The organism is Marinifilum sp. D714 (assembly GCF_030851345.1).
Classification (GTDB): Bacteria; Bacteroidota; Bacteroidia; order Bacteroidales; family Marinifilaceae; genus Marinifilum.
On the sequence record NZ_JALPNU010000030.1, the window covers coordinates 1 to 41,518 of the forward strand.

General features: G+C 36.2%; 34 protein-coding genes and 1 tRNA gene. 8 read left to right on the forward strand and 27 right to left on the reverse strand.

All coding sequences use genetic code 11. The features are described 5' to 3' along the window. Positions 1-1,088: 1,088 nt before the first annotated feature. Together M0051_RS17675 and M0051_RS17680 are read right to left on the reverse strand one after the other, a co-directional pair. Entirely contained in the window at positions 1,089-1,427 is a 339-nt protein-coding gene (locus M0051_RS17675; RefSeq protein ID WP_306742877.1) for a hypothetical protein, read from the reverse strand. 223 nt (positions 1,428-1,650) lie between these two features. Then, positions 1,651-2,016, reverse strand: coding sequence for a helix-turn-helix domain-containing protein (locus M0051_RS17680; RefSeq protein WP_306742878.1), 366 nt, complete (start codon positions 2,014-2,016; stop codon positions 1,651-1,653). Positions 2,017-2,192: 176 nt separating this feature from the next. Between M0051_RS17680 and M0051_RS17685 the strand changes: the two genes are divergently transcribed. The 3 genes from M0051_RS17685 (at position 2,193) to M0051_RS17695 (ending at position 4,824) form a co-directional block, all read left to right on the forward strand. After that, positions 2,193-2,756, forward strand: a complete 564-nt coding sequence (locus tag M0051_RS17685) for a (2Fe-2S)-binding protein (protein WP_306742879.1) — start codon at positions 2,193-2,195, stop codon at positions 2,754-2,756. A gap of 176 nt (positions 2,757-2,932) precedes the next feature. Further along, positions 2,933-4,123, forward strand: a complete 1,191-nt coding sequence (locus tag M0051_RS17690; protein WP_306742880.1) for a winged helix-turn-helix domain-containing protein — start codon at positions 2,933-2,935, stop codon at positions 4,121-4,123. A gap of 92 nt (positions 4,124-4,215) precedes the next feature. Beyond that, positions 4,216-4,824, forward strand: coding sequence for a phosphoadenosine phosphosulfate reductase family protein (locus M0051_RS17695; protein WP_306742881.1), 609 nt, complete (start codon positions 4,216-4,218; stop codon positions 4,822-4,824). Between the two features lie 349 nt (positions 4,825-5,173). Here the strand turns inward: M0051_RS17695 and M0051_RS17700 are convergent, their stop codons facing one another. Continuing rightward, on the reverse strand, positions 5,174-6,397 hold the full coding sequence (locus M0051_RS17700; RefSeq protein ID WP_306742882.1) for a hypothetical protein: 1,224 nt from the start codon (positions 6,395-6,397) through the stop codon (positions 5,174-5,176). Positions 6,398-6,659: 262 nt separating this feature from the next. On the opposite strand from M0051_RS17700, the gene M0051_RS17705 reads away from it, so the two are divergent. After that, entirely contained in the window at positions 6,660-7,604 is a 945-nt protein-coding gene (locus tag M0051_RS17705; protein WP_306742883.1) for an NAD(P)-dependent oxidoreductase, read from the forward strand. A gap of 66 nt (positions 7,605-7,670) precedes the next feature. Here M0051_RS17705 and M0051_RS17710 read toward each other — a convergent pair whose 3' ends face one another. Continuing rightward, positions 7,671-8,366, reverse strand: a complete 696-nt coding sequence (locus tag M0051_RS17710; RefSeq protein WP_306742884.1) for a hypothetical protein — start codon at positions 8,364-8,366, stop codon at positions 7,671-7,673. 352 nt (positions 8,367-8,718) lie between these two features. Here M0051_RS17710 and M0051_RS17715 point away from each other — a divergent pair, with 352 nt between their 5' ends. Further along, positions 8,719-9,150, forward strand: coding sequence for a hypothetical protein (locus tag M0051_RS17715; protein WP_306742885.1), 432 nt, complete (start codon positions 8,719-8,721; stop codon positions 9,148-9,150). A 45-nt stretch (positions 9,151-9,195) separates the two neighbouring features. On the opposite strand, the gene M0051_RS17720 is transcribed toward M0051_RS17715, so the two are convergent. The 6 genes from M0051_RS17720 to M0051_RS17745 form a co-directional block, all read right to left on the reverse strand. Then, on the reverse strand, positions 9,196-9,420 hold the full coding sequence (locus M0051_RS17720; RefSeq protein WP_306742886.1) for a TM2 domain-containing protein: 225 nt from the start codon (positions 9,418-9,420) through the stop codon (positions 9,196-9,198). Positions 9,421-9,548: 128 nt separating this feature from the next. Further along, a complete protein-coding gene (queA, locus tag M0051_RS17725; protein ID WP_306742887.1) occupies positions 9,549-10,598 on the reverse strand; it encodes a tRNA preQ1(34) S-adenosylmethionine ribosyltransferase-isomerase QueA in 1,050 nt (349 codons plus the stop codon). 83 nt (positions 10,599-10,681) lie between these two features. Then, on the reverse strand, positions 10,682-11,386 hold the full coding sequence (gene truB / locus M0051_RS17730; RefSeq protein WP_306742888.1) for a tRNA pseudouridine(55) synthase TruB: 705 nt from the start codon (positions 11,384-11,386) through the stop codon (positions 10,682-10,684). A gap of 25 nt (positions 11,387-11,411) precedes the next feature. After that, complete coding sequence (locus M0051_RS17735; protein WP_306742889.1) at positions 11,412-12,200, reverse strand: undecaprenyl-diphosphate phosphatase; 789 nt, start codon at positions 12,198-12,200, stop codon at positions 11,412-11,414. A 55-nt stretch (positions 12,201-12,255) separates the two neighbouring features. Continuing rightward, positions 12,256-12,501, reverse strand: coding sequence for a DUF3098 domain-containing protein (locus tag M0051_RS17740; RefSeq protein WP_306742890.1), 246 nt, complete (start codon positions 12,499-12,501; stop codon positions 12,256-12,258). 101 nt (positions 12,502-12,602) lie between these two features. Then, a complete protein-coding gene (locus M0051_RS17745; RefSeq protein ID WP_306742891.1) occupies positions 12,603-13,475 on the reverse strand; it encodes an ABC transporter permease in 873 nt (290 codons plus the stop codon). Between the two features lie 190 nt (positions 13,476-13,665). Here M0051_RS17745 and M0051_RS17750 point away from each other — a divergent pair, with 190 nt between their 5' ends. Further along, the gene (locus M0051_RS17750) at positions 13,666-15,138 is read left to right on the forward strand and encodes a lipopolysaccharide biosynthesis protein (protein ID WP_306742892.1); all 1,473 of its coding nucleotides are present in this window, start codon (positions 13,666-13,668) and stop codon (positions 15,136-15,138) included. On the opposite strand, the gene M0051_RS17755 is transcribed toward M0051_RS17750, so the two are convergent. The 14 genes from M0051_RS17755 to M0051_RS17820 all read right to left on the reverse strand — a co-directional run bounded on the left by M0051_RS17755 (position 15,135) and on the right by M0051_RS17820 (position 35,954). Further along, the gene (locus tag M0051_RS17755; protein ID WP_306742893.1) at positions 15,135-16,016 is read right to left on the reverse strand and encodes a lysophospholipid acyltransferase family protein; all 882 of its coding nucleotides are present in this window, start codon (positions 16,014-16,016) and stop codon (positions 15,135-15,137) included. The genes M0051_RS17750 and M0051_RS17755 overlap by 4 nt on opposite strands. Before the next feature lie 78 nt (positions 16,017-16,094). Then, entirely contained in the window at positions 16,095-16,484 is a 390-nt protein-coding gene (locus M0051_RS17760) for an adenylyltransferase/cytidyltransferase family protein (RefSeq protein ID WP_268191305.1), read from the reverse strand. 36 nt (positions 16,485-16,520) lie between these two features. Next, a complete protein-coding gene (locus M0051_RS17765) occupies positions 16,521-17,750 on the reverse strand; it encodes a CDP-glycerol glycerophosphotransferase family protein (RefSeq protein WP_306742894.1) in 1,230 nt (409 codons plus the stop codon). Further along, positions 17,751-18,935 (reverse strand): CDP-glycerol glycerophosphotransferase family protein, encoded by a 1,185-nt coding sequence (locus M0051_RS17770; protein WP_306742895.1) that lies wholly within the window; start codon positions 18,933-18,935, stop codon positions 17,751-17,753. It lies immediately after the preceding gene. 34 nt (positions 18,936-18,969) lie between these two features. Then, a complete protein-coding gene (locus tag M0051_RS17775) occupies positions 18,970-21,579 on the reverse strand; it encodes a YfhO family protein (protein WP_306742896.1) in 2,610 nt (869 codons plus the stop codon). A 154-nt stretch (positions 21,580-21,733) separates the two neighbouring features. Further along, positions 21,734-22,966 (reverse strand): carcinine hydrolase/isopenicillin-N N-acyltransferase family protein, encoded by a 1,233-nt coding sequence (locus tag M0051_RS17780; RefSeq protein ID WP_306742897.1) that lies wholly within the window; start codon positions 22,964-22,966, stop codon positions 21,734-21,736. A gap of 51 nt (positions 22,967-23,017) precedes the next feature. Next, a complete protein-coding gene (locus tag M0051_RS17785) occupies positions 23,018-23,818 on the reverse strand; it encodes a carbon-nitrogen hydrolase family protein (RefSeq protein ID WP_306742898.1) in 801 nt (266 codons plus the stop codon). A 281-nt stretch (positions 23,819-24,099) separates the two neighbouring features. Further along, the gene (locus M0051_RS17790) at positions 24,100-25,653 is read right to left on the reverse strand and encodes a glycine--tRNA ligase (RefSeq protein ID WP_110362616.1); all 1,554 of its coding nucleotides are present in this window, start codon (positions 25,651-25,653) and stop codon (positions 24,100-24,102) included. 164 nt (positions 25,654-25,817) lie between these two features. Continuing rightward, the gene (locus M0051_RS17795) at positions 25,818-26,063 is read right to left on the reverse strand and encodes a DUF4834 family protein (RefSeq protein WP_306742899.1); all 246 of its coding nucleotides are present in this window, start codon (positions 26,061-26,063) and stop codon (positions 25,818-25,820) included. Between the two features lie 700 nt (positions 26,064-26,763). Then, positions 26,764-28,236 carry a DUF5723 family protein gene (locus tag M0051_RS17800; protein ID WP_306742900.1) on the reverse strand — a complete coding sequence of 491 codons (1,473 nt, stop codon included), beginning with the start codon at positions 28,234-28,236 and terminating at the stop codon, positions 26,764-26,766. Between the two features lie 25 nt (positions 28,237-28,261). Continuing rightward, positions 28,262-29,911, reverse strand: coding sequence for a hypothetical protein (locus M0051_RS17805; RefSeq protein ID WP_306742901.1), 1,650 nt, complete (start codon positions 29,909-29,911; stop codon positions 28,262-28,264). Between the two features lie 155 nt (positions 29,912-30,066). After that, on the reverse strand, positions 30,067-32,817 hold the full coding sequence (locus tag M0051_RS17810; protein WP_306742902.1) for a DUF3352 domain-containing protein: 2,751 nt from the start codon (positions 32,815-32,817) through the stop codon (positions 30,067-30,069). 202 nt (positions 32,818-33,019) lie between these two features. Then, positions 33,020-34,579, reverse strand: a complete 1,560-nt coding sequence (locus M0051_RS17815; protein ID WP_306742903.1) for an aldehyde dehydrogenase family protein — start codon at positions 34,577-34,579, stop codon at positions 33,020-33,022. Positions 34,580-34,958: 379 nt separating this feature from the next. Continuing rightward, positions 34,959-35,954, reverse strand: coding sequence for a dihydroorotate dehydrogenase-like protein (locus M0051_RS17820; protein WP_306742904.1), 996 nt, complete (start codon positions 35,952-35,954; stop codon positions 34,959-34,961). A 722-nt stretch (positions 35,955-36,676) separates the two neighbouring features. Between M0051_RS17820 and M0051_RS17825 the strand changes: the two genes are divergently transcribed. Both M0051_RS17825 and M0051_RS17830 read left to right on the forward strand, forming a co-directional pair. Beyond that, on the forward strand, positions 36,677-38,215 hold the full coding sequence (locus tag M0051_RS17825) for an AbgT family transporter (protein WP_306742905.1): 1,539 nt from the start codon (positions 36,677-36,679) through the stop codon (positions 38,213-38,215). A gap of 187 nt (positions 38,216-38,402) precedes the next feature. Further along, a tRNA-Leu gene (locus tag M0051_RS17830) sits at positions 38,403-38,484 on the forward strand. A gap of 129 nt (positions 38,485-38,613) precedes the next feature. On the opposite strand, the gene M0051_RS17835 is transcribed toward M0051_RS17830, so the two are convergent. The 3 genes from M0051_RS17835 to M0051_RS17845 all read right to left on the reverse strand — a co-directional run bounded on the left by M0051_RS17835 (position 38,614) and on the right by M0051_RS17845 (position 40,916). Continuing rightward, entirely contained in the window at positions 38,614-39,327 is a 714-nt protein-coding gene (locus tag M0051_RS17835) for a hypothetical protein (RefSeq protein WP_306742907.1), read from the reverse strand. Between the two features lie 43 nt (positions 39,328-39,370). Further along, on the reverse strand, positions 39,371-39,895 hold the full coding sequence (locus tag M0051_RS17840) for a hypothetical protein (protein ID WP_306742909.1): 525 nt from the start codon (positions 39,893-39,895) through the stop codon (positions 39,371-39,373). Positions 39,896-40,349: 454 nt separating this feature from the next. Continuing rightward, on the reverse strand, positions 40,350-40,916 hold the full coding sequence (locus tag M0051_RS17845; RefSeq protein WP_306742910.1) for a hypothetical protein: 567 nt from the start codon (positions 40,914-40,916) through the stop codon (positions 40,350-40,352). Positions 40,917-41,518: the final 602 nt, after the last annotated feature.

Sequence of the window (41,518 nt, forward strand, 5' to 3'; positions counted from 1 at the left end):
CGATATACTATCTACAAAAAGTGGCACAACTTAGACCGAAATCAGTGGCACACTTTGCTCCGATATGAGTGGCATAAGTTCGAGCGATTTATCCAGATTAAAGTTACCAATAAAATAAACTATTGAATAATTAAAATTCCTAACTTGTTATTCAACCTTTTTAGTAATTACTACTGAAAGTAAAAGCTTAACATATCGTGAAGGAGATTTTAATAATTTTTTTTAGTAGTTGGAAATTTGCCGCAGTTTTTCCAATTGCCATATATGCATTTGACATGTCATTTTTTGAGACGATACTTTATACCAATATTGGAGGGATAGTTGGACTTGTATTGTTTACTTTTACTTCTAAAGGTCTAATTAAAATTTATGATATTTTATTACCTGCTATATTCAGAAATAGGATAAAACCTAAAAGAATATTTACAAAAAGAAGAAGGCAGATTATAAAATTTAAAGCGAAGTACGGATTGCCAGGAATAGTTCTACTCACGCATGTGGTTTTGTCTATTCCTATTGGGGTTTTCCTAACCACAAAATATTTCGGGAATAAAAAATATAGCTACTTGTATATGTTTTTGGGTCAAGTTACCTGGTCATTTATTTTTACACTTTTTTACACAGAGGTGAAGACTGTGATTCAGATATGACAATAATTTTTAGTACATACTGAGTGACTATATAAGAGTCGTTTTTTTATCTATAAATGATAATTGTTGTCTCTTCTTTTACTATCAAATATACCGTTGTCTAATCGGTCGTAGAATTATTGCACAGATAGTATAAGTTTAACAACATGAAATTTAATAAGCGGCTTCGCAAGTGCTTTTCAATGCCCTATGTTTCTTATTATCGCCGTTAACTATCTAAATCCCAACGGGGAGTAAATTAGGGTAAATCACTTAAGTGTTATTCTTGTAAATTGCATAAAAATAGATATCTAGGTGGAGGTATGAAGGTTCTGGTGGGGCTACAAATAAATTTAGTATTTAGGTGTGAGTCATACCCTAAAGAGTAACGTTAACAATTATAATTAGTAATTGTTTGGTAGTTTTTTGAATAAATTAAAGAAAACTTAGTTCTCAGATTTATCTCTTATTTCCTGTTGGTGTAAATATTATTTTAGTGTAAGATGGTTTCATTTTGATTTCTTTCAACACCTTCTTCTTGATAGAAAGAAATTGGTTGCCACATTTATTCAATATTTCATTCTTTAATTCAGGATTATCTAGGTTAAATTTTTCATGTAAGTATAAAAGATCATTAGCTGTTGTATATTTTTCCTTGACTCTTTTATTTCGTCTTTTTGCCAACAATTTTTTGGATTTTTTACCGGTACTATTATACCTTTCCGCTTGCTCTTTAGAGTTTATTACTCTCTTTTGCAAATCGGCAAGTTCTTCTAATGGTCTTTTTTTAACTTTCATTATTAATCGATTAACATTAAAACTACCTACCAATTCCCGGATTACTAACAATCCTCTTCATCGTATCAAAAAATGCCTGATAAAAGGCTTCATCTTTAGCGTAGAGTTTGTACAATTAAATAATATAAAGTAAAAAGTTTGATCTGTTGTTTTACTTTGCACTGTATAAAAACTATCTATGTTTTTCTTTATTATAAGTGACGCAAAGGAATTAGGATCACAATTATGACTCAAACTTAACTCTTGATTCCATTATAGCTTCCATATTTTCTTCTGCCCAATCCACCAAATTGTTGATATGTACTAATAATGATTTTCCTCTTTCTGTAATTTCATATTCTACTCTTGGTGGGATTTCAGGAAATACAGTTCTTTTTATTAATCCATCAGCTTCCAATGTGCGAAGAGTGACGGTAAGCATTTTTTGCGATATGTCACCAATGGTTTTGTGTAATTTATTAAAACGCATATTATCTACTTCACCTAAAACCAGAAGTATCAATACAGACCATTTATCACCACACCTGTTTAAAACCTTCCTTACGGGACATTCCTCAAAATGAGAAAATATTTCTAGTTTTTTTTCCATTTTATCATCTTGGTTTTCAATATTAGTTACTTGAAAGTAAGTATCTCACTTTGCTGTAAGTTCTTGTAATATAGATACTATGCAATTAGCTTTGACGCACTAAAAGTAAGTTAAAATACATTAGTTATCAAGAATTATCAATTTGGTTTAAACCTAAATTATAGATATTAGTTATTATGGATTTAAGTACTATTGAAAAAGCTATTGATACAAAAGTATATCATATTCATTCCGATATGAAAGTACCATATCATGAACATGCAGCTCAAGATGAAGTATTCTATTGTATAAAAGGAGAAGGTATTGGTATAGTAGAAGGAAAAGAAGTAGAGCTAACCGTAGGAAGTGTTTTAGTTGCTCCTGCAGGTTCGATGCATACTCTTAAAACTGATGGAGAATTATACGTAACAGCTTTATTGATTCCTGTAAATAGAATTATCTGTCACTGCAAACAAGTGACCTATGGTGATATTAGGATGGCTATGGTTAATGGAGCTCGTACCTTAGAAGAAATAAAAGAGATTACAGGAGCAGGTACCGGTTGTGGGAACTGTATTGATGATATAAAAAAAATATTGGGATTAGCTTGTGGTTGTAAGATGATTACCATGGAAGCTGTTGCTGATGCTGTAAAAGACGGAGCAAATACCATTGACAAGGTTGGAAAGGTAACAGGGGCATGTACAGATTGTGGCAAATGTAAGTCATTAGTGCAAAGTGTAATAAACGATGAGAGATGATTTGAAAATATTCTTTTGAGAAACACCTAACCCAATTTCAATATTATTGAAATTGGGTTAGGTTAAGTAATAAATATGCTTATTAATTGAACTTCAAGTTCATTAATTTGTGAATTGATAAACATTGCTGATGTATCTTTTTTTATAAGTTTGTTAATCAACATTAAGCAAAAAATATGTCTTTAATTCAAGATTCTCTTTCTCCTGATCAGGCTAGAAAATTGGTATTGTTGTCTCAAAAGTTGCCACCTGTAAATACAAAGGGGAGAGCAATTCAAAATACACTTCATGCTATCGAGCATTTGGGCTACATTCAAATCGACACCATTTCGGTGGTTCAGCGCGCGCATCATCATACTTTATGGGCTCGAAATCCTAAATATCAAGCTTCACATCTCGACCAGTTGCTTGCGGATAAAAAGGTATTTGAATATTGGTCGCATGCAGCGGCATATCTGCCTATGCGCGATTTTCGTTTTAGTTTGATACGAAAGCATGCAATAGCAAGTGGAGCTCAAAATCACTGGTACGAAAAAGATGAGAAATTGATGAAAGCCATCATGAAGCGAATTGAGCTTGAAGGTCCTTTGATGGCAAAAGATTTTGAGAATACGGATAAAAGAAGAAGAGATTGGTCGAGTAAGCCTGCCAAAAGAGCCTTGGAAAATCTTTTTATGCAAGGCGATTTAATGATTCCTGGCAGAAACAATTTCCATAAGATTTATGACCTAACCGAAAGGGTCATTCCAAATGATATCAATACTTCAGCACCAACGGAAGAAGAATACGTTCGTTTCCTAATTGTTCGTTACCTGGAGGCAAATGGCTTGGGCTTGGCATCGGAAATGGTCTACCTGTTGAAAAATACCAAATCTTTAGTGGAAAAATACCTGAAAGAGATGCACATAAGCGGAGAGCTACTGAATATCAAAGTAGGAGAGATGAATTATTACGCTTTGCCAAATGCTCTTGACCTATTGAATAAACCTTTGTCGCGTAGCAAACTCAAAATTCTTTCCCCTTTCGATAACCTATTAATCCAGCGAAAGCGGATGCAAGCAATTTTCGATTTCGATTACCAAATTGAATGCTACGTTCCCGAGGCCAAACGCAAATTTGGATATTTTTCCTTGCCAATTCTTTGGGATGGAAAGTTAGTGGCCCGAATGGACTGCAAGGCAGACAGAAAGACATCTGTATTGCATGTCAATCATTTGGCATTGGAAACGAACCTTAAGAAAACAGATGCTTTTTCCGAAGCCTTATCGAAAGAGTTGAAAGCTTTTATGAGTTTTAATGATTGCAACCAGATTGAGATACACAGGACAACACCTGATTCATTTCATTTTGCAATGGATAAGTTTTAAAAGTACTTATTCTTTGTTTTAACATTTTGAAGCAGATTTTTTTATAATTTCGTCCGTACAAATCAGAAAATAAACGATTAATATAGATAAAAATGGATATTAAAGCACTTAATGAGGAATTGAGAGGTAAAACTCCAAAAGAGATTATTGAATGGGCAATTGCATATGGAAAAAAGGCTGTGGTTACCACAAACTTCAGACCATACGAAGCTGTAATTTTGCACGCTTGTGCCGAAGTGAAGAAAGATATTCCAGTAATTTGGTGTGATTCAGGATACAATACTTCCAATACCTATCGTCATGCTGAAGAAACCATTAAGCAATTGGACTTAAATGTAAAATTGTATGTGCCTAAGCAAACAGCTGCACATCGCGATGTGGTTATGGGTATTCCTGATATCAACGATCCTAAACACAAAGAATTTACCGAGCAGGTAAAAATGGAGCCTTTCCGTAGAGCAATGGAAGAGCACAAGCCAGATGTTTGGTTCACAAACTTGAGAAAAGGTCAAACTGCTTTCCGCGATTCTATTGATATTCTTTCTTTATCGGCTGATGGAATGCTTAAAGTAAGCCCGTTTTACAACTGGAGCGATGAAGAAATGGACAAATATCTTGCTGAGCACAATTTGGGAATTGAAACCAAGTATTTCGATCCAACAAAAGTTCTTGGTAACCGCGAGTGTGGATTACACGGATAATCTATTTCAGTAGACTTATCTAAAGTTTGCTAAAAAAATAAAAAGACGCTTTCGTCCCTGTGTGGATGAAGGCGTTTTTATTTGCGCTACTATAAAATCTCTTGCGGGTATATAAAACCAACTTCGGAGGCATAAAACCATTGGCGGAAACGAATCTACGTGCGCAGAGACCATCCGAAGAGGTAAATCATTGATTTTACCGATTGATTTGCCAATTCTACCGCAAGATTTGTCGATTTTGAGCTGGCGGAATCAATTCTACCGACCAAAATGTCGATCCTACCAATAGCAAAGCCAATTCGAAGCATGATTTATCAATCCGAGCATTGAATTAAGCCAATCGAAAGCTTTACACTGCATAAAAACCTTCTTTCTTAAACTCCTCCAACTTCTTTTCGAATAGTACTGAGAAATTACTCAGTTCGGCTTTGTGTTTATCTGCAAAAGAAAAGCGGAAAGGAGAGTGGCGTTCACATTGCTGGATAAATTCAGGACTAAAATCTTTAGGATTGCTAACAACCGATGATCCGAATAACAATCCAAAACTACGTTTAATCAATCCCTGGAATGCAATTTCGTTTGGATAAATTTTCTTCACGGTTGCCAAAACCTCTTTTCCCAAGTGATAGGTTTTACACAACATTTTATCGAGAAATTGTGAATGCAGGTTTTTAGAGAAACAGGTAAAGACTCCTTCATACAAATCATCTCTGGCATCTTGTAAATCGTCTAATATCTGCAAATATGCACCATACTCGTAGAGAAAATGAAGCTGATCGTAGTTCAATTCTCCTGCAATTAAATACCCATCGGCAATAACTGATGTTGCACCTTTGGTAACGGCAATTTCGAAGCATTCGATATCACTCATAAGCGTGTTTTTGGTCAATGCAATGCTTCGGGTTTGGGCATGGTGAATATCCAGTAAACTTTCGTGCACTTTGGGATAATTGTTTCGGTCATAATCATCCTCTATCATTCCAACCAATTGATAGATTTTTTCTTCAGCCTCGCTTTTAGCCATTACCTCTTCGCCTTTTAATCTCAGCTCAAAACGTTTCGAAAATTCAACTTTATCTTGATGAGAGATCCTTCGGGAATCGATAAAATTATCTGTATACGGATAAAGAAGGCTATATGCCAATGTTGATGAGGTGGTTTGAACAGGATGGCCAAACAAGGATTGAAGACCAAAAACAATCCACTGGTTTCTTAATGCCTGAAAAAGTTCCTCATTGCCCAAATTCGAGTCAAATTGAAGAGCTTTTCGGATGAAATCTTTGGTCGCATGAATCATATCATCCGAAAAAATCAATTGCAATTGATCATTGGAGTACGATAACTCATCTTTAAAGAAGGATTTACACTTTTTAAAAAGCAATTCATTTTCGAGGTTCTCTTTTTTGCTGTTCGATTTTACAAAGCTGAGAAATCGTTCACATTTTAACTCCCAAATGTATTTCTCAATAAAAGAGAATTTTGGCTTGTTGGCAGGAAATTCTTCTGAGCAATTTAGCCATTTGTTTATGAATTGATTTAAAAACTTGTTGTATGCTTTTGTGTGGTCAATCATCTGGTAATTTGTTCATTTACTGATACAAATTCAGAAAAATAATTGAAGCATGAAATTTAAATCGTTCAAAGCCAATAATTGCCTGCTGAATGCATTTTTTACACAGCTATGGCAGGATATCAGCCCTTAATTCATTGATTCTGAAAAATGAAATCTTTACTTTAGCAGTCTCATGACCTTAAAAAGTCTGGAATAGTCCTGAAAAGTATAATAATCAATAGTAACTGTTCACTGCTAACTGTTTACTGATAATTGTCAAAATATGAAATACACAATACTTGAACCAATAGGAATGACCGCCTGTAAATATGGTCAACTTAAAAAAGAATTCGAAGAATTGGGACACGAGTTGGTGTTCTTTGGAGATCGAAATGAGGACGAACAAGAGCTAATCAAAAGAGCAGAGGGAGCCGATGCGATTGTAGTCAGCAATATTCCAATTACCAAAAAAATTATTGATGCCTGTCCAAAGCTTTCTATGATTTCAGTTGCCTTTACTGGTGTTGATCATATCGATATGCAGGCATGTAATGATCGAAACATTTTGGTTTCCAATGCTGCCGGGTTTTCGAATGAATCGGTTGCTGAACTTGCCATTGGTATGATTTTGTCGGTATATCGCAAGATTGTTGGAGGCGATGCCATGACTCGTTTTGGTGGTGATCGTGGAGGTTTTTTAGGAACAGAGCTCAATGGAAAAACTTTGGGTATAATTGGAGCTGGCGAAATAGGCCTTAGAGTGGCCGAAATTGCCAAGGTTTTCAATTGTAAGGTTCTTGCTTATAGCCGAAGCAAAAAGAGCGTAGAAGGCGTTAAATTTGTTGATAAGGAGACTTTATTGAAGGAGTCGGACATTGTATCATTGCATGTGCCATTAACTCCGGAAACAAAAGGATTAATGGGCAAAGATGAATTCAAATTAATGAAACCTGAAGCAATTCTAATTAATACTGCTCGTGGACCTGTTGTTGATAGTGATGCATTGTGTTGGGCCCTTGACGAACACGAAATTGCTGGAGCAGCTGTCGATGTTTACGAAAAGGAACCACCATTGGACAAAGAACACATCTTGTTTACTGCACCAAACTTGATTATGCTGCCGCATATTGCTTATGCTACCAACGAATCGTTCGAAAAACGAATCGATATCGTGATGGAAAACATCAGATTGTGGTTGCAAGGCAAACCAAGAAATATAATGAACTAATTAAGTATAAAGTTAAAAGGAGGAAGTAAGATGTAGTAATACTTTCTCCTTTATACTTTGAACTTTTTACTTTATAATCTTCACCAACTGTGTAATTCCTGTTAACTTTCCTTTCTTGTTGTAGGATTCACTTCGAATGGTCCCAACATCTTTTGAAATCCACATTATATTGCGGATGGTAACATTCACAAAGCCAGTTTTGCTTTGAACCTCTTCAGAAAGTTTATAGCATTTAAAATTACCCGCGGGTGTATCCATATTTTCCAAAGCTTCAACCTTTCGATTAACAATATTGGTGGTCATATTCATGTTCATTACACCACCTTCAATCGAAATGGTAATTGATCCATCTTTTAGCGATTGTCCAGGCTTTAAATTTTGGGGATACATCAAATCATCCGTGGTAATTTTAACTTCCATATTCTGGAAAGCTTCCATTTGTTTTTGATTGAGGTATTTGTCCATGTCGATATAGAACTCATTTCCTTTGCAGCGAAATGTAATGGTGTCCGACAGAATAACTTTGTCTTTTGAATCTTTATCCATTGTGGTTTGCAACATGGAGTAAATGGTTTCACCACCTTTGTTTTTAATCGATAGTAGTTTTTGGGTATACGAGCCTAGTACTTTTCCTTTCTGATTAGTCATTTCATAGTGCAACTCGGTTCCAACCGTGTTGGGAATGTAAATGCTGCATTCCTGGGCAATTACAATATTTAAGCTCAAGAATAGAATAAGAATCAGATAAAATATCTTTTTCATGATAATTAAATTGTGGCCTAAAGCCGCGGTTTAAAGTGAAATGGTACAAGTCGCCGAATGGCAACTAAGAGAGTTTGTGGGAACTTTTAATAGATTGTCTAATTTAACAAATTATGATGGGTGAGAAAAATAAATTTTATCAGGAATCTGGAAATTTAAGAGTGATTGGTCTTTTTTTTAATAAAGCAGTAGCGATTTAGAAAATCTTTGATACTTTTAAGTTTAAATCAAATAATAATATGAAACGTCCATGAGTAAATAATTATTAACTCGCACATGAGAATGGTTATTTGCGAATGGTAATCCCGATAGTTATCGGGACCATCTTACAAATGGAAAAAATTATAAACAGATGAAACTGGAAATAAAAGAATATCAATTTGGTGAACGTCCACAGGTAACCAGACCTAATAGAGAAATATTAACAATTTTGGGTGAAGAAGGAATCAGAAAATTAGTAGACGATCATTACAATCTTTTGCGAGAAAGTGAAATAGGGGCTTTGTTTCCCCCCGATGATAAAGAATTTGAAGCAGCCAAGTTGCGCTCATCAGATTTTTTTATTCAAATTTTAGGCGGACCACAATATTTCAATCAGAATCGAGGAGAGCCTATGTTGGTGCGTCGTCACAAACCATTTAAAATTACGACTGAAGGAAGGAAAATCTGGCTTGAATGCTATCAGAAATTATTACCAGAACTTGGGCTCTCAGATGAACTTTTAATGTCTTATTGGGACTATCTGAATGTGTTTTCAAGCTGGATGGTAAATACCGAGGAATAAAAAAAGAGATCTGTTTTTGCAGATCTCTTTTTAGTTATTTACTATTTAGTTCTTAATATAGCGTCCTTCTTTGTCTTTAAAGCTTCCTACGGCAATGATGATTAAATCAATTAGAGTCCAGATTCCTAATCCACCTAAGGTTAATAGCATTAATACTCCGGTTCCAATTTTACCAGCATAAAAACGGTGAATTCCTAGGTTTCCTAAGAAAAGACACAATAGTATCATTGCAACAAAATTCTTGTCGCTTCTTTCTACAACAACTTCCATAGTTAAATTTTAATTTGTTAAACGAATATACAAAATAGCAAAAATTATCAAACCCAATGCTAATGCTACATAAAAAAAGCTGATGATTAATGAATCACCAGCTTTTGCAAAGTATTTTATAGATTGTCTTAGATGATTAACATTGCATCACCGTAGGTTCCAAATCTGTATTTTTCTTTAATTGCCTCTTCGTAAGCAGCCATTACATTTTCGTAACCTCCAAATGCACAAACCATCATCATTAAAGTAGAAAGTGGCAAGTGGAAGTTGGTAATCATTCTGTTTGGTACATGGAATTCGTAAGGAGGGAAAATAAATTTATTGGTCCATCCTTCAAATGGTTTCAAAGTTCCCATTGTTGATACCGAACTTTCAAGAGTTCTCATTACGGTTGTACCAACTGCACAAACATTTTTCTTTTTCTTTTTAGCCGAGTTTACTTTCTCAACCGCTTCTTCTTCGATAAAGATTTGCTCAGAATCCATTTTGTGTTTGGTCAAATCTTCTACGTCAACAGTACGGAAATTACCCAAACCAACATGTAATGTTACTTCAGCAAAATCGATACCTTTAATTTCCAAACGCTTCATTAACTCACGGCTAAAGTGCATACCTGCTGTTGGAGCAGCAACTGCACCTTCGTGTTTTGCAAAAATGGTTTGGTAACGATCAGCATCTTCAGGCTCAACCGAACGATCGATGAATTTTGGAAGTGGAGTTTCTCCTAATCCGAAAAGAGTTTTCTTGAATTCATCGTATGGTCCATCGTATAAGAAACGAAGTGTTCTACCTCTTGATGTTGTATTATCAATAACTTCGGCAACCAACAAATCGTCATCACCAAAGTACAATTTATTACCAATTCTGATTTTACGAGCCGGATCAACCAAAACATCCCAAAGTCTTTGTTCGCGATTTAATTCGCGCAACAAAAATACTTCAATTTCGGCACCTGTTTTCTCTTTGTTACCATACAAACGAGCAGGAAATACTTTGGTATTGTTGAACACCATAACATCTTCATCATCGAAATAATCGATTAAATCTTTAAAGATTTTGTGCTCAATTTTACCTGTATCTTTGTGAAGTACCATTAAACGAGATTCATCTCTGTTATAGGCTGGATGTAAAGCAATAAGTTCTGTAGGTAATTTATACTTAAACTTAGATAACTTCATAAGGCTGACTGACTTTTAAAAATATATTTTTTTGTTACTGCAAAAAGCGAAGCTTTCCTTTTTACGAAAAAGTTGCAAGATAGTTATAAATTTTCTAAGAATTTTATAAAATCTTCAATTTCAATAGCATCGTCGATTTTGAAATCGCCAATTTGAGTGCGTTGCAGAGCTGTTAAATGAGCACCGCTATTTAAAGCCTGACCAATGTCACGTGCTAAAGCTCTGATATAGGTTCCTTTACTGCAAACCACTCTAATCTTCAGAACATTTTTGGCAAATTCGAGAACTTCGATTTCATCGATCACCAAAGTTTTCTTCTTGATTTCGACCTCCTGACCTTTTCGGGCATATTCGTAGGCACGTTTACCGTTTACCTTAACTGCCGAATAATCTGGTGGTCGTTGCTCAATACTTCCAATAAAACCTTTTAATGTTTCATCAACCAGTTCACGAGTAATGTGTTCTGTTGGATATTCCTGATCGATTTCTGTTTCCAAATCGAAGGAAGGAGTGCTTGCTCCCAATTGCAAAGTGGCAATGTATTCTTTCACCTGCGATTGATAAGTATCAATCTTTTTGGTATATTTTCCAATGCATACAATCATCAATCCGGTAGCCAAAGGATCCAATGTTCCGGCATGACCAACCTTAATTTTTTTCACACGAAGCTTGTGTTTGACTTTGAACTTTACTTTGTTCACCAAATCAAACGAAGTCCATTTGTATGGCTTATTCAGCAGAATAAAAGCCCCTTGTTGAAAGTCATTATCGGTTTCGAATCGAATCATTAGAAGTGATTTGCCATTTTTACAATTAGGCTGCAAAAATAGCAATTACTCCGATAATCAGGCAATAAATGGCAAAATAGATTAATTTTCCTTTCTTAACCAACTTAATCATCCAGCTGCAAGCCAGTAATCCGGAAACAAAAGCTGCAATAAAACCTACAATTAGAGGAGTAACTTCAATGTTGCCATGCGAAGTTAATTCACCACTAGCCAAACTCAGAATATTTTCTCCTATAATAGGGACTAATACCATTAAGAATGAGAATTTTGCAATGTCTGCTTTTCGGTTGCCAAGCAGCAATCCTGTTGCAATGGTAGCTCCAGAACGCGAAATACCGGGTAGAATGGCAAATGTTTGTGCCAAACCAATGATTAAGGCATCCTTAAAGGATATTTCTTTGTCCTTTTGTTTTGCATAGTAGGTAAATCCCAGTAAAGTTGCTGTTACCAATAACATGCATCCTACCAAAAGCAGAATACCATTGTTATCAAAAAGCTCTGATACTTCATCTTTAAAGAAAACACCAACAATTCCGATTGGAATCATAGATATGGCAATTTTAAATAAATATTGTGTGGATTCGTTCCATTGAAAAAGAAAAACATCCTTAAAAAGAGCAAGAATATCTTTTCTAAAAACGATAATGGTACTAAGTACTGTTGCTCCATGAACGATTACAGTAAATGCAAGATTATTTTCAGCATCGACCCCTAAAAGAGCTTTTCCCAATTCTAAGTGTCCACTGCTACTAACAGGCAAAAATTCAGTAAGTCCCTGGAGTAATCCAAGGATTAAGGCTTCAATCCAATTCATAAAATTAAGTAGTATGTTTTTCCGATATTTAAATCGGAATCAGATAGGTGTTATGCTATTTATCTTCTTTGGGTTTCTTCATAATGGCATAAATTTCGAAAGCAAATCCGAACAATACCACCAATGGAGCAAGCGTAATCCTTCTAAAACTGAAAATGCTTTCGTCGAATACATTAGGATCATCAGACCCACCACCCATCATAAGCAAAAATCCAATAATGATAATTACAAAACCAATCAGAAGAAGTTTGTAATTTTCTTTGCCAAGAGCGAAACCTGGTTTGTTATTTTGTTTGTTCATGTTTTCAAAATTTATCCGTGTTCGGAAATCAATGCCAAATTTACAATAAATTTTACTGAATCAGCATTTAAAATGTCTTAAGTTTTGTTAACTCCTAATCTTTAGTACAATGATCTTGATTCCAATCGCAAGTACTTATTCACCGCAAATAAGGTAGAAATCCAGGTGATAAATAAACCAGTTAGAATAATCAGTAAAAATAATACTCCTACCAGCTCGGTATTGTTAAAAGTAATTACTTGTCTGAGTTCTTGTTGCGAAATGTATATAACACCAGACAACATTGCGTTTGCAATCAATGCGCCTAAAAATCCGTGAAGAAGCCCTTTGCCTATAAATGGTTTACGAATGAAACCTCTGGTGGCACCAACCAACTGCATGGTGTTTATAATTAAACGTTGTGAATAGATTGATAATCGTATGGTATTGTTGATTAGTGTAAACGAAATAATAAATAAAATGGCACTAAAGCATAAAAGGATTAAACTGATTCTTTTTACGTTATCGTTTACCAAATGAACCAATGATTTTTGATAGTAAACCTCTTGCACTTGCGAGTATCTGGTAAAATCTTTTTCGATAACGGCTATGCTATCAGGATTGGCATACTCGGCATACAGTTTTACGTCGATTGTAGCTTTTAGTGGATTGTAGCCCAAAAAAGAAATGAAATCTTCACCTAACTCTTCCTGTAGCTCTTTTGCTGCAGTTTCCTTATCAACAAATTCGGTTGCTTTTACAAATTCTGTTGCATCCAGGTTCTTTTGTAAACGTCTTATTTCAACTTCTTTCACATTGTCTTTTAGAATGATTGAGACTCCAATATTCTCTTTCACATAGTTTGAAAGCTGATTTGCATTTAAAATTAGTAAACCTGTTAGTCCCAACATGAAAAGAACCAGAGAAATACTGATAACTGAAGTAATATAAGAGGAGCGCAAACGGCGCTTCGAGCCTTTTTCTTTTTGTGCCATATGTTAGCTTGTTTTAAACCGATTAGGATCAATATTAATTGGTCACTTGCGAAAATACAATTTTTAAACAAAAGGAGAAAGTTTCCGCAAGTCTAGTCAAAGCACATTCACAATTTCATTCATTTACACATTCACTAAACCTTTTTTGTTAAATTTGTGATTGTATCACTACCAAATAGACAATTGCACATTGGGAATTATTCGACAACAAACCATTAAGGGAAGTTTCGTTTCGTATATCGGAGCGATTTTGGGATTTATAAATACAGGTATATTGTATCCCAGTTTTTTTGCGACCGATCAGATTGGATTAATTGCCTGGTTGGGTGCGATTACTACTGTTGCCGCGCAATTTTCCACGCTCGGCTTCAACAATGTTACTGCACGTTTGTTTCCTTATTTCCGTAACGAGAATGTAAACCACAATGGTTATTTGTTTATTTTGTTTTGGGTGGGAATGGCTGGTTTTGCACTTTCTCTAATTGCATATTTTATTCTGCAGCCGATCGCTGTAGAAATGTACCAGGAGGAGACACCGCTGTATTTGAATTACCTGATCTATTTGATTCCACTAGTGTTTTTCACCCTTTTCTACAATTTGTTTGAGGGGTACAACAGAGTAATGTACGACGCAGTTTCAGGTACATTTTTCAGAGATATAGTTTTTAAGGTTCTAAACCTCACTTTCCTGATTTTGTTTTGGCAAAATGTGATTGATTTTTCCCAATTCATATTATTGTATGTATTGGCCTACTGTTCTCCAACGGTATTTCTCTTTATTTTACTTTGGGTACGTGGGCAAATTTCTTTTGCATCCAATTTAAAGTTTGTTACACCAGAATTGCGTAAGTCAATGACAAGTGTTTCCTTATTCGGGATATTGAATGGTTTAAGTGATAAGTTGGCCAACCAGATTGATAGGGTGATGATTGTTAGCTATGTTGGCCTTGGACCAACGGGGATTTTTGCAACCATGACCAACTTTGGAAGCTTGGTTTCTATGCCTTCAAGAAGTCTAAAAAAAATTGCAAGTACGGTTATTGCCGAGGCATGGAAAAAGAAAGATTTAAAAACCATTAGTCAGATTTATTCCCAAAGCGGATTACATCAATTTATGGTAGGATGCCTGTTGTTTATTGGCATCTGGATCAATATTGAGAATATTTTTGAAATTGTATCTGATCGATTTATTGATGGGAAATATGTTGTGCTTTTTATTGGTCTAGGTCATGTAATTCAGATGGCATCAGGAGTGAGTGGCGTTATTATTCAGTCATCGCCATACTATAAAATGCAAGCTGTATTCATGACTCTATATGGTCTTCTGGTAATTATTACCAACCTTATCATGATTCCGATTTGGGGAATTATTGGAGCTGCCGTTGCATCTGTTACAGCAACTTTCTTCTTTAACCTATCCAAATATCTATTTTTACTAAAGAAGTACAAATTCCAACCCTTTAATTATCGATATCTAATGGTAATGCTGGTTGCTGCCACAGCTTATTATGTCGGAACACTTTTACCAAAAATGGATTGGTTTGTATTCGATATTGCAATTAGATCATCAATAGTTGGCGGAGTTTACCTTTTATTATCTTTCGCCTTTAAAATATCAGCAGATTTCAACCAGTTTGTTAAAAAGTACATGAAGCTTGGTTAATGACAAATTTCATGATCTTGCTTTTGTAACTTCCATCTTTTGTGGCTCCATAGCCAATATTCAGGATGTTGTTTGATTTGATCTTCGAGTAGTTTGGTATGTTGCTTTGTAATGCTTCCATATTTAGCTTCTCTGGGATTTTCTTCAATGATCTTTAATTCTACATCGTAATATCCTCGTTTTCGTCGAGTGATGTATAAAAACACGACCGCATAATCGTAATCTGCAGCGTATTTTTCAGTACCAAACATTATTGCAGTATCCTGATTTAAAAATTTTGTCCAAAACAGGTTTTTCTTTTTTCGATTGGGTGATTGGTCACAACCAAAACCTACCAAATATGCTTTGTCTTTTTTCTCTTCTAAAAATGTCTTTGTTTCACTCTTAGGAACCAATTGTAAACTCGATTTTCCTCTGGTTTCTCTGAATTTCTTGTCAAAAAAATTGTTTGATAACGGTTTGTAAATAGCGCTTGTTTTGTGCTTTAACGAGCTGCCTAAAGCCATTGCAACCATTTCCCAATTGTTGTAATGCCCAAAGGCCAAAACGATGCTTTTTTTCTTTTTGTGAAGTTCATCTAATACTTCAGGATTTATGGCTTTACAACGCTTAAGAGCTTCTTTGTTATTCATACTGAAGCATCGAATACTTTCTACTATAAAATCACAAAAGAAACGATTAAAATCTCGTGCAATTTTTTTGTGTTCCTTATCGCTTTTTTCAGGAAATGAGTTTTGAATGTTGTTCAGAATCAGCTTTTTTCGATACCGAAAGACATAATGGTTTAAAACAAAAAGTAGATCTGATATCAAATACGAAACACGAAGTGGTAGTAGAGAAATTGGTTTAAGAAATAGGTAATACAATAGTGGTGTCATGCATAATATATTGGTGGTTCGGGCACAAATATAGAAGCATTCCGGGAAAATAAAATTTGAGTTTGATAAAAGGAAAAATTATTCCTTGATAATTTCAATAATCTCAGTAGTTGAAATAGATGGAGTTCGTTCAAGATATACAACTTCGCAAAGCGATTTGAATTCATCAAATCTTCCTTCCCAGTCGTTACCCATAACCAAAACATCGGCATTGTATTTCTTTATATATTCGCCTTTTAACTCCAAAGATTCTTCGTAGAACACTTCGTCAACCACTTTTAAAGATTCAATGATTCTCATTCTATCTTTCTCGGTGTAGATAGGGTTCTTTTGCTTTTTAGAGAAGTTTAAAGCATCGGTAGAGATTCCAACAATTAGATAATCACCCTGTGCTCTGGCACGTTCTAAAATTCTTAAATGTCCGATGTGAAATAAATCAAAAGTACCAAAAGTGATTACGCGTTTCATATGATTGTTGTTTGTCTTTTGTTGGCTGTTCATTGTTTACTGGCGAAGATAGTGTTCTTGAATGAAATTAAAAATTCTCTCAGAAGCTTTATCATCAATGTGATCGTATGATTTTTGAATGATTTCTTCTCGCTTGCCCATAAAGTTATCTGCATTACCTAAATTCTCTATCAAATCTTCCTGCAGTTTTTGTTGGTTGGTAGAAATTGGTCCAACAATAAAATCGTTAAAGAAAGTATGCAATTCACGATCTTTGGTTTCATACTTTTCACGATCGTAAAGCAAGAAGAAAATTGGTCGATTCAACAAGATATAATCCATGTAAATGGAAGAATAATCGCTAATCATGGCATCCGTTTCCGGAAGGAAAGGGTAAACATCCTTTACATTATCGTACCATAGAATTCTTTCAAAATCATCGCTTATGCTTTGATATTGTGGCAGTGGATGCAGTTTAAACACAAATACCAAATCGTTTTGCAAGGCAAATTCGTTAAGCGATTTTAGATCAAGAATTCCATCGGAAATCCCATCGCCACCCGTATCGCGAAAAGTTGGAGCATATAAAACCGATTTGATTCCATTTTTACGCATTTCCGCTACTTTACTGATGGTCTTTACATCCGAATATAAAAGTGCATTCTCGTACTTTTCAGGATTTACAATGATGTCGTTTCTAGGATAACCCGTATCAATAAAATGATCGCTTATAAAGGCCGGTTTAAAGAATTTTTCGGTAAAGAACTTGCCAGTTGAAATAAGCGCTTGATATTTTGGCAATTTACCCACAAAGTTAAGAATGAATCTGCGATATAATGAGCTGGTTTCCTGAATAAAAAACTTATTGCTGCGTTGAATTTTCTTGAAGCCAATGCCATGCCATATTTGAACAATTTTTGCTCTCCAGAACAACTGAAAACGACAATTGTCCATCCACGAAAAATTATCAACTACAAACACTTTACTTCTCAGCATAATCCAATATGCTTTACATGAAGGATAGTAAAGAATATTGTCGTATTTCTGATTCAGTTCATTGAAAATCTCCCTGTTTGCAGTTAGTAGGTAGAATTCCTGATCTGGTTTTTCCTCAGCCAAATAAAGAAAAAAGAATTTTACATTGTCGTTAAAGAATCCATCTTTGGCGCCCATTAAAACCATCAGGTTTTTCTTTTTGGGAATCAGGTAGCTTAACGGAACAAGAAAAATCCACCCCAAAAGAGTGGTGAAGAATATAACAGGTTTGGAGTGTTTATTTAGGTTCATTTATTGATTCAATTTTCGAATTTCGTTGTAAACTCTTTCGCAACTGCCATTATCCTGATAAGTGTGGTACATGTCGCGAATTTTTTTGCGCCACTTGGCATGTGTCAATGGTTGATTGAAATAGCGTTTCAAGTGAGTGATAAACTCTTTTTGGCTTTCTGATTTTGCACCAGGACTGTTCTCATCAAAGTTGATAAAAAACCCTTTGTACTGACTGTATTCTTCCAAATCGTAAGGAAGAAAAATAACTGGTCGATCAAGCAAAAGATAATCGATCCAAAGCGATGAATAATCGGTAACCAGAATATCCACGTAAGGGAGCAAATCATATACATCTGCAAACCTGTCCTGATCGGCTTTTATGACTCTTTCGATTGAAAAGAAATCGTGTGTTTTATGAACAGATTTGCGTTTGATATCCTCTTTGTGGCCGCGAACTAAAATGTATGCATCTTCTTTCTCTAGAAATTTGGAAAGTTGATCGGCATTAAAATCTTCGAAAGGGAAGAAATGGGTTTTGTGTCCTTCTTCGCGCCAGGTTGGAGCGTAAAGTATAATTTTTCGATCCAGAAATGGATTTTTAAGGAGCAAATCGGTATTTAAATGTTCCGGATCAGTCAAGTAATCGTTTCGTGGCAAACCAGTTACCCAAACATCATTCATGTCCATATTAAATCCGGCAGCATGGATGATTTGCTCTAAAGGCGAACTTCCTACCATATAGGAATAGCCCTGAAGTTGCTTTTGCTTTCCATATTTTCTCCATACGGCAGTTTGTAAACCCATCTTTTTCATTGGAGTTCCATGTCCCAGATAGATGATATTTTTACACTTTGTATGCAGGTAATATGGGGCAAAAGCAGCAGCACTAATTCCATAGGAAATAATAACATGCTTGCTTCGTAAAAACAGTCTAAAACCCTTAAAAGACCAGGCGTAAACTACTTCGCCCGGAAATTTCTCTTGCAATTGCTTGTATAATGCTTTGTGTGGCGTAAACAAAATGCTGTTGAAATCGTTCTTCACCCTCATGTACTCAAACAGGTATTTCGAATTGTCGAAATAGTTCTTTTCGGTCAAAAAGAAAAGTGCAATTCTTTTGTTTTTAGGAACTAACTTCTCCAAAAAGAAATAGAACCAACGTAGAAAAAACAGCACGATATGCAGAAAAACGATTTTCTGCATAAAGTTTACAAATTGTTGTGTTTTATTGTATCCGCTATGCATTTTCCTTTTTGTAGTTTTTGATTGCAAAAGCAATTGCGCCCAATGCAAGAACGAAGAACAGAATCATACTTGTAAGAGATATTTTCTCTCCTATGTAGTATCCTTTCGGCTCAAATTTAAACTCTACTTTGTGATTTCCTGCTGGCAATTTCATAGCACGAAGCACATAGTTTGCTCTAAAGTGTTTTGCTGGTTTTCCATCGATATATGCATTCCAACCAGGCTGATAATAAACTTCAGAGAAAACAGCCAGTTGTTCTGTGTTTGCTTGATATTTGTAGCTAATCTGATTTGGCGAATATTTTGTCATTCGAATATTGGCAGTTGAATCAGCAATAATATTGAAACCATTCAGCTGATCTTTAAAACGCTGATCAACAATTGCTTCTTTAGCCGGATCAAAGCCATTTAAAAGCATGATTTCTTCATTGGCATCTTTAACCAATTTATAAGAATCCACAAACCATGCGTTTCCAAGTGCGTTTGGATTAATGCTTACCTGAGCTCCTTTTTCTCCCTGGCTAATGATGTATTTCGCATTCAACATATCCAAAGCCTTCATGTTGCCTTTGTCGATATGATATTCGTACAATTCCTGAACACGACGCAATTTTGCTCCATGATAACCTCCAATGGATTTGTGGAAGTAGGATGGACGTGCATTTTGGAAAGGACCACCGATTTGTTCAAACACCCTGTAATTGGTGTTGTAGGTAACGGCCCAAAGTTGTGCTGCTACTTTTTCGTAATCGCTGGCTTTTCTGTTCTTTCTGGTGTAATCTTTTACTGCCTGATCTGCAATTGCCTTTAATTCAGGGTTATTTTTTAGCTCGTTCTGCAGAATTTGAAAATCTGCCATATTAGGCATGTATGCCAGGTTCAATTCTTTCTTTTCTACAAATGCATCATTGGTAGTAAAGCGTTTGTTTACCGGATACAAATCAACTAAAATTAAAACAATTACCGCTGGGATAAAGAATTTTGCTTTCAGATAATCTTTAGAATATGCCCAAACCAAAGCTGCACCAACTAAAATGAACAAGAAGCTTCTTAGGGCATCAGCTCTAAACATATCGATACGAGCATTGACCAAATCGTTCTGAATTTGAGCAATGAATGAAACTGCATTCGGGTTGGAAGCACTAATCTGGGTAAAATAGTTTTGCTCTACATCACTTAAGAAATCCAAACCAAAAGTTGGGATAAGATAAAGAAGAAGGGCAACACCTCCTGTTAATGCAAATGGCAGAACCAAAACATTTATGTTTAGAGAAGCAAACTTCACTTTTTTCTTCAGTACCTCTGGTTCATCAATTAGCTTTTTAAGCGCTAAAATGGCCAATAGAGGAATACACAGCTCAACTATAATTAGGATGGATGATACTGCTCTAAACTTGTTATAAAGTGGTACGTAGTCGAAGAACAGGTTTGTAAGGGCAGTAAAGTTATGTCCCCAGGATAGCATGATTGCCAAAATGGTAGCTGTTAGCAATCCCCATTTTAGGCGACCTGCCACAATAAATAATCCCAAGAAGAACAGAAACAAGATAAATGCACCTACATAAACAGGACCAACTGTAAACAATTGATTCCCCCAGTAATGGTGGTTTTTCACCTGCTCCATATTGTAATAGTTAGCAACCGAATTTATTTGTCCACCATTCACATAGTTCAAAACCTGAATGCCTTCTTGTGGAGATCCACCGCCACCTTTGGCATTAGGAATCAATAAGCTTAAAGTTTCCTGGATTCCGTAACTCCACATGGTTCCGTAATCTTTATCTACTCCAGTGGTTTGGTTGTCCTTGTTACCCAAACTCAATTCCGATTTACCTCGAATTGTGGATTTACTGTATTCGTATGAGCTATATAAGTTTGTAAAGTTAACGCCCAAAGCAATAATCGAAGCTATGGCAAGCACTCCTATGGCTTTAAAGAAATGTTTAAGGTTCTTTTCTTTAAACTGGTGATAGAATTCGTAGATCAGAATACAAATAACCGTAAGTATAAAATAATAAGTCATTTGTATGTGGTTGGAATACAATTCCATGATCAGGAAAAATGCAGTGATAATTCCACCCCAAAGATATCGTCCTCTTAGAACCATTAAAATTCCACCAAGGGCGGGAGGGATGAAAGCTAAGGCATTTACTTTCCACAAGTGACCTGCACCAATAATAATGATGAAATAAGTGGAAAATGCATATGCAATGGAACCTGCTATGGAAAGCCATGGATTAACTCGTAAACTAATGAGAAGGATATAAAAACCAAGCATGTACAGAATGATGTACTTCACAGGATCGGGAGTATAAAGCTCCATCATTTTTTTGAAAGTATACATGTCTTTCGCCTGGTAATCAACATTAATTTGGTAAGATGGCATTCCTCCAAACATAGAGTTGGTCCACAAGGCATCTTCTCCAGTCTTTTTGCGAAAATCAATAATTTCTTTTTTGGCACCCCACGCGTGAATAGAGTCACCCTTTTTGTATTGTTTTCCCTCCAATGCTGGCTGGAAGTACATAAATGCTACAATTAAAAATACCAGGATTGATACCAGGTGGGGTAATGCGGACTTAAATATCGACTTAAAACTCATATTGAATTATGAATTAGGAGTTTTGAATTATGAGTGAATCAATTCATAATTCATCATTGATAATTGATAATTTTAAATTCAGGCTCTAAAATACAAAAAGCACAGAACAATATTGCCCTGTGCTTCACTTAATGTTTTCCAATTGTTTATTTCATTACAAACTCTGGTACTTTTGGATGTCAAGCATGCCATTGTAAGTTTTGTAAGTGTAATCATCCAACCAATGGTAGAATTCTTCAATCTCTTTTTTATTCACTTTAGCCGAACGCCATTTCTTTAGGTGCTCTTCTGTGTTTTTGAAAAGTTCTTCTTCAGCTTTTTCAAGTTTTTGAATAATACCTGTCTTTTCAGCATTGATTAATTCTGATACTTTTAAGTATTTGTATCCAGCCGAACGTGAAATTGGGTAGCAGTGGTCTTTCAATTCCATAGCCATAGCATTTAAAGGGCAGTTCTCTTTTCCATCAGCCAATAATACTTTAGGCAAATTTTTACCACCTTTTACCCAAACAGGTAATGCAATTGAGGTATTTGGGAATCCAACTTGAGTCCAGATCGTTGCCATATCTTTGTCTTCACCTTCTTTCACACCTTCTATCATGATCATTGATGATGATCCATGGCGCGTAATTAAATCTCCTGAATTCACAAAGTTTTCTCCGTAAGGTACAGTTTCAAACTCTTTTCTGAAGTCTCTTTTCAAAACAGGGTGCTTTAAACATCGTGAGAAGTCCTGAATTACAGTTTTTGCATTCATATTGCCACAAGCATCGGCTTGGTAGAAAATATCCTGAGCTGTTTGGAAACGAATAAATCCGTAACCAATATCTTTTTTACCTGTAAAGGAGTAATTGGTTCTTAAAATGTAGCCATTTGGAGCTTGGGCAGGATCGTTAGCGTCGAATTTGGTAAATGTATGGTTGTTTACCTCATAAAAAGCTACATTTCCATCAGCATCCAGTACACCAAAGTGAGCAGCCAATCCCATTGGTTTAGGTGTATCTTTCAGCAATTGCTCAAACTCTTCAAGGTTTGCACACTGTTGCAAGGCCAATTTCATAAAGCGTCCTTCCTGATCTTTCGATGAAGTTGTATCCTGCATGTTTACATTGAACGATGCAGAGTTCATGATTGCAAAGCCCATTGAGTTCGATCCACCCCAAACTTGTTCCCCTTTTGCGTCGTTGGAATTGATCATTCCGATGTATGGATATTTGCCATCGGTGAAATACATCATTTTGTTTTCAAAACTTTCTGTGTCGCGTAGTTTCCATATGATTGGTCGACCATCTTTTGTGTACTTGCCGGAAATCACGGCAGTTGTGCAGGCATGCGATTGCCATACGCTTACCACTGCAAGTAGCAGTAGGCTTACTAAATGTTTCATGTGTTAGTTAGTGGTTTAGTTGTGTTATCCTTTAAGAAGCCTCTAAATTAATTAATAATTCTTTTTTCGGTCATTTCTAAATTGATATTCGTCACGAACTGTACCAATAACATCTGTATCTATTTCGCCAATCATTACCTCCTCTTGTTCTTTAAGAATGGTAGGAGAGGTGTTGTAATCCATCCAGGGAGGACAGAAAATAGAAGAGCCATATTCTTCTCCGGCTCGGTTCAAACTCAACACGTAAATTTGATTTTCTAATGCTCGGGTAATCACAAAATGATGCCAGCTTGGAAAACTGTTGTCCTTGTAAAAAGCCACCTGATGCAGCAGAAAATCAATTTCATGATCTAAGGCCAGAGTTCTTGTTAATTCAGGAAATCTCATATCGTAACAGATAATAATGCCAATTTTAACGCCATTGATCTCGAAGCTGATGGTGTCTTCACTTTTTTGGAAATACTCCTTTTCCATAGAGTTTCCGAATTGAGCCATGTGTTGCTTGCTATAAATGGTTTCCGTTTTACCTTTAGGATTGACAACGGCTTGCGAGATAAAGAAACCATCTTCTGTTTTCTGAGGAAAACCATAACAAATGTAACAGTTTTTATTTTGGGCTAAATCAGAAAAGAACTGAAAGCTTTTGCCATTTACACCTTCAGCTAATTCGCCTAATTGCACGAATGTTTTCCCGGAATATCCACTTGTGAAAAGCTCTGGCAGAACAATTAGATCAACCACTTCTAATTCATCAATGATTTTTTGAGCATGAAGCAGGTTAGCATCTCGTTCCTCGATGGACTTTGCATCACAATTGTTGATTTGTATGGCAGCAAATTTAAGCTTGGGCATAAGTGTAGGGATTAAAAGATAAGATTAAAGATAGTGAAATTGAAAATACCTCATCAAAGGTGATTTTCCATGCTCTGACTTTAAGCAAGCTGTAAATGTCAGGGTATGACTATGTGGGGCTTATTTTATTGAGAGCCTTACTTAGGGGGAGCCCCTCAAATTGCAGAATTATTTTTTTGCAGCTCTTTTTCCTTGCCCTAAAGGAGAAGGTTAGGATGAGGTGAAAACAAAAAAAAAGCCATCCTCAAACGAGAATGGCTTTCCTATATTTTGAAATTCGCTTATTTCAATTTCTTGAATAAAGATTTCATGCTAACATGTGAATCTAAGATTTCAGCTAGTTTAGAAATCTCGATACGCTCTTGTTCCATGCTATCGCGATGACGAATGGTAACGGTGTTGTCTTCCAATGATTGGTGATCAACAGTTACACAGAATGGAGTACCAATAGCATCCTGACGACGGTAACGCTTACCAATTGAGTCTTTCTCATCGTACTGACAGTTGAAATCGAATTTCAAGTCGTTGATGATTTCACGAGCTTTTTCAGGAAGACCATCTTTCTTTGTTAATGGCATAACTGCCAACTTGATTGGAGCCAAAGCAGCAGGTAGTCTTAATACAACACGTTCGTCGGTTTTTCCATCTTCTTTCTCGATTTTCTCTTCTGCATAAGCTTCCGACATAATCTGAAGGAACATACGGTCAACACCAATCGAGGTTTCCACTACGTAAGGAACATAGCTCTTGTTCAGTTCAGGATCGAAATACTGAATTTTCTTTCCTGAGAATTCCTGATGCTGGCTTAAATCGAAATCGGTACGAGAGTGAATTCCTTCCACCTCTTTAAATCCGAATGGGAATTTAAATTCAACATCGGTTGCAGCGTTAGCGTAATGAGCCAACTTATCGTGATCGTGGAAACGGTATTTGTCTTCAGAGAAACCTAAAGCTTTGTGCCAGCTCATACGCGTTTCTTTCCATTTGTCGAACCATTTCATTTCTTCTCCCGGACGAACAAAGAACTGAAGTTCCATTTGTTCGAACTCACGCATGCGGAAGATGAACTGACGAGCTACAATCTCGTTACGGAATGCCTTACCAATCTGAGCAATCCCGAAAGGAATCTTCATACGACCAGTTTTCTGAACATTTAGGTAGTTTACGAAAATACCCTGTGCAGTTTCCGGACGAAGGAAAATTTTGCTACTTCCATCGGCAGTAGAACCCATTTCAGTTGAGAACATCAAATTGAACTGACGAACATCAGTCCAGTTCTTGGTACCTGAAATCGGACAGGCAATCTCATTATCGATAATGATTTGCTTTAATTCCTCAAGGTCGTTCTTGTCCAAAGCCTCAACAAAACGTTTGTGTACCGCATCCATTTTTTCCTGGTTTGCTTTTACACGAGGGTTGGTTGCTCTGAATTGCTCTTCATCGAAAGAGTCTCCAAACTTTTTCTTCGCCTTAGCAACTTCCTTATCCATTTTAGCCTCAAACTTGGCCATCAAATCCTCGATTAAAACATCAGCACGGTAACGTTTCTTCGAATCTTTGTTATCTATCAAAGGATCATTAAAAGCATCAACGTGGCCCGATGCTTTCCAAATGGTTGGGTGCATAAAAATAGCGGAATCAATCCCTACTACATTTTCGTGCAATTTTACCATTGAATCCCACCAATACTTTTTGATGTTGTTTTTCAATTCAACACCCAATTGTGCGTAATCGTAAACAGCACTTAGTCCATCGTAAATCTCCGACGACTGAAATACAAAACCGTATTCCTTACAATGGGCAACCAGTTTCTTGAAAACATCTTCCTGAGCCATAAATCTTATATTTTGAGTTTATTATTTTAATTTGAACGAAACACAAAAATACAAAAAAAGCCATTCGATGGCTTTTCCATATCATTAATTTCTAGTGTTTTTGATAATTTATTTGCTGGATAGTGTAATACTATCGTTTGCGTAGCAGAAGATTAAAAAAATAATTAATCCACTTCTTCGAAATCCACATAATCACCTACATCCTTTTTGTTTGGATTGGATTTGGTATTTGAATTTTTATCGATGGTAACTTCACCTTCTCGCTTTTCTTGTTCTTGTTGCTGTCTGTTGGCCTCTTTTTGCATTTTATCAAAAGTTTTCTGCACCAAAAAAGGGAACATTGCACGAATGATCAATTTTAGCAGGTAATAAATACCGACAGCAATAATGATAAACTTTATAAATGCCATATTCTTATAATTTGAATGACAAAGATAACAGAATTATAACGAATGAGTAAATAGGAGCATATGAATTGGTATGCTATAGGTGTTGAGACTGATATTGATTTATGCCAAAGAAAAATCCCGAACTCGCAAGTTTGGGATTTTCTTCTAACCACTATTTACTAACCTAAATCTAATTCTATGAAAAAACTTCTCTGTTTTGTACATTACAAATGTAGGTTGTAAATGTGCTAAATGGTTTAAACAAAAGTTAATAAAGTTTAAAAGTGCATTTTAGTGTTCGATTTATACCAAAGAAAAATCCCGAACTTGTTCAGTCCGGGATTTTCTTCTAACCATTATTTACTAACCTAAATCTAATTCTATGAAAAAACTTCTCTGTTTTGTACATTACAAATGTAGGTTGTAAATGTGCTAAATGATTTAAACAAAAGTTAATGAAACTTAAAAGTGGATTGTCGTATCTATTTTTATTTAATACTATTTTGATAATGAGTTAAGCACCTGGTATAATGCCAATAGATTAATGACAGCGTTAAATGCAAAACAAATTTAACCCTAAGGTCATTAATGAATCAGTATAAAACAAGTAAAAACGCACGGCCGTGCGTCTTTACATAAAAAAGGACTACCCACAGAAGGTAGCCCGGAATTTAAATTGATGTAAACACTCTGTTCACACAGAGCAATATAAAGTTACAACTTATTTGTATAATGGTTTCTTTTTATTTCCTAATGGCTCAAACCAAGAGCATTCGTCCTTCTTTTTGTTTTTATCCTTACAGCCAAACAATAGGTTAAAGCCAAAGCGCACATTGGCAACTTGAGCACTGTTTGGTCGAATTGCTGCCAATACATTATCGGTAATGGTATAAAATTGCACAGGACCAAGTTTAGCGGCTACTCCAAATCCTATATTATTGTAAGAATTGTTTACAGCAGTATAGCTTAAGCTTGTACTTAGGTTTCTAAAAAATCTTGCATTAGCCGATAAAGTTAGTGATGATTGAACCTTGCCATTGAAAATCTCTGTTCGACTTAAAGCTCCTAAATTTACCCTATTATGAATTTGATGCGAACCTCCCAAGTAAATCTTGGTTGGTAAGCCCACAGAGTAAGAGCCAGTTAAATCTGACACACGAAACTCGTCTTCGATATCGTCTACCAAATCATCAAAAACATCTTCTATTTCCCTATAGTTCGGATCGTTTGAATTTCCCGATTGTGACCAGTCTGCACCATTGTAGGTGAATGATCCATCTTGAACAAACTCATAGCCGTTCGATTTCCAAGTAATGCCTCCAATATCAAGTACACTTGCGTAAAGTGTGGTTTTCTCATCCATTTTGTAAGTCATACCCAAGTCAACAGCAAAACCTTTGTTATCGGTATTCAAGAAAAAATCTTCATCGAAATCATCACTACTAAAATTGATGTCATCAACAAAACCATTGGCATCGTAAGTAATCTGATTGATTGGAACAGATGCTCTTAATCGATGCTTAGAGTTTAATATCACTTGATCGCCAGTTAAGGATGTAAAAACGGACATGTCTGACTCTTCCATATGAAGATTGGCAATACCAAAAAGAACTTTCCCTTTTACGCCAACAGTCCACTTGTCGTTGATTTTCTTCGAAACTCCCAAGGCAATTTCATGATATGTATTGGCATCAACGCCTAATCCACCCCAATTGGCAGTTCGTCCTCTAAAGTCATAATTACCATTCTTTAAAAAGGTAATCATCTCCTTGTCGAAACTAAAGCGCGAGTCTTCTTTCTCGATTACATCAAGAGTGAAATAGAAGTCTTTTGCTCGAATTCCCAAAGCAAAAAGTGTCAATTCAAATTGCTGAGAAAGAAAGTTTGTGGTTTTTAATGCATCGTGAAAGCTATTCACATTTACTACCAATGAATCGCTTCTAATGCCTGTTCCATCGGTGATTATATCATTGTAAGCAAAGCTGCTATTGCTGTAATTAAAATAGATGGAACTAAGAGCCGGGAAGCCAACAAAGACTTTACACTCTGGCTGTATGGCTGGATTTACTTGGTTTGATTGAGGTACATTTTGCATTAAATACAAAGTGTTGTTCAGTTTTTGAGCCACACCGTTCATATTCGAAATCAAAAAAATTAATCCTGCTAGAGATATCTTGGTTAAAAATCTTGTCATTATAGGATGTTTTAAAGTGCTGATTTTAGTTGCTTAAGTCAAGTTGTGCTTGCACCGATATGGTGAACTTTAGTTCGTAATCGCCTTTTAGTTTCACCGGGATTCCTCCATTTTGGGTACTTACAATTGCATTTATAATGATGTTTTCAGTTTTGTTAAGATTTGCAATTTGAGATTGTGTTAATTTAATTTCGTGGGAAACTTCCTTAATCGAGTTCGGATCAACTACACCAATATTTGTTCCCGAAGTATAAACCGAAGCAGCATCAATTACTTCATTGTCCTTAATTTCATCAATTACATTGTAGTTGGCATCGGTAAGCTGAATGTTTTCAACGGTAACATCAAGTGGGTAACCATTTTGTGCTGTTATTACTACTGCGGCGTTCATTACCTTATCGGCATCGTCAATGTCAACACCATCAATTGTATCCTTAAGCGTTAGGTTTGTTGCGGTAAATTCCAACGGAATTTCAATTTCGATATCGGCATCAATTCTTGAACTATTGCTGACAATGTTTGGCTGAGTGGAAATGTATACCAGATCAGGATTTAAACTTACATTGCCAAAGTAATCCAACCTGTCTGATGGAGGCAATGCCATTAAATCAACAATATCTGAATTGTTTTTATCGTATGTAATGGTTTCTTCATTAGGAGTATCTAAAACATCGGCAATGGTTTTAGGATAATTAGTGGGTTGCAATACATCCGGATTTAAATTTTGTGTAGATCCGCTTGAGCTATAACCAGTGATGTTTGCGTTTATGGCAAAAGGAACACCAACCGAATTGCGCAAGTGAACATGAATTTTAGGATCTGCAAAACGATAATCACCATCTACATCATCCCAAAAGTCAACACCTAGGTCAATACTACCTGTTCCAATGTTAATTACTTGCTTGCCAAAATCACCTGATGCAGTTATAAAGTCGATATTCTGCACCGTTAAGTTGACTCCTACATCTCCGCTTCCGCTGATAGTAGTTCCATTATCACGTATGTAAACTGAGAAATCAATGTTAACTTCGTTACTGGCAGTGTACGGAGTTTTAAAATTGACTGTAGCATTGTTAAGTGTAATGCTTTCTGGTTGATTGTTAGCATTAGCCCCTACACGAAAAGTTCGAGTCACCACGGTTCCACTTTCAGTTATTCCAGGAAATGTAACCGTTAAATCAATTTCGGTATTCAAAGGGTTGCTTAAGCTTAAATCGATAGTTGCATTTAGCTGCAAATCAGAAAGAATAATGTCTGGATTTCCGGCATCAACTGGGAATGTTTCAGAAAATGGTATTGGATTCGTAGGGATCGATGAATGTGGAACTCCCACGAAAGTACCAATTGTGATACCAAGGTTTTGACTCACCTGATTGGGAAAGTCTAACACTTCATCCACAGCATAAGTAAAAATATCATTTTCACGATGTCTTATCACAAGGTTGTTTCCTTCCAAAAATATGGTTTGATCGTTTGGATCTAGCTCATGTTCGTTTAAAAGATACCAAAGCGTATAGGTTCCATATCCAACAGGAGCAATCATGTTTGGAGTCCATTCAACTTTATCCGATAAGCGATCCATATCGTAATCATCAGAATCGAAGCAAGATTGTGTTGAAATGGCCAAAAGTCCACATAGTATAAGTGGAATCAGAAATCGTGATTTAGATATCATAGTAATGTAATTAAATAAACAATATTAGTTTTGAACCGAATTCAACACCTAAAACCCTAGCTTTAATGTTAAATATTGTCTGGATCAAAAAAACAATTAATCATGTAAGAAAATAGATTTGATACATTAATTCGTTGATATTGTTGACAAACGGCCTAGTGTACGGAATAGTTTAATAAGAAGTTGCGATTATCACCTACATAAAGATTAAACGATTTGTTGCCCGCTTTGGCAAAACCAATTGAAAATTCGGTGTTGCCCTTTAACGGGAAGCCAGAATGATTATTTCCTTTCAAATCGATTAAGTAGATTTTATTTTCGTTTTCCGTGCATATGCCAATTTCTATTTTTCTTCTCGAGAACTTGTAAACATTGGGTCTGTAGCTAATTCCAGAATCGAATTTCTTCTCTAGCTTTTGATTCCCCGATGCATCGAAAATTTTTAGGAAATTGTAATCAGCAAAAAGATATTCGTTCTTTCCATCGGAATTTAAATCGGCTGCCGTAAAATAATGTGCTTCCGACAACTGAGTGAAAGACCTAGACTCGACCTTGCCATTAAAGTAGATGTAATGAATGTTTCCATTGGTATCACTAGTCACCAATCGATTACCTTGTTTCTCAAGATAAAAAGGATTGTTCTCCGATTTAGAGAATTGCTTTTTCAGTTTCACTCTTTCGGCACCACGACGGTTTAAAATGTAAACTCTGTACTTATCAGCATAAGCAATGTAATCTTTGCCTCCAATTCTGAAATGTTGAATTTCGCAAGTAATCGGGTTTTCTGCTTTGGCAGGATTCCATCCCGTAATAATTTTACCCTCTTTTGAATAAGCATATACACGCTGATTCTTACAAGGAATAAAAATGCGGTAATTTTTGTTCTTGTCGTAATCGAAAATGGCTATGCCATGAGCAGCTTCTGCTTTCAGGCGAATTGGATAATTTTTTACGTAGTTTCCGTTTCTATCGATCAAGTGCAAATGATTCTTGGTTGCAAAAAGGTATTGCAGCTTGTTGTTTTTGAAATAGTCGATTTGTTCAACCTTACCGATTATCTGTGAATCCAAAGGTTTTTTCCAAAGCACTCTACCTGATGGATTTACCAGGTAAATTTGGTTTTGAATATCTTGCACAAAGATTTCATTCTCTTTGGTATAGTGGTTTTTAACCAGATATGGTTTGTGACGGAAACAAGTATCAATTCTCGATTCCCAATCGGTTTGAGGAGCCGATTCCAGAACCGGATCATATTCAATAAACAAGTTGTTATATACCAGATTTCTGTTTGAGCTCAATTGCAAGCCAACTGCCTGAAATTTGTTAACACTTTCCTTATGGTTTCGTATTTCAGATTGTAGTTCCTCATTCAAAAAACTCGTGATAAAACGATTTGCCTTTGGCGTTGAAGTGTAAAAGAAGAAGTTCGCTTTATTCGATAAAAACTCTTTGTTTTCCTGATAGTTTTGATTGCTGTCCAAAGTCTTACCCAACACAGATTCCTGAATAAATTCAGACAATGCATTAATGCTTGGCCCCATTACCAAATAGTTATCGATAAAGGTAAAGTAAGCCGATGAGGCATCACTAAAGAAACTACCAAATAACTTTTCTGGTAGTCGATCTTCTGGTAATCGGTAAATGTCAAAAGAAGTTTCAGAATCGAGTTTGTAAGTCCTTTTGTAGTAGGATAGGGTTCGTTCCTGGTTTTTCGCAAAACCAAGAATTGGTTTTAGCATCTTCTCTTTTGCGATACTGGCACTCTTGGTACGGATTACAGTAAATTTTTTATCGGCATTTCCTTCTGCAAAGGCCAATCCAATTTCTTTATAAATGATCGAGAAAATGATCTCTTCAAAATCTTCACCTGTTTTCTTTTTCAGGTCATTAATGGCTTTCTGATAGTCTGAAAGTTTGCCCATCTGATCTAAAAATTTGCGGTATTTACCTTTGTGAAGCAGTGGGTCGTCTATGCCCAACACGGCCAAAACGCCAGTTGTAGCCGGAAGAATGGATTCCATTTCCATCTTCACAGGTTCTTGCTGTAAAAACAGGTTCATCAGGTTTCCTTGACTTGGATCACTATAGGTAAATCCATTCATCAGGATAATTCTATTTCTGAAACTCAAATCTAGCTCTGTCCAGTTTCCAATATTGGTATAATTGCGAATGAATTTGCTATATTCCTTGTTTAATGAAAAGGAAATTTGTTTTGGGAAAGTCTTTAAGTTCAAGAAGATATTTGCATCGACATTTTTGCCAATGGTTCTTCTGATTTGCTCAAATCCTTTGGTTTTAGATATAGAATTATCAGTGCTTAACTGGCGAACAGAGTTTTCCAATAATAGCATCGATCTACTCGCCAGGAACAAGCCTTTTGAGAAGGTAAAGTGTAATTCTTTTTCCTTTTTGCTGGCTGCAGGAATGCTGTATAGGGTTGTGTTTTGATAGTTTCGTTCTCGCAATGCCAAGTCTGGCCCAATCCAATTCGAAACAGCAGTTTGTAGTTTCTTTTCTTCCAGATAATCCAGTATTGGCAGAATGTACAAATATTCAATGTCATTTTTTCCTTGCAGATGACTGGCCATGGTAAATGATCGGTCCAATGTAAATTGATGATCGGAATCAATCTTACTTGCCAAACTATCTATGAACTGAAGGTTCTCGTTGATTTTTGCAATTTTTTCGAACTTGCTCAACTCTGTCCAGATGCCAGTATTGTTTTCCAATTTTGTAATGAGTTGCTCTAAACTTTCAAATTGAACGATTAATTCCGAGTTTACAGGAATTGCTGAAAAAGGATCAACGCCTTTGTATTCCTTTTGTTTTTGAAGATATAGATAGCCTAAAACAATGATTGTCAAAAGCAAAACAATAAAGAAAGAGGTAAGTATTTTTTTCAGCATAGTAAACAGATTGCAAGGTATAGTGTTGCTTCAAAAATAAGAATTTATATAGTGTTTAAAAAATTATGTGAAAGGCTTTTGTGTCAATGCCTGCTTATTTCGTGAATTTAGGATTTTGCTAGGTGAAAGCTTGAGTTTTTGATACAAAAAAAGCCCCGACTAAAGTCGAGGCAAAAATGTTGAAAATCTAGTATCGGTTGAATTACAGATCAAACTTGATTCCCTGAGCCAAAGGCAAATCGTTTCCAAAGTTTAGGGTGTTGGTTTGTCTTCTCATGTATGTCTTCCAGGAATCGGAGCCTGACTCGCGACCACCACCTGTTTCTTTTTCACCACCAAAAGCACCACCAATTTCGGCACCCGATGTTCCGATGTTTACATTGGCAATACCACAATCGCTACCTACGGCAGAAATAAAGGTTTGTGCTTCTCTCATGTTTAGGGTAAATATCGATGAGGATAAACCTTGAGGAACATTGTTGTGCAGTTCAATGGCTTCATCAAGTGTACTGTATTTCATGATGTACAGAACAGGAACAAAGGATTCATCCTGAACAATTTGCCAGTGGTTTTCTACCTCACAGAAAGTTGGTAATACATAGTTTCCTTCCAGTACTTTGTCGCCAAATACAATATTACCACCAGCTTTCTTCACCTCTGCAATGGCATTTTGGTAAACCTCAACCGCTCCTTCATCAATCACTGGTCCCACCAATGTGTTTTCATCAAGCGGATTGCCAATTTTGGTCTCAACTTGCTTGTAGGCATTTAGCAATCGGTTCTTCACATCATCATAAATGCTTTCGTGAATAATCAAACGACGAGTTGAAGTACAACGCTGACCAGCTGTTCCCACCGAACCAAACACGATGCCCGGAATGGCCATATCCAAATCGGCAGTAGGAGCAACAATGATGGCATTGTTTCCACCCAATTCTGCAATGGTTCTTCCCAAACGAGCACCTACTTTTTCGGCAACTCTCTTACCAATGGCTGTCGATCCGGTAACGGAAATCAACGGAACACGCTTGTCTTCTATAAAATTATCGCCCATTACCGATGATTTTGCAACCACTAAGTTGAATACACCTTCAGGAACGTTATTGTCTTTTAATACTTTTTGAATGATTTTGTGGCAAGCAATGGCACAAAGTGGCACTTTTGAGCTGGGTTTCCAAATTACAACATCACCACAAACCGCTGCAATCATGGCATTCCATGCCCAAACGGCAACCGGGAAGTTGAATGCAGAAATTACACCAACCAATCCCAAGGGATGATACTGATCCATCATTTTGTGATCTGGTCTTTCCGAATGCATGGTAAATCCGTAAAGCATTCTCGATTGTCCCACTGCAAAGTCGCAAATATCAATCATTTCCTGAACTTCGCCCAAACCTTCCTGGTAAATCTTACCCATTTCCAGGCTAACCAATTTGCCCAAATCTTCTTTGGCATCGCGTAAAGCATTTCCAATTTGTCGGACGATTTCACCTCGTTTTGGTGCTGGCATTTTTCTCCAAACCTTAAAGGCTTCCTGAGCTTTTACCAGAACTTTTTCATAATCATTCTTATTAGCATTTTTAACTTTTGCAATAAGCGATCCGTCAATAGGGGAATACGATTCTGTGATATCTCCCTTACAATCGAACCATTCAGTTCCAGTTGATACTCCGGCATTTACATCTGCTATGCCTAGTCGATTTAGTGTTTCTTGTACTCCAAAATTCTTTTTGAGTTCTTGTGAAGTTGTAATTTCCATCTGATTATGAATTTATTGTGGTATTAAGGGTTAATACTTGAGAAGAATACAATTTAATAAAACTAAATCTAAATAGTAATGATTTTTATCAGTTTATTTCAACTGTTTTGAATTCTAAGTTCTCTAATTTCAATTGGTTTGTCTTTTTATTCTCAAAAGGTATAAAATTGAAATGCCGTTGTATTCATAGTGCTTATACATGCTAAGCATATCAACAGGGAAAGCTGCTTATGTGTTCTGTTATAAGAAGCTATAAGTTTCAGGATTTAATCCTTAATACAGGAAATTTATGTGATTTTTTTCAGGAATTCAACTCACAAAAAAGCCCGAACCAAAAAATGGGTTCGGGCATGCTGTATTTAATTGAAAATAAAAGATTTTAGCACATAATGAAATTTCTAAAATGCTTCATAAACTGAACTCTTTGGTAGGCAGCAGGATCATTAGCATTCGACTGACACATCTTTCCTTTAAAGTCGCGAATGTTTTCGAATCCCTGGTCTTCCATCCAAGAGTAGATTTCTTTTAATAAAATATCAATGTATTCTGGTCCGTTTTTGTAAATCACAGAAGCCAACTGAACGGCATCAGCACCAACCAAAATGTGTTTGATAATGCTCTCGGAAGTATGAATCCCGGTCGTTCCAGCCAATGAACATTTCACTCTATCCGACATGATGCCAATCCATCTTAATGAATTTTTGTAATCATCCGAATGAGAAAGAACCTGTCCGTTGGTAATACCTAGATTATGAATATCGATATCAGGACTGTAAAAACGGTTGAACATTACAATTCCATCAGCATCCATATCATCCAACTTCTTGATCATATTGGCCAGGTTCGAATGGTAAGGACTAATTTTTAAAGCAACAGGAATGGCAACTTGGTCTTTAACGGTTTTCAAAACGTCGTAATAAATTTTCTCGTTTTCTTCACCAGATCTGTTCATGTCAGTTGGCAAAACAAACAAGTTAATCTCTAGTGCATCGGCTCCAGCCTTTTCAATTTCTCGGGAAAAATAGGTCCACTTTTCGGCGCTAACGCAGTTGATACTTGCAATTACAGGAATCGATACGGCGGCTTTGGCCTCTTCAATTAACCTTAAGTACTTGCGAAGAATATCCTCATGTGGCTCTTCCTGCATGTAATCAAAAGTCTCCGGATAAACGTAAGGACGACTTGTCATGGCATGCATTTGCTCTTCCATTTCCATGATGATTTCTTCTTCGAAAAGAGACTTTAGAACAATGGCACCCGCACCATTTTCTTCCAATTCCACTAATTTTTCTACGGAATCAGTTAAACCAGAGCTGGCAACAATAATTGGATTCTTTAAATCAAGTCCTAGGTAGTTTGTTGTTAAGTTAGGCATATCAGTTAAGTTTTGTTTGTGTGATTTTATTGATTTCCTATCAAATTTAATTGGGGAAATAGTTTATTACAAATCAATAATCTTTATACTAAGATAGAAAATCCTGATGTTAATGTTCCTTCTATGGTCGTTAAAATTAAGTTTTGTGCTATAAATCAGAAGTTAAGGTAGAAATCATTAAGCAGAAAAACTGATACAGGTATGAAAAATGTAACTCTGTATCATTTATTATTGGGTAATTAAGGTTATCATTATCGACCTTTACTATCCTCCAGTTACGATTCTGGGCATTGGAAGATCAAGCTAATTAGAGGCAGAAAAATTTTTAGTAAGACGGGGAAGCTGATCCCGAAATAGATTTTGTAAGCATTTGAGAAGCAAATGCAACAAAAATCATAATCGGGAGAAGATCACGCCGCCGCACTTAAATTTTTCAAGTATAAATAGTTTGAACTTACACGCCCTAGTCCCGATAGCTATCGGGATTTTGCATCCTTTTTCATCAATGGAAAAAGGATGAGCCATGCGGCTGGAGCACATCAAAGTATAGAGAATAAATTATCACTCATCTTAGTTTGCAATTGTTTTGATTACCCACTGTATTTCATATAGAACCAAAAAATATTAAGCTTACAATTCTTCTTGCAGCATAATTCTTTTTTCACTTTTTTTGTGGCTTCACATGAATTGACAACAAACTAAACCAACCTTAACTGATTAAAATGGAGAAGAGTGTACAGAAAAAGAAAAGTTGGACCGATAGGTTTCTGAATGTAACAGAGAAATTCGGAAATGCCTTGCCGCATCCAGCTACCTTATTTGCAATTTTTGCTGTAATGGCAATTTTATTATCGGGATTGGCATCCCTATTCGGATGGCAGGCAGTTCATCCAGGAACCAAAGAAACCATCGAGGTGGTAAATTTATTATCTATTGAAGGATTGCATCGCATTCTGATAGAAATGGTAGATAACTTTACCGGATTTGCGCCTTTAGGAATTGTAATGGTAGCCATGTTGGGGATTGGTATTGCCGAAAGTAGTGGATTAATTGGAACATTAATTCGCAAACTGGTATTATCGGCACCTAAAAAGATGCTAACCTTCGTATTGGTACTATCTGGTATCTTATCAAATACAGCTTCTGATGTAGGATATGTACTTTTAATTCCTTTGGCAGGGATTATTTTCGTGGCAGTTGATCGACATCCAATTGCTGGTATGGCAGCTGCTTTTGCCGGTGTGTCAGGTGGATTCTCGGCCAACTTAATTCTGGGAACCATCGATCCTTTGATTGCAGGTCTTTCGCAAGAGGCTGCTCGCATTGTTGATCCTACGGTTACGGTAAATCCAACCGCCAACTATTACTTTATGGTGGCTTCTACCTTTGTAATTGCCATTGTGGGTACCTTGGTTACCGATAAATTAATTGAACCACGTTTGGGTGTATATAAAGATGCTGGTTTACACAAGGAAGAAATTCATGACATCACGGATTTAGAACGCAGAGGCTTGCGTTGGGCTTTGTATGTAGTGATTTTCTTAACTGCCATTACCCTTTGGGGATTAATTCCGGAAGATGGATTCTTTAGAGGACCAGATGGTGGATTCTTAACTTCACCTTTAATTAAAGGGGTAGTAGCCTTGCTATTTTTAGGAGCAGGAGGATGTGGTATTGCTTACGGATTTGGAGCCAAAGTTTTTAAAAACGATGCAGATATCATGAAGGGAATGGCAAAATCGATGCAATCTCTTGCCGGATACTATGTACTGGTGTTTTTTGCAGCGCAATTTGTTGCCTATTTCAAATGGTCGAACTTGGGGGTAATTATGGCCATTAAAGGGGCAGGAGCATTGATGGCTGCCGAAATCGGTATGATTCCATTAATGATTCTTTTCGTGCTTCTATCGGCACTTATTAATATGCTTATGGGATCGGCATCGGCAAAATGGGCCATTATGGCACCAATTTTCATCCCGATGTTTATGCTGATGGGTTATTCGCCGGAACTGTCGCAGGTGGTGTACCGAATAGGGGATAGTGTTACCAATGTAATTTCTCCAATGATGAGTTTCTTTGCTTTAATCATTGCTTATTTCCAGAAATACGAAAAGAATGCAGGTATTGGAACCATTATTGCTACCATGTTGCCATATTCGGTTGCATTTTTCGTGGTTTGGGTAATTGTTTTGATGGTTTGGATTCTTCTAGGATTGCCATTGGGACCAGGAGCAGGCCTTGAATACAGCATGCCACAATAAAATTTTAAAAAAAAATGCTGCTCAAATGAAATATTTCTTTTGAGTGTAAAAATATGAATCTCAGTACTTGTGGGGCTTTCCGCCTCATGTGCTGAGATTTTTTTATCACTTTTTTTTCAAAAAAATGTAGTTTTTGTTTTGCGAGAATCAAACAAAGGTCTATATTTGCATCGCATTCAAAAGCAATGCCCAGGTGGCGGAATTGGTAGACGCGCTGGTCTCAAACACCAGTGGGGCAACCCGTGCCGGTTCGATCCCGGCCCTGGGTACTAAAAAAATCCTTTCGATGATATTCGGAAGGATTTTTTTTATGCCATTTTCAATGTAAATGATCTTGGTCTAAAAATATGCGAATGGCAACCGCTTGTATATTTAAATTGGCTTGTAAGACGAAACTATTATTCCCCGGTACTTGTTTCCTCCACTACACTTTCTGTTTCTTCTTCTTCGCTATGCGATGTTGATTTGCTTGAACCAAACAAAACATAGTCATTATAGAATGCTTCGTTCTTGTGTTCCCAAATTCTTTTGCCTACATCACAAAGCTCCGAAATCATCTTATAAAGTTCGCTACCCTTATTTAGGCGTTCTAAGCTTTTTTGTTCGCGAACCGCTATGGCATCGGCCTGAGCATCTATGGCATCATCCAATGCCTTGGTAGCAGATTCGGCAGCGGTAAAATCCTCAATGGTTAAATTCCGTTTCGCCAATTCATCCGGCATTAACCTGGCGGTTTTAATTACATGCGATGCATAAGGAATTAACTCTTTATCGTTAAGTTTCTTTAAGCCAGTAAATCGAAACATTTTGTATTCTTTCGTATGCTCACCCAAAGCCAATTTCGATTTAAATGCAAACTCACCAAGAATTTCTACCAATTTGCCTTTGCAATTCTCTTTTTTGTTGGTGGCCAATACCTTTTGTCCTTCCCAAAACATGTCCGATTCTACCTCTTTAAAAGCAAGACATTTTGCGGCAACCTCTTCGTGAACATTTTCGGCATAGCCATACTTTTGAAATTCTGTGATATCGCGCTGTACAACCATAGCAACTCTATCGGCACGTTGTATTAATTCAGGATAACTTAAATTAATCGATCTGTTTTCTTTCATAGTTTTAATTTTCAATTGTAATAGTATTGATTTTTTGAAAGTATTAAGTTATTAATAAAAACCAAATTAAACAATTATGTAATAATTGTGTGATTGATTTAGTTTTTGTGCCATTAAAACTTTGTGAAAATATTATAAAACTTATAAGTGAAAAACTATCCTTTCGTAATGGTTTAATATGCTTGGGTTTAGTTTGAGTAGGAGTTTTGGTGTATTGAGTGGGTTTAATTGTTTGAATGTAGTTTTTAATGCATTTTTGGTACATACCAAGGCATAATTTAGTAGTTGTTTGGTATGTGATTATGAATATCAAATAAAACACCTTAGAAGTAGCCAATTCCGCCTTACGATCTGCCAGCCCCGCCATAGAAGTAGCCAATCCCACCTTACGACCTGCCAATCCCATCATAGATATTGTTAAACCCGCCGTACGAACTGCCAATCCTGCCTTAGAAGTTAACAAGCTCGGCTTACGATCTGCCAATCCTGCCTTAGAAGTTAACAAGCTCGGCTTACGATCTGCCAATCCTGCCTTAGAAGTTAACAAGCTCGGCTTACGATCTGCCAATCCCGCCATAGAAGTTAATATACCCGACGGGAATGGCAACAAATAATACGGGATTGACAGAAAATAGGGCGGGGCCAGAAGTAAGTAAGTGGGCATTGCCAGTATCTAAGCCAAAAGTGATAGAAAATAACCCAAGAAGAGCAGAAAATACATAGGCGAGTTTAACTGGTAAGCCAAAAAGAACAATACCTAAGCCAAGGCTAGCAAAAAATAGTGCGGGAATATCAAGAAATAGGCTTGCAATGCCAGACAATAATGGAAAATTACTGAATGCAAAAGCCTGTCCCGATAATAGGGAAGAGATGCTCGAAGGACAGAGAGGTTTTGAATAAATGCATTAAAAAACCCACTCACATTATTGCAAGTGGGTTGTGTTTACATTATTTTCTTTGAAAATAGATACGAGCGGCACGCTCGCACCAGCAGTTAGTGCATACTCGGACTATTTGGGCCTTCACAAGCTACTTACATCTGGAGGCAATTCAATAAACGTTTCCAATAATACTTTAAAAAAATGAATAAATCCTTCTTCTCCAATGGTCTTTTTTAAAGTGGTAATTTCAGAAAAATCGACCTTTTCTTTTCTCACCATACATGTTACAAATATTCTTTGATAAATTATAATTGCCTCTAGAAATAAATTGATATTAAATGCACATGTACTTTCTACATTTTGGCTTTCTCTATTCACACTCTTTATTTCATTTGTCACAATATCTTCTGCTAAATAATATACATCATGATACCTTCCGAAAACTCTTAACCTATCATCATACTGTGTTATTTTATTATCGAAATATAAATGCCCAATAGTCTTGGAAGAGATATTTGATTGATAAATAAGATCATATAGTTTATCATTACTTGCACTAAAATCACTATTAAAAGAAATTAAGTAATCTTCCCTTAAATCTTCCGCAAATTCTTTATCAATATCTACTAGCCCATTGCTATTATTAACAATATCTTTTGCAGTAGGAGCAAGTTTGTTCATACTTACAATAAATTCTTCAATTTTCATATTATTTGATTTTTTCATTTACGCTCCTATATAATTTGTGGATTTCCCTGTTTCATGATTAATTGACTTGAAGCCAGTTCCTAAGTACCCTTTACCAATGTACTTTCCAGTTTCTGGATCCCCAACTGCCGCAAGTCTGAGACTTGTGGCAATAACATCAATACTTCTTAACTTTCAACAAGTATATCTTTAAATTGAGATCTGACTCATAATTATTGTACAAATAAGGAATTACTAATGTAGCAATAATTGGTTGGTTCTGCAGTAAGTAAATTAAACCCAGCCATTTTAACAGACTTGTATGTTATGGTTTTAGCCACAAGTCACAGACTTGCGGCAATTTGGAATATAGTTGTATAGTAAAATACCTGTCAGGTTTCTAAAACCTGGCAGGTATGTTAATTCATGAATACAAAAAGCCTGACATTTTTTGTAAAGCTGTAAATCAATTCTCTCCTAGAGGAGAGATGTACCCCCCGCTGCCGCACGAATCCTTTCGTGTGGCTATTACATTACAACAATAACATCTTCCAATGTTCCTTTTTCGCCTCTGTAATCTTTAGCACTGCCATAGATGTATTCTTCTGGAAATGTTACCAGTC

Bases quoted from the DNA above. Each gene is read 5' to 3' on its own strand.
- M0051_RS17675 (WP_306742877.1), bottom strand. From the start codon at position 1,427: ATGAAAGTTAAAAAAAGACCATTAGAAGAACTTGCCGATTTGCAAAAG.
- M0051_RS17680 (WP_306742878.1), bottom strand. From the start codon at position 2,016: ATGGAAAAAAAACTAGAAATATTTTCTCATTTTGAGGAATGTCCCGTA.
- M0051_RS17685 (WP_306742879.1), top strand. From the start codon at position 2,193: ATGGATTTAAGTACTATTGAAAAAGCTATTGATACAAAAGTATATCAT.
- M0051_RS17690 (WP_306742880.1), top strand. From the start codon at position 2,933: ATGTCTTTAATTCAAGATTCTCTTTCTCCTGATCAGGCTAGAAAATTG.
- M0051_RS17695 (WP_306742881.1), top strand. From the start codon at position 4,216: ATGGATATTAAAGCACTTAATGAGGAATTGAGAGGTAAAACTCCAAAA.
- M0051_RS17700 (WP_306742882.1), bottom strand. From the start codon at position 6,397: ATGATTGACCACACAAAAGCATACAACAAGTTTTTAAATCAATTCATA.
- M0051_RS17705 (WP_306742883.1), top strand. From the start codon at position 6,660: ATGAAATACACAATACTTGAACCAATAGGAATGACCGCCTGTAAATAT.
- M0051_RS17710 (WP_306742884.1), bottom strand. From the start codon at position 8,366: ATGAAAAAGATATTTTATCTGATTCTTATTCTATTCTTGAGCTTAAAT.
- M0051_RS17715 (WP_306742885.1), top strand. From the start codon at position 8,719: ATGAAACTGGAAATAAAAGAATATCAATTTGGTGAACGTCCACAGGTA.
- M0051_RS17720 (WP_306742886.1), bottom strand. From the start codon at position 9,420: ATGGAAGTTGTTGTAGAAAGAAGCGACAAGAATTTTGTTGCAATGATA.
- queA (WP_306742887.1), bottom strand. From the start codon at position 10,598: ATGAAGTTATCTAAGTTTAAGTATAAATTACCTACAGAACTTATTGCT.
- truB (WP_306742888.1), bottom strand. From the start codon at position 11,386: ATGATTCGATTCGAAACCGATAATGACTTTCAACAAGGGGCTTTTATT.
- M0051_RS17735 (WP_306742889.1), bottom strand. From the start codon at position 12,200: ATGAATTGGATTGAAGCCTTAATCCTTGGATTACTCCAGGGACTTACT.
- M0051_RS17740 (WP_306742890.1), bottom strand. From the start codon at position 12,501: ATGAACAAACAAAATAACAAACCAGGTTTCGCTCTTGGCAAAGAAAAT.
- M0051_RS17745 (WP_306742891.1), bottom strand. From the start codon at position 13,475: ATGGCACAAAAAGAAAAAGGCTCGAAGCGCCGTTTGCGCTCCTCTTAT.
- M0051_RS17755 (WP_306742893.1), bottom strand. From the start codon at position 16,016: ATGACACCACTATTGTATTACCTATTTCTTAAACCAATTTCTCTACTA.
- M0051_RS17760 (WP_268191305.1), bottom strand. From the start codon at position 16,484: ATGAAACGCGTAATCACTTTTGGTACTTTTGATTTATTTCACATCGGA.
- M0051_RS17765 (WP_306742894.1), bottom strand. From the start codon at position 17,750: ATGAACCTAAATAAACACTCCAAACCTGTTATATTCTTCACCACTCTT.
- M0051_RS17770 (WP_306742895.1), bottom strand. From the start codon at position 18,935: ATGCAGAAAATCGTTTTTCTGCATATCGTGCTGTTTTTTCTACGTTGG.
- M0051_RS17775 (WP_306742896.1), bottom strand. From the start codon at position 21,579: ATGAGTTTTAAGTCGATATTTAAGTCCGCATTACCCCACCTGGTATCA.
- M0051_RS17780 (WP_306742897.1), bottom strand. From the start codon at position 22,966: ATGAAACATTTAGTAAGCCTACTGCTACTTGCAGTGGTAAGCGTATGG.
- M0051_RS17785 (WP_306742898.1), bottom strand. From the start codon at position 23,818: ATGCCCAAGCTTAAATTTGCTGCCATACAAATCAACAATTGTGATGCA.
- M0051_RS17790 (WP_110362616.1), bottom strand. From the start codon at position 25,653: ATGGCTCAGGAAGATGTTTTCAAGAAACTGGTTGCCCATTGTAAGGAA.
- M0051_RS17795 (WP_306742899.1), bottom strand. From the start codon at position 26,063: ATGGCATTTATAAAGTTTATCATTATTGCTGTCGGTATTTATTACCTG.
- M0051_RS17800 (WP_306742900.1), bottom strand. From the start codon at position 28,236: ATGACAAGATTTTTAACCAAGATATCTCTAGCAGGATTAATTTTTTTG.
- M0051_RS17805 (WP_306742901.1), bottom strand. From the start codon at position 29,911: ATGATATCTAAATCACGATTTCTGATTCCACTTATACTATGTGGACTT.
- M0051_RS17810 (WP_306742902.1), bottom strand. From the start codon at position 32,817: ATGCTGAAAAAAATACTTACCTCTTTCTTTATTGTTTTGCTTTTGACA.
- M0051_RS17815 (WP_306742903.1), bottom strand. From the start codon at position 34,579: ATGGAAATTACAACTTCACAAGAACTCAAAAAGAATTTTGGAGTACAA.
- M0051_RS17820 (WP_306742904.1), bottom strand. From the start codon at position 35,954: ATGCCTAACTTAACAACAAACTACCTAGGACTTGATTTAAAGAATCCA.
- M0051_RS17825 (WP_306742905.1), top strand. From the start codon at position 36,677: ATGGAGAAGAGTGTACAGAAAAAGAAAAGTTGGACCGATAGGTTTCTG.
- M0051_RS17835 (WP_306742907.1), bottom strand. From the start codon at position 39,327: ATGAAAGAAAACAGATCGATTAATTTAAGTTATCCTGAATTAATACAA.
- M0051_RS17845 (WP_306742910.1), bottom strand. From the start codon at position 40,916: ATGAAAATTGAAGAATTTATTGTAAGTATGAACAAACTTGCTCCTACT.